This is a genomic window from Arthrobacter sp. Y3221159 (genome assembly GCF_059089885.1).
Window position 1 is genome coordinate 111,269 of the sequence record NZ_JBNHFC010000006.1, and the last position, 55,943, is coordinate 167,211.

Genomic DNA, 55,943 nt, shown 5'->3' on the forward strand with positions numbered 1-55,943 from the left:
ACAACCGTGGCAGCGTCGGTCCTGGCCCTGATCGTCCTGGCGGTGCTGCTGGCCCCGTGGATCTCGCCCTACCCGCCCGCGGAGCAGAACCTGGCACTGCGCCTGGCACCGCCGTCGGCAGCGCACTGGCTCGGCACCGACAACCTGGGCCGGGACACGCTGAGCCGGATCCTGGAGGGTGGCCGGTTCTCCATGTCCGTCGCCGCACTGGCAACAGTGCTGACCTGCATCCTGGGCGCGGGCATCGGCATCCTTAGCGCCCGGCGCCGCGGCTGGGTGGATGAGTTCCTCACCCGCACCAACGATGTCCTGCTCGCGCTGCCGGAGATGGTGGTGGCGCTGTTCATCGTGGCAGCCCTCGGCACCGGATTCGGCCCCCTGCTGCTGGCGCTCACCGTCACCGGCTGGACGCCCTTCGCCCGGCTGGCCCGGACCCTGGCGTACGACGTCTCCGCCCGCGGATTCGTGGACGCCGCCCGGGTGCTGGGCTGCAGTCCGCGCTTCATAATCTTCCGGCATGTCCTGCCGCACCTTGCCGCACCGATCCTGGGCCAGGCCACCCTGCGGTTCGGCCACCTGCTCATCAGCGTGGGCGCCCTCTCCTACCTGGGCCTGGGCGTCCAGCCGCCGCAGTCGGACTGGGGCTCCATGCTGGCCGCGGCGCAGCCGTTCGCCGACCGCGCACCGCTGGGCATCCTGGCCCCGGGCCTGGTCATCTTCACGGTTGCCCTCTGCGTCACGCTGCTGGGCCAGCGCGCCGCCCACATGGCCGCCGGGCCCCTGCTGCTCCCTGCGGCGGCAGACACGTGAGCGCCCGGCTGGTGCTGGACCGCCTGGAGGTCCGGCAAAAAACGGACGACGGCGGATCCGGCCGCCGTTTGCTGTCCGACGTCTCCCTCGCCGTCGAGCCTGGCGAGTTCGTGGCGCTGGTGGGCAGTTCCGGATCGGGAAAGACGCTCACCGCCATGTCCTGCCTGCGGCTGCTGCCCCCGCAACTGGAAATCACCGGCGGGTCCATCCGGCTGGGGGACCAGGACCTGACCCGCGCCGGCGAACCCGAACTCAATGCGGTCCGCGGCGGGCGGCTGGGCATGCTGTTCCAGCAGCCCAAGCGGATGTTCAACCCCAACCGGACCATCGGCAACCACTTAAAGGAGCCGCTGCGCCTGCACGCCGGGCTGCGGGGGCACAAAGCCCGGGCCAAGGCACTGGAGCTGCTGGAGGAAGTGGGTTTCGCCGACCCCGGCAAAGGCCTCCGGGCTTTCCCGCACCAGCTCTCCGGAGGCATGGCCCAGCGCGCCATGACCGCCCTGGCGCTGGCCGGGCAGCCGGACATGCTCCTGGCGGACGAGCCCACGTCCGCCCTGGACAAGATGCTGGAACGCCAGGTGCTGCAGCTGCTGGACCGCGAACGCCGGGAGCGCGGGCTCGGCATCCTGTACATCACGCACAACCTGGCCTCCGTCGCCGCGTACGTGGACCGTGTCCTGGTCATGAACTCCGGCAGCATCGTGGAGGGCGGACCCGCAGGTGAGCTGCTCACCCGCCCCGCAACGGACTATGCCCGGGACCTGCTGGCGGCGGCGCAGCTGGCACCCGCATCCCGGCGTCGTCCGTCCCCCGGGGAAGGCGACGTGCTGGTCCTGGACAAGGTGGGCAAGCGCTTTGGGCGCAGGCGCGGCAGTACCGTGCTGGAAGATGTCTCACTCTCCCTCCGCCGCGGGGAGATCCTGGGCGTGCTCGGCCAGTCCGGGTCCGGCAAGAGCACCCTGGCCAAGGCGATCGTCGGGCTTGACGAGGCCAGTGCCGGGACAATCAGCCGGCGGTTCGACGGCGGCGCAGCCCGGCGGCCCACGGCGGTGCAGCTGGTGTTCCAGGAGCCGCACGGCGCATTCGACCCCCGCATGACCCTGCGGGCCAGCCTGCAGGCGCCGCTGCTGCCCCGGCGGGACCTGTCGCCGGCACAGCGGGACGAGCGGATCGCGGCCGCCTTCAAGGAGGTGGAGCTGGATGCCGGCCTGCTGGACAAGCGCCCCGGCCAATGCTCCGGCGGCCAGCTGCAGCGGGCAACCATCGCCCGCGCCCTCCTGCTGGAACCCCGGGTCCTGATCTGCGACGAAGCCACCTCGGCACTGGACGCGCTCACGCAGCGGACCACCCTGAACCTGCTGCTGCGGCTGCAGCGCGAGCATGACCTGTCCCTGATCGTGATCTCCCACGACATGGACGTGGTGCGGTACATGTGCGACAGGGTTGCGGTCCTGCTCGAGGGCAGGGTTGTGGAGGTGGCCGAAACGCGCGACTTTTTCGCCGCCCCGCGGCACCCGCACAGCCGGGCACTGGTGAACGCGTCCATCCCCTGCCGCGCAGACGGCCTGTGGAGCATGCTGGACGCCAGGAACCCGGCCGTCCGGGGAAACACCTAAGGCCGGCCGGTCTCCAGGACGGAGGCAAGGTCAAAGTTGACCGGCTCCTCGAGCTGGGCGTAGGTGCAGGACTCGGGGTCCCGGTCCGGGCGCCAGCGGTTGAACTGGGCGGTGTGCCGGAACCTGTCCCCCTCCATGTGGTCGTACCGGACCTCCACCACCAGTTCGGGCCGCAGCGGCACGAAGGACAGGTCCTTGCCGGCGCTCCAGCGGCTGCCCTCGGCGTTCCGCGGCGTCCGTTCACCTTCCTCCTGCTTCGCCCACGCCCAGGGGTGGTTGTCGAAATCGGTCACGAGGGGCTGCAATTCCTGGAACAGCTCTTTGCGGCGCTTCATCGGAAAGGCGCCGATCACTCCAACGCTCGCCAAGCCGCCGTCGTCCTTGTACAAGCCAAGCAACAACGAGCCGATGCTGTCCGGCCCGCTCTTGTGCAGCCGGTAGCCGGCCACCACGCAGTCGGCCGTGCGCTCGTGCTTGATCTTGAACATCACGCGCTTGTCCGGCTCGTACCGGCCATCCAGCCTCTTGGCCACCACGCCGTCCAGGCCCGCGCCCTCGAACTGCTCGAACCACTTTCCAGCGGTTCCTTTGTCCGTGGTGGCGGCCGTGAGGTGGACCGGCGCCTTGCTGGCCGCCAGTGCCTTCTCCAGCGCGGCGCGGCGTTCGGAAAAGGGCCTGCCGGTGTAGTCGTCGTCGCCCAGGGCCAGGAGGTCGAAGGCCACGAAGGATGCCGGGGTCTGTTCCGCCAGCAGCTTCACCCGGCTGGCGGCGGGGTGGATGCGCTGCTGCAGGGTATCGAAGTCCAGCCGGTCGCCCGAGGCGCCCACCACGATGATTTCCCCGTCCACCACGCACCGCGGCGGCAGGTTCTCCTTCAGCGCCGCCACCAGCTCGGGAAAGTAGCGGGTCATGGGTTTTTCGTTGCGGCTGCCGATTTCCAGCTCGTCCCCGTCGCGGAAGATGATGGACCGGAAGCCGTCCCACTTGGGTTCGTAGCTGAGGCTCCCTGTTCCCGGAATACCGTCGATGCCGCTGACGGATTTGGCGAGCATGGGCGGGACAGGCGGCATCACGGGAAGTTCCATGTGCCCATTCTTGCCCGGCAGGCGCCCGGCGCGGAACCCCTGCCCGGCCCGCCGGCGCGCCGGATCAGCCCGCGAGCAGCCAGACGATGAGGATCAGTGCCGGCGCCGCGGCGGCCGTGGACAACATGATGGTTTCCCTGGCCACGGCCACACCCCGGCCGTACGTGCTGGCAAAAAGGAAGGCGTTCTGGGCGGACGGGAGGGCAGCCATCAGCACCACGCCCAGGAGCATGTGCTGGTCCAGGTTGAACAGGAAGCGCCCGACGACGAACGCCACCGCCGGCATCACAGCTGACTTGAGCAGAGTGGCCGTGAGGATTTCCGCCGTGTGCCCGCCGCTGCCCAGCATTCGGCTGCCGTGCAGCGACATGCCGAATGCCAGCAGCACCACCGGAACGGCGGCGCCGCCGAGCAATGCCAGCGGGGCCATCACCGGCTCAGGCAGCTCCACGTCGAGGGCGGCCAGGACCACGCCCAGGAGGGTGGCGATGATCATGGGATTCCGGAACGGCTGCGTCAGCATCAGCCGCGGCGAGAACCTGCCGGCGGCGGAGAGGTCCAGCAAGGTGAGCACCAGCGGCGCCAGCAGGAGCAGCTGGACCAGCAGCACCGGCGCCACGGGCGTGGCGTCCCCCAGGGCGTACAGGGTGATGGGGATGCCGATGTTGTTGGCGTTGACGTAGGAACTGGCCATGGCGCCGACTGCCGTCTCGGCCAGCGGCCTCCGGAACCACAGCCGGCTGATCCCCACATACAGCAGCGCGGTGACCAGGGCGGTAATCAGCGCCAGCGGCACGTAGGCGGAGAACACCACGCTGACGTCTGACTCCAGGACCACGGTGAACAGCAGGACCGGGTTGGTAATGAAGAACGCGGTGCGCGTCAATGCCGTGACAGTGGGCTCGCCGCCCAGGCCGCAGCGCGCGGCGATGTACCCCACGGCGATCACGACGCCGATCACCGCCAGCCCGATCAGCACGCCGCCCATTGAGGTACTTCCTTCCCGTTCCGCCGGCCCCCGCATCGTCGGCAGGAACGCAGTACTACAAGTTCCAAACTTATCCGACAAGTAGTCCGGTTCCCGTACCGGGGCCCGGGATGCCCTCGACAGGGCACCGTACCGGACGGTAGAGGTTAACGATGGTTACCGTCGGCTTTCACGCCTCGCACGAACAGATCAGTCCCGGCCAGCTGCTCCAGGATGTCCAGCACGCGGAGCATGCAGGCTTTGATGCCGCCATGTGCTCGGACCACATTGAGCCGTGGTCCGCACGCCAGGGCCATTCGGGGTTCGCCTGGTCCTGGCTCGGGGCCGCCCTGGCCACTACGGAACTCCGGTTCGGGGTGGTGACGGCACCTGGCCAGCGCTACCACCCGGCGATCATCGCCCACGCCTCCGCCACCCTGGCCGGGATGTTCCCGGGGCGGTTCTGGTTTGCCCCCGGCAGCGGCGAAAACATGAACGAGCACATTACCGGCGATGCCTGGCCGGCCAAGGACATCCGGCAGCGCCGGCTGGAAGAGTGCGTTGAGGTGATCCGCCGGCTGCACCGCGGCGAGGAGGTCACCCACCGCGGCCTGGTGACGGTGGAGCAGGCGCGGATCTGGGACGTCCCGGACGCTCCGCCGCCGCTGATAGCGCCCGCCATCAGCGTGGACACAGCCCGCCGTGCCGCAGCGTGGGCGGACGGGCTGGTCACCGTGAACCAGCCCGCGGACAAGCTCCGGGACATGCTGGCCGCCTACCGGGACAACGGCGGCCGCGGCAAGGCCGTGCTGCAGGTCCACCTCTCCTGGGCACCCCGCGAAGAGGATGCCGCGGCCATTGCGCTGGACCAGTGGCGGACCAACACCTTCGCCCCGCCCGTCCCCTGGGACCTGCCCACCGCGGGGCACTTCGACGGCGTGGGCGAGCACGTGGGCGAGGACCAGGTCCGCAAGTCGGTGAACGTTTCGGCCAGCACCGCCCGGCACGTGGACTGGCTGGCCGGGTACGCGGAGCTCGGTTTCGACGAGCTCTACCTGCACTTCGTGGGGCAGGAGCAGGCCCCCTTCATCGACGCGTTCGCGGCGGACGTTCTTCCGCACCTTCGCACGTCCGGCGGGACCCCTGCCGGCATTGCCGCTGAACCGCAGCTTGCTGCGGCAGCTGCCGAACCGTCGTCGAAGGCCCGGGCATGAGGCTCGCCGAGACGTCAGACCTGTGGTGGAAGAACGCGGTCATCTACTGCCTCGACGTGGAAACGTTCTTTGACGACGGCGGCGACGGCACCGGAGATTTCGCCGGGCTGACCCAGCGGGTGGACTACCTGGCCGCCCTGGGCGTGACCTGCATCTGGCTCATGCCCTTCTACCCGTCCCCGGACCGGGACGATGGCTATGACGTGACGGACTTCTTCGCCGTCGATTCCCGGCTGGGAACGCTCGGCGACCTGGTGGAGTTCATCCGCGCCGCCAAGGACAGGGGTATGCGCGTGATCGCGGACTTCGTGGTCAACCACACGTCTGACCAGCACCCCTGGTTCCTTGAGGCCCGGAAATCGACGGACAACGCGTACCGGGACTTCTACGTATGGCGCCAGGACACTCCCCCGGACACGTCCTCCGAGGTGGTCTTCCCCGGGGAGGAGAACTCGCTCTGGACGCAGGATGACGCCACCGGCGAGTGGTACCTGCACATGTTTGCCAAGCACCAGCCGGACCTCAACGTCACCCACCCCGGCGTCCGGGACCAGATCGCCAAGGCCATGGGGCTGTGGCTGGAACTGGGGCTGGACGGTTTCCGGCTGGATGCCGTGCCGTTCTTCCTGGAGACCCGCGGCCAGCCCAAGGACGAGGCCGCCAACCGGGACCCGCACGAGTACCTTGCGGCGCTCCGCAGCTTCGTGAGCCGCCGCAACGGCAGCGCGGTGCTGCTGGGCGAGGTGAACCTGCCCTACAAGGAGCAGCTGGAGTACTTCGGCGGACCCGAGGGCAACGAGCTGAACATGCAGTTCGACTTCATGTCCATGCAGCACATTTACCTGTCGCTCGCCCGGCAGGATGCCCGCCCGCTCGCCGAGACTCTCAAGAGCCGGCCGGCCATCCATCCGGACAACCAGTGGGCCATGTTCGTCCGCAACCATGACGAATTGACCCTGGACAAGCTCAGCGACGGCGAGCGCCAAGAGGTCTTTGCCGCTTTTGGACCCCGGAAAAACATGCAGATCTACGGCCGCGGGCTGCGCCGCAGGCTGCCGCCGATGCTGGGCGGCGACCAGGAACGGATCCGGATGGTGTACTCGCTGATGTTCTCGCTGCCGGGCACCCCCGTGCTGTTCTACGGCGAGGAGATCGGCATGGGCGAGGACCTCCGGCAGAAGAGCCGCGCCGCGGTGCGCACCCCCATGCAGTGGACCAGCGAAAAGAACGGCGGTTTCTCCAGTGCCAAAGCGGCGGACCTGGTGGCGCCCCTGGTGCGCGGTGAGTATGGGGTGGAGAACGTCAACGCTGCGGCCGCCAAGCGCGACCCGGACTCACTGTTCAATTTCATGGCCACCCTGATTGCACGTTACCGCGAGTCCGCGGAGCTGGGGTGGGGTGAATTCAACGTCATCGACCAGCCCGAGCCCGCCGTGTTCGCCCACACGTGCAGTTCCGACGGCGGCACGCTGGTGCTGCTGCACAACTTCGGCGAGGACACGGTAAAGGTCAGCGGCCTGGTGGGCGGCCAGGACGCCCCGCCGCAGGCCTACAAGGACGCCATGCTGCTGGACCTGTTCGACGGCGACAATGTGGAGTTGGAACCCGACGGCGGCTTCACGGCGGAACTGGGGCGTTACGGATACCGCTGGTTCCGGGTGCACCGGAAGGGGGACCGGCTGGCGCCGTAACGGGGGCGGCGCGCGCCGGCTGTGTGTAAAGATCAACCATGCGCGCCATGCAACACTCCAGCAAACTCCAGAATGTCCGCTACGAGCTCCGGGGCCCCATCCTCCAGGCGGCCAAGAACATGGAGGCCGAGGGGCACCGCATCCTCAAGATGAACCTTGGGGACACGGCGCCGTTCGGGCTGGAGGCGCCGGAGTCCGTCGTCGTGGACATGATCCACCATCTTCGCGGCGCGCAAGGGTACAGCGATTCCAAGGGGATCTTCACCGCCCGGACCGCCATCTCGCAGTACTACCAGACCCATGGGCTGATGAACATCGGCGTGGAAGACATCGTGATCGGCAACGGGGTCAGCGAACTGATCTCCATGTGCCTGCAGGCATTCATGGAAAACGGTGACGAGATCCTGGTCCCGGCGCCGGACTATCCCCTGTGGACCGCCGCCGTGACCCTGACCGGCGGCAAACCGGTGCACTATCTCTGTGACGAGGCGGAGAACTGGTGGCCGGACATGGCGGACGTGGAAGCGAAAATCACCAGCCGCACCAAGGGCATCGTGATCATCAACCCGAACAACCCAACGGGCGCCGTGTACCCCCGCCACGTCCTGGAACAGTTCGCTGCCCTGGCACGCAAGCACAACCTGGTCCTGTTTTCGGACGAGATCTACGAGAAGGTGCTGTATGACGGCGCCCGCCACATCCACACTGCCTCCGTGGCGGAAGACGTGTGCTGCCTGACCTTCAGCGGGCTGTCCAAGGCCTACCGGATGCCCGGTTACCGTGCGGGGTGGGTAGCCATCACCGGACCCCTCGCGGCCACCGTGGGCTACCGGGAAGCCCTTGAACTGCTCGCCTCGCTGCGCCTTTGCGCGAACGTTCCCGCCCAGCACGCCATCCAGACCTGCCTGGGCGGCTACCAAAGCATTGAGGCGCTGGTGAGTCCGGGCGGGCGGCTGCGGGAACAGCGCGACCTCGCCCACAAACTGCTGACCGCCATTCCCGGCGTCACCTGCGTGCCGGCGTCGGGAGCCATGTACCTGTTCCCGCGCCTGGATCCGGACCTGTACCCGATCGCCAGCGACGAGCAGTTCGTCCTGGACCTCCTGCAGGAGCAGAAGATCCTGGTCTCCCACGGCACCGCGTTCAACTGGCCTGCACCGGACCACTTCCGGTTCGTGATCCTTCCGTCCGTCCTGGACATCGAGGAGGCGGTGGAAAGGATTTCCGACTTCCTGGCCGGGTACCGCAGCCGCGGCGCCGCCTGAGAGGGGTCCCGTTTCCCGGCCACGCCCGCCGGACTGCCAGTAGGGTGCCGCAGAAACAACACCGGCTCGAAGAACTAACCGGTACCTAACCGCGGGGAAACGGGCGCGCAACATTGCCCCGCCACACTTGGTAGTGCAGGCAAGAGCCGGCACCAGCTCCAGCCAGGAGGCCACGCAATGTTGAAGAAAGCGACCCCGCATGTAACCAGAGTCCGCGCCCTGGACCAGCTCCACCGCGGTGACGAAATCGAGGCCCGCCTTTCCGTGGGCCCCTCCTACGACGACGTGGTGATCCGCCGCGGCAGCGTCCAGGAAACAGCGCCCGGCATCGGCGTCGTCTGGATCCTGGACCGGATCACTGGCCACCGGAAGGCAATCAACACGGACGAATGCAGCGTGTGGCGGGTCGCCTAGGCCTGCCTGTTCCTACACCGCGGCTGCGGGCGTAGTCAGTAAGGACTGCCCGCCGCCTATGTTGGATTCGACAGGGCATGCAGCCACTGGAGCGTTCCGTCCGTCATGGGGTGGGAGACGCCAAGCGTTTCCAGGAACGAGCGGGCCTCACGCATCTCGGCTTCCCGTCTCGCGGCGTGCAGCGCCGTGCCCTCAAGTACACGCTCCACCAGTTCGGGTCCGGCAGGGCCCAGTTCCGAGGCGATCTGGCCGACGAGCCAGTCCTCGGCCCCTGCTGCCCTGGCGGCGGTGACTGACTCGATGACGGTGGCCGCGAGACCTTTCATGAAAACGCTGCGGAGCAACTTCAGTCCGGCGGCCGCGCCTGCTTCGCCTCCTGCACTGGTCACCGGGATTCCCCATCCGGTGAGGACAGGCAGCAGGTTTTCCGCGCCCGCACCGCTCACCACCAGGGGCGTCTCAAGCCGGTCGCGTGGAACCGGCGCCAGGATGCCAACGTCGACGAATTGAATGTTGCGCCGGGATGCGCGTTCCGCCAATCGCCGCTTTACTGCGGGGCCCGCTGTATTCATGTCCGCGAAGATGCACGCCGGTTCCATCCCGGGCAGCGCTTCCTCGAGGACAGACTCTGCAGCATGCCCCCCAACCAGGCTGAGCACCACCCCTGTTCCACGCACGGCTTCGCCGACGCCACCGGCGGGGGTAACGCCGGCTGGAACAGCGGCGACCGCCGGATCGGCCGCCGTAACGCCCACTCCGCGCCGGGAAAGGTCCTCCGCGTAGATGCGCCCGGCTTCCCCAAGCCCCAGGACGGCGACCCGCATGCGGTCCTTCCCCCTTGCTCCTAAGATTGTAGACAAAATGGTGCTCACTCTGGGCCCCTCACTTGTTCGGCGATTCTGGGAGTTGAGTGCAGATGGCATCTCGCGGTCATTCACTGGAGGCGGAAGCGGCGGCCACCGGCGACCCGAGGGTCACCGACGTCATCCGTGACGCGATCATCCGGGGAGAGTACGCACCCAATCAGCGGCTTATCGAAGCCGACCTCAGCGTGGAGCTCTCGGCGAGCCGTGCCACGGTACGCACCGCACTGCTCGAACTCGCAGGTGAAGGCCTGGTGGAGCGGCTGCCGAACCGCGGGTCCCGGGTCCGGGCGATCTCCGTGGACGAGGCCATCGAGATCCTGGAGGTACGGATCGGTGTTGAGGGCCTGTGTGCCGCGAAGACGGCTGCGCGCATATCCGACGAGGATGCAGCTGCCCTGGAGCGGCTCAGGGCCCGGATGATCGAGTCTGTCACCGAGGGTGATCTCGTCGAATACGCGCGCCTGCACCTTTACCTCGATGTACGGATCCGCGAACTCAGCCACCATGCCACTGCCGCCGAGGTGTTGGCCCGCCTGCACGCGCAGAGTGTCCGGCACCAGTTCAAGCTCTCGTCGCGGCCGCAGCGGGCGAAGGTCTCGGTGTTGGAGCACGCCGCCATCATCGACGCCGTAGTCAGCCGGGACCCAGACGCGGCCGAGCACGCTGTGCGAAGCCACCTGCTCAGCGTCATCGATGCCCTCCGCGAAGTGTCATCCGCCCAGTCCGAACCAGCACCGGTCACCTGACGTGCAACCCTGGCTGCCGTGCGCGGCAAGCCGGCAGGCTCACTTGGCAGTGGCGCCGGCGGTGCGCCAGCCGCCGTGGTATTCCGTACGCGCCGTCACGGCGTAGGGCGCGGGGCTCACGACGGCGCGCACGCTGATCTGCTCGTGCCGCTCCACTGTGGTCTTGCGTGACCCCCCGTCAGGTTCGCCCCAAACCACGTGGACCTCGGTCCCGATGTCCACGTTGGCGTCAACCGTTGCCAGCGACAGTCCCCGGCGTTCATTGGCTGTCACGCCGGTGAAGAGCGAGAGGCCAACTGCAGTCCCGTCGGCGTCCACCACGGAATCGTAGTTCGACGAACCGTAGTTGGCGTTCGGGAGGTCGAAGAACTGGTAGCCGGGGTTGTCACGGTCGAGGAAGGACGCCCAGATCCTGGCGAGGTCCTCGTCGTTCCAGGCCAGCGTGACCTTCTTCCGCTGCCTGGCCGGATCAATCTGCTCAAGGGCGTCCCGGCCGATGAAGTCATGGTCGAATTTCACGAAGGAGCCGTAGCCCAGTTCCCACGGCGTGAGGTAGTAGTCCTCGATGTTGTCCGAGACGAAGGAGCCCGCGAGCGCGTTGATGGCTTCGTAGCTGGTGGCCGGCAGCCATCCACGGTAGGCGCGCTCGGCGTCACTGCTGTAGACAGCAGGCAGCGGGGAAGGTATCCAGCCCGACTCGAGCGTGTTCGAGGAGTAGGCGCGCGACCCGCAGGGTTCGATTCCAAACTCGGCACCGGCCTCGAGTACGGCCTCACGGATCCTGGCATGCTGCTCATAGGGTCCCCAGATCTCCAGCCCCGGGGCTCCTGCCATACCGTGGCGCAGGGTGCGCACCCGCCCTCCGGCAATGTCCAGGTGCCCCATGTGGAAGAACCTCACCTGTTCGAGGGTCCCGCCGTTGAGCTTCTCGATGATCTGCCAGGCGTTGGGCCCCTGGATCTGGAAGCGGTAGTACTCCCGCTGTACGGCCTGCCCGTAGGGGCGTGACGGTGAGCGGTCATCGTACCTGCATTCGACGTCGTACCCGCCGGTCTCGGCGTGGAACTGGAGCCAGTTCGCAGCAGGTGCCCGCCCGACGTAGACGAATTCGTGCTCTGCCAGGTGGAACAGGATGCCGTCGCCGATCACGCCGCCGTTGGACGCCGTGGGCACGAACTGCTTGGCCGTGTCCACCGGGAAATTCGCGAAGCTGTTGATGCCCGTGTCCGAGAGCAGCCTGAGGGCGTCGGGGCCTTTCATGAAGAAGTTGACCATGTGGTGCGACTGGTCGTAGAGCACGGCGGTCTCGCGCCAGGCGCGCTGCTCCCGCCGCCAGTTGGTGAACTCCGCGGGGACCACAGGGTAGATGTAGGTGCCAAGTTGAGAGTTGCGCAAGAGTTCGACGGTGTTGCCTGCGGCATCGAGCACGTCCTGCAGGGACTTCCGGGCCATCGGGGTTCTCCTTCGTTTATTCCGGGTGAATGGCTACGCCGCTAGGCGGCGCGGTAACTTTCGCGTGCGTACTGCACGAACGGTGCCGGGGCCACCGTGGCCCGCAGGGCAACCTGCCGGTGCGGCTCCACCTGGACCTTGGCCGAGTTGGGCTGCTCACCCCACAGCACCGTGACCTCGGCACCGGTGACCGCCGCGCCGGAGTCCAGGCTGGCCAGCGAGACGAACGCCTGCTCATTGGCGATGTAGCCGCAGTCGAATGATTGCCCGATGTCGGCGCCGTCCTGGAGCACCCGGTCCACCTGGTACAGGGCATAGCGCGCCTTCGGCAGGTCGATGTACTTGGCCGGGAGGCCGGGCCGCAGGAGCGAGCCGATCGCCTCCTGGACATCGTCGGGGTTCCACACGAGTGTCACCTTGCGGCGGTGGGGCCTTTCGGACATGCCCTCGAGCGCGTCCCGTCCCACGAAGTCATGGTCAAACGCGATGGACCGCCCGTAGTCCAGGTCGTAGGGCGTCAGGTAGTAGTCCTCAATGTCCGCCGTGCCAAAGCTGCCGCCGAGTGAACCGGCTGCTGAGGCCGGCAGCCATTCCCGGTAGGCCCGCAGCCGGGGGTCCGAGAAGATCGCCGGCACCGGAGAGGGCACCCAGCCCGACTCGAGGTTGGCTGTTGAATAGCCTTTTGCCCCTACTTGGGTAAGTCCGAATTCTGCTCCCGCCTCAAGCAGCAGGTCCCGAACACGTGCACCCTCGGCCCACGGGCCGAAAAGTTCGTAGCCGGGCTGTCCGGCCATGCCATGCCGGATCCCGCGGACCTCCAGCCCGGCAATCGGGAAGCGTGCCATATGGAAAAACCCGATCTGCGGGACCGGGCCGCCGATGAGCTTTTCCACGATTGCGACGGCGGTGGGCCCCTGAAGTTCGTAGCGGAACAGGCGGGGGTCGCCGGCACGCACGATGGAGTTGCCGTCCCGTTCCACCTCCACATCCAGGTCTCCTGTTTCGGCGTTGTACTGCACCCAGTCGATCACCATCGGGTGTCCCACCAGGTTGAAGGAGTCCTGGTCCAGGTGGGCGAGTATCCCGTCGCCGATGAGTTGGCCCCGGTGGTTCACCGCGATGAACTGTTTTGCGCGGTCAACTGGAAACTTCGCGAAGGAGTTGACCGCAAGCCCCCGGAGCAGGCTTTCCGCTTCCGGCCCCTGCAGGAAGAGATCCGTCATGTGGTGCGACTGGTCAAGCAGGGCGCAGCTGGTGCGCCAGGAATGCTGCTCGGATCGCCAATTGCTGAACTCGGCAGTCACTGGGAAGACATGGGGGCGGGCCGGCGAGTTCCGCAGCAGCCCTACCGGCGAGCCCTCCCGGTCCACTGCTTCCTGCAAAGTCTCCGTCACTGCGAACTCCTTCGTCCGGCCCGCCGCGCACTCACGACATTTGCACGGGAGCTTGAGATCGAGATTGCTAACAAAATTGTATCGGATGCCTTGACCGGGGTGCCAGAGAGTGGTTGTCTGGCACTGTCCGCGGATACCGGGCTAGGTCAGGTTGCAGGAGCATTCCGGAAGGACTGAACTATGGGCGATCCGGGCAGTCTGCTCGTCGTCAGCGCACATGCGGGCGACTTCGTCTGGCGTGCCGGCGGCGCGATTGCCGCCGCCACCGCCCGCGGCGACCGCGCCGTCGTCGTCTGCCTCTCCTATGGCGAACGTGGCGAATCCGCCAGCCAATGGCTGGCAGGAAAGACGCTGGACGAGATCAAGGCGCTTCGGCGCGGGGAGGCTGAGGAGGCCGCCCGGGCCCTGGGCGCAGAAATCGAATTCCTCGACGCCGGCGACTACCCGCTTCTGCCGAGCCGCGAACTGCTGGATGAGCTCGTGCGGATCTATCGCCGGGTTCAGCCCACCGTTGTACTGACCCATCCCCTTGTGGACCCCTACAACGGCGACCATCCTGCAGCTGCCCGGCTGGCGATCGAAGCCAGAATCCTGGCCCAGGCTATTGGCTACGACGCTCCCGGCGAGGTGTTGGGGGCGCCGCCGGTGTTCTTCTTCGAGCCGCACCAGCCCGAGCAGTGCGACTTCAAGCCCGACGTCCTGCTTGATATCACCTCTGCCTTTCCCGCCAAGCAGCAGGCCATGAAGTGCCTCCCCGCCCAGCAGCACATGTGGGACTACTACACGGACCTCGCCGTTCGCCGCGGGGTACAGGTCAAACGGAATGCAGGACCAAACCTCGGACTGCCCGTAGACACCAGGGGCGAGGCCTACATGCGCTACTACCCCCAGGTCACGGAGGTTCTCGAATGAAGCCCGTGGTGGTCACCGGCGTGCAGCGGGCGGAGGCGTTCTCCATCGAGGGCCTGGCAGGGCACGGTGTCGCCACGGTGCACGAGGCGATGGGCCGCAGCGGACTGGTGGGTGCCTCGCTCAGGCCTCTCCAGGATGGAGTACGGATCGCCGGCTCAGCCGTTACCGTCCTGTGCTGGCCAGGGGATAACCTCATGATCCACGCCGCGGTGGAACAGTGCCGCGAGGGTGATGTGCTGGTAGTGACAACCACCTCGCCCTCCCTGGACGGTTCGTTCGGAGAGCTGTTCGCAACAGCACTGCAGCACCGGGGGGTGCGCGGGCTTGTCACGACGGGGGGCGTCCGCGATGTCCGCGAACTGCGCGCGATGGGCTTTCCCGTCTGGTCCGCCGCGATCAACGCGCAGGGTACGGTCAAGGCGACGGCGGGCTCGGTGAATGTGCCGATCCCCGTCGGCGGTGTGGTTATTCACCCGGGAGACGTGATCGTGGCCGACGACGACGGCGTGCTCTGCGTGCCGCGCCGCGACGCCCGGGCAACCCTCGAGGCCGCCGCCGCGAGGGTTGAGAAGGAGGCTCAGTCCCGTACGGCCTACCGTGCGGGTGAGCTGAGCCTGGACCGCAATAGGCTGCGCGCGGTGCTTGACAGACTAGGCGTACGATACGTGAGCGCGGCGGAGTACGGGTCGGGCCATGGCGCCCGTTGAAGGCATCCCCTGCCTCCTCATGCGCGGCGGCACCTCGAAGGGCGCCTACTTTCTCGCGTCGGACCTGCCTGCAGATCCTGACGAACGTGACGATCTGCTGCTTCGGATCATGGGCACCCCCGATCCGCTCCAAGTGGACGGGATCGGCGGTGCGCATCCCCTGACGAGTAAGGTTGCAGTCATCTCGGCATCTCCCGACGACGGCGCCGACGTTGACTATCTCTTCCTGCAGCTCGGCGTGGATACGGCGTTTGTGACCAGCCGCCAGAACTGCGGCAACATCCTGGCCGGCGTAGGACCGTTCGCCGTGGAGCGCGGCCTGGTGGCGCCCGGTGCCGACCGTAGCGAGGTGCGCATCCGGATGGTCAACACCGGAAGCATCGCCACGGCGTATTTCGCCACCCCCGGCGGCACCGTGGATTATGACGGCACCCTCGCGATCGACGGCGTGCCCGGAACGGCAGGGCCAATCAGGCTCAACTTCGAGGCCACCGCCGGCTCGTCGACAGGGGCGCTCTTTCCAACGGGCAAGGTACTGGACCGGGTCGCCGGCGTGGAAATGACCTGCGTCGACAACGGCATGCCCACCGTGCTGCTGCGCGCGGCTGATCTTGGCGTAGCGGGCAACGAACTGCCTGGCGACCTGGAAGCGGACGACGCGCTGGCGGCCCGCCTCGCGGAAATCAGGCTTGCCGCAGGCGAGGTGATGGGCATGGAAGACGTCAGCGGCGCAACCGTACCGAAGCTCGTACTGCTGTCCCCGCCGCAGGCAGGCGGCGCCATTGCCACGCGCAGCTTCCTGCCCGTGCGCGTACACACGTCAATCGGCGTCCTTGGGGCCCTCACTGTCGCAGCGGGAGTGCTGGCCGAAGGGTCTGTGGGGCATGGGTTTGCCGTGTTTCCCGCACCGGAGCGACCCTTCCGCGTCGAGCATCCCTCCGGCCATTTCGACGTGGACGTCGGCGTGGAGCCGTCCGCGGATGGCTACAGCGTCACCCACTCGGCAGCGCTCCGGACGGCTCGAAAGATCTTCGAGGGGCGCGTTTTCCCGCGCCCCCGCCTGTAACCCCAACCTTGAGGAGAGGACTGTTCCATGACCGGGTACACCTCGTTCGACGTCGCCCACTTGGGAAACGTGGAACTGCTCACTCCCACCTTCGACGAAAGCCTCTGGTTCTTCCGTGACCTGCTGGCCATGCGCGTCGTGGCAGAAGCCGGGGAAGCTGGGAAGAAGTCGGTGTACCTGCGCACGTGGGACGAATACCAGCTCTACACCATCAAGCTCTCCGCCTCGGCCGATGCCGGCGTCGGACGGACCACCTTCCGGACCACAAGCCAGGAGGCGCTTGAGCGCCGGGTGGCGGCCATCGAAGCCACCGGCCTCGGCATCGGCTGGGTGGACGGTGAAGTGGGGACGGGACCTGCCTACGCGTTCCGCGACCCGGACGGGCATGAGCTGGCAATCTACTACGAGACCGAGCGGTACACCGCCACGGACGACAAGCCCGCACTGAAGAACCAGGCCTCGGCCTTTCCCGGCCGGGGCGTGAACGCCAGGCGGCTGGACCATATCAACTTCCTCGCCAAGGACGTAGTGGCAAATGGCGAATTCGTGCTGAACGCACTGGGAGCACGTGAGAGCGAACGCATCAGGCTCGACGACGGGGGGTACGCCGCATGGTGGTTCCACTTCAACAACAAGTCCTACGACATCGTGTACTCGGACGACTGGCTGAAGCATGGCAACCGCCTGCACCACGTCGCTTTCGCCCCCGACACCCGCGAGGACATCCTGAAGGCGGCCGACATTTTCCTTGAGAACGGAATCCACATCGAGTCCGGCCCGCACAAGCATGCCATCAACCAGACCTTCTTCCTCTACGTCTGGGAGCCCGGCGGCAACCGCATCGAACTGGCCAACGCCGGCGCCCGCCTGCTGCTGGATCCTGACTCGCCGGTGGTGGAGTGGACGCAGGAGGAGCGCAAAAAGGGGCAAGCCTGGGGCATGAAAACGATCGAAACCTTCCACACCCACGGAACGCCCATTGTCCGCCAGTGACAAAATTAAAGAACCCGGCAACACAGCACAGAGAGGTGTGAAGTCATGACAAACACAGTAGACACGTCCGCGCCGGTGACCACCGGCCTGTACATCGGAGGCGCCGAACGCCAGGCTGCCTCGACCATGGAGATCGTGGACCCGGGAAAGCCGGGCATCATCGTCGGCCACGCGGCCGCGGCGGGCTCGGGTGACGTCGATGATGCGATTGCGGCAGCTAAGGCAGCTTTCCCCGGGTGGGCCGCCCTGAGCGCGCAGGAGCGCGCAGAGCAGATGGGGGCGGCGCTGGAGGGCATCGCCGATTTCCGCGACGAGGACGCCGCCATCCTGTCCCAGGAAAACGGCAAGATCCGCATGGAGGCCTGGGTGGACTCGCTGGTGTTCGAGATCCGGTGGAACCTCGCACTCGCCCTGGCCGAAGAGGTGGACGCCACCAAGCTTCTTCCACCGGCACCGGGAATCCCGGTGTCCACCACTGTGGAATACCAGCCGATCGGCGTAGTCACGGTCATCGTGCCCTTCAACTGGCCCATCGCGATCCTTGCGGCCTCACTGCCGCACGCGCTTCTCGCCGGCAACACGGCGATTGTGAAGCCCCCGCCCACGGCTCCGCTCGCCACAACCCGGGTGGTCCAGAGGATCGCGGAGAAACTGCCGCCGGGCGTTTTGAACGTCGTGACCGGCAAGGACGCGGAGATGGCCGCCCTCATCACCAGCCCGGACATCGCAAAGGTATGCTTCACCGGGAGCGTCTCCGGCGGCAAGCGGATCATGGAGATGGCCGCCAAGTCGCTGACGCGGGTGACGCTGGAACTCGGTGGAAACGACGCTGCCATCATCCTGCCCGACGCCGTCCTCGATGACGCGCACCTGGACCGTCTCTACGCGTCCATTTTCGACACCACGGGCCAGATCTGCATGGCCGCGAAGCGGATTTATGTGCACCGTTCCCGGCTGGAAGAGCTCGCCGAAGGGTTGTCCAGCCGGCTTGAGAATGCCGTGATCGGTTACGGACTCGATGAGGGGACCACCATGGGGCCGCTGCACTCGCCGGCGCAGAAGGCCTTCGTCAGCGAAATTATCGAGGAGGCGAAGGCTTCGGGTGCCGAGGTCAGGGAGTACGGCGTGATTCCGGCGGATCCGGACCTGCGGGGCGGAAACTTCCTCCGGCCCGCACTGGTGATCGATCCTGAACCCTCGCTGCGCGTGGTCACCCAGGAACAGTTCGGGCCCGTCATCCCGCTCATTCCGTTCGACACTGAGGATGAGGCGGTGCAGGCGGCGAATGACACCTGGGCGGGCCTTTGCGGATCCGTGTGGACTGCCGACCCCGCAACGGCAAGCCGAGTGGGCGGAAAGCTGGTCTGCGGCTATGTCTGGGTCAATGACCACGGTGCCACCCGGCTCGACCTGCGGGCACCATTTGGAGGCATGAAGCAGTCCGGCATGGGCAGGGAACAGGGTATTGAGGGTGTCCGGGCGTTCCAGGACACCCGCGCCGTCGCGCGCCTCGACCCCGAGTCGCGGCGGGACAGCTGACAGGCCCGGACTACGCAAAGGTACCTATGGCTTTTACCTATCAGCGTAGGTAAAATTGCGAGTGCAGGGTGCACCGTTGCAGCTGCCGAAAGGATCCTCCGATGGCCACTCGAATCAGGCCCGGCGTCAACCGCGCAGCTTCCTTGGAACTCATCCGGGACTTCTCACTCGAGATGACCGGCAAGGACGTTCCCGCCCTCATCGAGGCAAGGGGGCAAATTCCGCCCGGCACCCGGATCAACGTGACCTCTTTGGCCAACGAAGACCTTGAGATGCGCGTGGCCGCGGCCAAGGCGGCCAGGGAACTCGGCTTCGTTCCCATCCCCCACATCTCGGCGCGAAGGTTGAGGTCGGAGCAGCACCTTAAGGAGTTCCTCGGCCGCTTGCAGGAGGTTGGCGCCACCGAGCGTATTTTTGCGGTCGGCGGTGATCCAGCCCGCCCGGAGGGGCCCTATCACGATTCGCTTGCGTTGATACGCAGCGGTGTCCTGGAGCAGTTCGGCGTCCGTGAAGTCGGACTCGGCGGGTACCCCGAGGGCCACCCGGATATTCCGAAGGAGATCCTGTGGCGGGCGCTCGAAGACAAGTACGCGGCACTCATGGAAGCGGGCCTCAACGCGGTCATCCTGACGCAGTTTGCCTTTGACACCGATCCAGTGGCTGACTGGATCGAGGCCGTACGCTCCAGGGGGATCTCCGCTCCGATCCGCGTAGGCACTCCCGGACCAGCCGGGATAAAACGCCTTCTGGGTTTTGCGAGGCGGTTCGGTGTGGGCGCCAATGCAATGATCGTGAAGAAGTACGGCTTTTCACTCACCAACCTCGTCGGCGTCGCCGGTCCAGACAACTTCGTCAACGACCTTGCCGCAGTTCTCGCCGATCGATCCGCGGTGAAGGGCGATGGGCTCCTTGGCCAAGTGGGGCTTCACTTCTACACTTTCGGCGGCCTCCTGGAGACAGCCGACTGGGTCCGCCGGTTCATAGGCGGGCAGGAGTGAGGAGGCACGAATGGCACTCCATACCCACGACCACAAGGACCAGGCCTGCCTGATTGTCCACGGCCCCGACCAGCCCGGCATAGTCTCAGCGGTGGCGGCCTTGGTCAGCCGGAACCAAGGGAACATTGTCTCCCTCGACCAGTACTCCAGCGATCCGGCCGGAGGCGACTTCTTCCAGCGGGTCGTCTTCAGCCGGCCAGACCTTGCCGTTGCACTGCCGGAAATCGAGGCGGACCTCGGCACGAGCCTGGCCGGTCTGAGGCTGGAGTGGACCCTTACCGACCGGTCCGTGCCCAAGAGAATGGCCATCCTGGTTTCCACCTCGGACCACTGCCTGCTCGAGCTGTTGTGGCGCCACCGCCGCGGTGAACTGCCCGTGACCATCCCCATGGTGATTTCCAACCACACCAACACCGCCGAGGATGTCCGGTCCTTCGGCGTTCCCTTCTTCCACGTGCCCTCGTCCGGTCCGGACAAGACGCACTCGGAGGAACAGATCCTGAAGCTGCTGGCGGGCAATGTGGATTTCGTCGTCCTCGCGCGCTACATGCAGATCCTGTCGCCGGGCTTCCTTGACGCGGTGGGGGTGCCGCTCATCAACATCCACCACTCATTCCTGCCCGCCTTCATAGGCGCGGCGCCCTACCGCAAGGCGAAGCAACGCGGCGTCAAGCTGATCGGGGCGACCTCACACTATGTGACCAAGGACCTTGACGAAGGCCCCATCATCGAGCAGGACGTAGCCCGGGTGACGCATGTCCACAGTGCCGCCGATCTCCAGGCCCGCGGCGCTTACGTTGAAAGGGCCGTGCTTTCCCGCGCTGTGGAGTGGCACGCCGAAGACCGTGTCATCCGGCACGGCAACCAGACCATCGTCTTTTGACCACACAACAAACCGATACAGAACGAGAGGTTCGTCATGGCACCCAGGAATTTGCAGGAAGTCCTTGATTCGTCCCGCGGCGCGGTGGACCTGCTCCGCAATTCCCAGATCGGCTCGTATATCTATCCGGTGGTCCCGGCCGACTTCCAGAACTGGATCAAGGAACAGACCGCCTGGCGCCAGACGGCTGTGCTGTACGACCAGTCCCACCACATGGACAACCTGTTCATGAAAGGACCGGACGCGATCAAGCTCATCTCCTCAACGGCCATCAACTCTACTGCCGTATTCCCCGTGAACAGGGCAAAGCAGTATGTGCCCACCACCGAATCGGGTCACGTTATCGGCGACGGCATCCTTTTCCGGGAGGCCGAAGACGAATATGTCTACGTAGGCCGTGCGCCGGCGGCCAACTGGCTGCTCTACCACGCTGACAAGGGCGGCTATCCAAACCTGGAAATTACCGTCGACCGCCGTTCACCGTCCCGTCCCTACGGCCAACAGGTCAACCGCCAGTACTACCGCTTCCAGATTCAAGGGCCCAATGCATGGCAGGTGATCGAAAAGCTGAACCGGGGGCCGGTGGAACAGCTAAAGTTCTTCAACATGTCAACAATGGCCATCGAGGGGACACGCGTCCGCACCCTGCGCCATGGCATGGCAGGCGCTCCGGGCCTTGAAATCTGGGGGCCCTATCCCGACCACGGACGCATCCGGGACGCCATCGTTGAGGCGGGCGCCGAGTTCGGCCTGGTGCCTGTCGGTTCGCGCGCCTACCCGTCCAACACCCTCGAGTCCGGCTGGATCCCCTCGCCGTTGCCCGCGATCTACAGCGGCGAAGCCGAGCGCGGCTACCGCGAGTGGCTCCCCGCGGATGGATACGAGGCGACGGGGACGCTCGCCGGATCGTTCGTGTCCGCGAACATAGAAGATTACTACCTCACTCCGTATGAGCTGGGCTACGGTTCATTCGTCAAGTTCGATCACGACTTCATTGGCCGCGATGCCCTTGAGCGGATCGACCCGGCCTCGCAGCGCAAGAAGGTCACCCTGGCTTGGGACGGAGAGGACGTGACCTCGATTTTCGCGTCGCTGTTCAAGGTGGAGGGACCGAGCTACAAGTTCTTTGACCTGCCGCTCGCAAACTACGGCTCGGCGAACTACGACTCCGTCATCGACGCGGACGGCACCGTCGTCGGATACTCCATGTTCACCGGGTACAGCGCGAACGAACGCCGGGCCCTCTCGCTCGCCACCATCAACCCCGACGTACCCGAAGGCACGGAACTGAGGGTTGTGTGGGGCGAGCCCGACGGCGGCACCGCAAAGGCCGCCGTCGAACCGCACGTGCAGACCGAGGTGCGCGCCGTCGTCAGTCCTGTGCCCTACTCCACCGTCGCCCGGGCAACCTACCAAGGCGGGTGGCGCACCAACTACAAATCCGCCTAGGCTGGTAGCCGGGTTTGTCAGGGGGCGCTTGCCCCCTGACCCCGCGTCCGGTCATCGAAGGAGTTACTCCATGAGCCTGCGGTACGCGCTGCTTGCGTTGCTTCGCGTGGGGCCGCTCTCAGGCTACGACCTGCAGAAGCAGTTCTCCTTGTCGGTGGGGCATGTCTGGCATGCTCCGGACTCGCAGATCTACCCAGAGTTGCGCAAGATGGAGGCCGAGCGCCTTATCGAAGGCGAAGAGCAGCCCAGGGGCCAGCGCGCCACCCGCCGGGTGTATCACGTGACGGACGCCGGGGACCGGGCCTTCCTCGACTGGATGCAGACACCGCTGGACTATGCCAGGGTCCGCGATCCCGCCCATCTAAGGGCTGCCTACCTTGAGTCGGTGGCTCCCGGGGTGGGACGGGAGTTCTTCCGGGCCCACATTGCACAGTGGGAAAGCGAGCTCGCCCAGTGGGAGCACGAACTCCTGCAGATCACTGAAGTTGCCAACCCGATGCTGATCCGCCGCCTTGCAGTAACCGAGCCAGCTGAACGCGAGCGCACCATCGCCTTCAAACGGTTTACCTATGAGGGACTTGTTGACCGGGCACGGGTCGAGATCGCCTGGGCGCAGAGGGGGCTCAGGCTTATCGACGAACTGGAAATGCTTTCCGATGCCAGGGCAGCCCACGTTTAGCGCCGCCATTCCCGGCGGAACTCCGGAGATGGCGGCGCTGCCGCAACGGTGAAGGCGGGTTTTTAGCCGAAGCTTTCCGCCGTGTCGTAACCCCTGCCGTTGTACTTCTGCACCAGGACCGAAGACACGGCCGGCTGTCCGTCGACCGTGGTGTCAACCGCCGTGCCCTCCAGCATCAGGGGCGCCTGCAGGCCCTTGATGTCGCGCAGCGCCGTCATGAAGCTGTCACGGGTCGGCTCACTCATATTCTTGAAAGCCCCTTCCAGTGTGGCTCCCACCATGTAACTCCACATGCAGTGCGGGAAGGCCGGCATGTCAGGGTAGTTGCCATACTCCTTGAGGTCGGCGAGAAACTTGACGACGTCTTCGTCCTCTGCAAATGCCGGGCTCTGCGGGGCCTTGGAGAACGACACCGAGTAGATGCCCGGATACGCATCCGCACCGCCGGGCTGGAGGATGGCGGTGGGACTCGACGTATTGGACGGAAGGAACCAGCTTGGCTTCCAGCCGATCTGCTGGGCCTTTTGCAGCGACGAGATCACCAGCGGGGTGATGGACATGGCGTTGAAGAAGACATCCGCTCCGGACGACGCCAGCTGGGTCAGCTGGGCGTCGACCGACGTATCGGTAGCCTCGTACGTCAGTTCTCCGACAACCGTGACGTTGTCCGCACCCTCGATGGCTTCCTTGAAGCCCTCTACGTAGCCTTTGCCGTAGTCATCGTTCTGCGACAGGATGGCGACCTTGTGCTCCCCCTGCGATTCCGCCAGCAACTCACCGAAGGCTGCTCCCTCGTTCTGGTAGATCGGAACGAAGCCGAGTTGCCATGGGCTCTCCTCCCGATCGCTGAACAGGGGGTCACCGGTCATCACGAGCACCTGGGGGACCTCTTGGCTGATGGCGGCATCACGGAAGGCGCGGTTGGTGGGGGTACCGAGGCCGGACGTGACGGCAAAGACGCCGTCGGACATCATCTGCTGGAAGTTCGACAACGACTTCTGCGGATCATATGCATCGTCGTAGGACTTGATCTCGACGGTGCGCGTCTTGCCGTCACCGAACTCCACGCCGCCTGCCGCGTTGACGGCGCCGAAGTAGGCTGCAAGGCCCGCGACGGTGCAGGTTCCAGGTCCTGCTGTAGGACCGCTGAGGGGAGTGGTGACGCCCAACGTAATGGACGTGTCCGTGATCCCGGGGCTGGCCCCGGAGCCGCCGCCCTGGCCACCGCCGTCACGGGCACAACCTGACAGGGAGAGCGCGATGATCGACGCCGTCGCGACGATACCGAGGACCCCGTCTGGCATTTTTCTGATTTTCATGATCGATCTTGCCTCTCTGTTTTTTCGAGTCCCTCCCGCGCGGCCTCAGAAGCCGGTTGATGCACGGGAGAGTTATGTTGCGGGGGATTCCCCGGTGATGTGCTGCGGGCGGTGAGCCGGCGGTTTAGACGGCGGATCACCCGTGGAAGGCTCACCAGTCCATGGGGCAACAGGAAGAGCACCGCGAGGAGAATCGCGCCCTGGCTGATGGTGGTCAGGTTGGGATCGATGGCGTTCGTCAACTGGGGAACGAAAACGTAGTAGGCGCCACCAATAAGCGCACCAATGATGCTGCCCGCGCCGCCGATGACCATCGCGGCGACGAGACCGATGGAGTGGCCGAAACTGAGGGTCTCGGGCGAGGTGTACTGCACGGCCGCGAGGTAAAGGAAGCCACTCGCCCCACCAAATATGGAGGCGACTGTGAACGCGAGCACCTTGGTACGGTACGGCGAGATACCCATGGACGCGGCAACGGCTTCGTTCTCCCGCACCACCGTGAAGGCACGGCCGTACTTGCCGCGCACGAGGTTGCGGCCCAGCAGGAACGCGGCGACGGTGACCACCAGCACGATGTAGTACTGCCACTGGTCGTTATAGAGCCCTGACCAGTCGGGAGCGTCCGTAAAGCGGGCCGAGATGCCCTGCGAGCCCCCCGTGAACTCGTCGAGCCGCTTGGCCAGGGGAACACCCACGATCGGCAAAGCGATGGTGACCATGGCGATTGCGAGGCCACCGAGCCGGGCTGCCGCCAGCGCCACAAGCAGCCCGACAAGGCCCGGCACGACGCAGGCCGCAATGAACACCAGCATGATATTCCAGTCCGCCTTGACGCCGTAGGCGGTCACATAAGCGCCGAGCCCGAGGAAAAAGATCTGCCCGAGGTTCACTTGCCCTGTGTAGCCCATCACGATGTTCAGCCCCAGTACTGCGACGGCATAAACGCCAATGCGCACGAGCGTTTGGTTCGTGAATGCCGGGAGGATGAGCGGGGCAATGATCAGCGCGATGGCCACCACTGCTATAAGGATGATGCGGATGGATCCCTTCGCAAAGATTGAGGACAGCGTACGCATCAGACCCTCACCACGACCTTCCGCCCGAACAGGCCTTGGGGTCGGATGACCAGGATGACGAAGATCAGTACAAACGGCACTGCGATCTTGAGGTCATGGCCCACGAGCGGCACGTAAACGGCCACCAAGTTCTCCAGGACCCCAATGGCCCACGCCGCAATAACACATCCGATCGGGCTGCTCAGGCCTCCCAAAATCACCGCTGCGAGCGCGTAGACCAGCGCTGTGTCAAGCATGCCCGGGGTGAGGGTCAGCTGCGGGGCAACGAGGACGCCGGCGATCGCGCCCAGAACCGCGGCCAGGCCCCAGCCCACCATCAGCAGCCTGCCGACAGGCAGGCCTGAAAAAGCAGCGGAGGCCGGGTTATCTGCGACAGCCCGGAGCGCGAGTCCAAGCTTGGTGCCCAGGAAGAGCACCTGCAGAAGCACCATGATCGCCAGGATCGTGACCGTTGTGGCGATGGACCGGACACTCACCACCGCGCCAAAGATCTCCACACCGGTTAGCGGGAAAAGCGACTCGAACGGCAGGTTGTTGTAGCCCCAAAAAACAGCGGAGATACCGGTGACCAGGGTGAGCAAGCCAATGGTTACCACCACCGCAGTATGGGTATCGCCCCCCTCGAACCTGCGGATGAGAAACCGCTCAATTACTGCCCCGATGAGGAACGAAACCACCACTGCGATGAGGATGGCGACGACGAGGGGCAGGCCGAGCCGCGTAAGGGCGTAGGCGATGTAGGCGGACAGCACGGCCATGCCGCCTTGGGCGAAGTTGATCAGGCCGGTCGCCTGGTTCACCAGCACGATAGCGAGGGCCAAAGCAGCGTAGATGGAGCCGGTCGAGAGCCCGTCCACCACCAGTTGGATGAAGGTGCCCATATGGTTCAGCCCCCCAAGTAAGCACGGCGGATCTCGTCCATGCCTCTAAGTTCGGTGGAAGATCCGGTCAGCACGTTGCGTCCAGTTTCAAGCACGGTGGCAGTGTCCACCAGCGAGAACGCCAGATTTGCGTTCTGCTCCACCACCACCATGGCAATGCCGGACTCGAGCCGCAGCCGCCTGATCGCCTGGTACACCGCTTTTGAGGTGCTCGGGGCAAGTCCGAGGGATGCTTCGTCGAGCAACAGCAACTTGGGCCGGGCCATAAATGCCCTGGCTACGGCGAGCATCTGCTGCTCGCCCCCCGAGAGTGACGCCGCCCGCGAACCGACGCGGTCCTGCAACTGCGGGAACAGGTCAAGGCAATAATCGATATCGCCAGAGATCGCTGCCCGGTCCTTGCGCAGGTAGGCCCCCACCAGAAGGTTCTCCCGAACGCTTAGCTGGCCGAGGGTTCCGCGGCCCTCCGGAACGTGGGCGACCCCCAGCGCCGCCACCTGGTCAGGGCGCAGGCCGCGGATATCGCGTCCCTCGAACCTGATCCGTCCGCTGGTGCGCACCGTGCCGCTGATGGCGCGCAGCGTCGTCGTTTTGCCCGCCCCGTTTGCGCCCAGTATCCCGACTGACCCGCCCTCCGGCACGGTGAGATCCACCCCGTCCAGTACCTGCACGGGCCCGTAGGCCGCTGTCACGCCGGCAAGTTCAAGCAGCGCCATCCACCGCGTCCTTTCCTATATAGGCCTCGATGACACGGGGGTCGGACTGGGCTTCGGCGGCGGTGCCCTCCATGAGCTTGCGCCCGTGGTCCAGCACCACCACCCGGTCGGTGAGCGCGGAGATAAGCCCCATGTGATGCTCGACGATGACGATCGTGACGTCCTGCTCGGCGCGGAGCCGCTTCACGGTCTTGATAAATTGCTCCACCTCAGCATGGGACAGCCCGGCGGCAGGCTCATCGAGCAGCAGCAGCGAGGGGTGGGAGAGCAAGGCACGCCACAACTCGATGCCCTTGTGTAGTCCGTGGGCGAGTTCGTCGGCGGGCAGGTGGGCGGCCCAGCCCAACCCTGCGTGGTCAAGGAGCTCAAGCGCTTCCTCGCGCATCCCGCGCTCAGCACGGGCGGTGTAGGGCAACCGCGATGCCCAGGAAACAGGTCCGCCAGGAAGCCTGGTGTGCCCGCCAAGAAGCACGTTCTGCAGGACTGTGGCATGCAACAGCAGGGCCGGATGCTGGAAGGTACGGGCGAGCCCAAGGCGCGCAAGGCGGAACGGTGCATGTCCCAGGACCTCGGTGCCATCGATGGTGATGGAACCGGAACTGGGCCTGTAGTGGCCGCTGATGCAGTTGAAGAGGGAGGTCTTGCCGGCGCCGTTGGGTCCTACGAGCCCGAAGATGACGCCCGGCTCCACGTCGAAGCTCACTTCCTGCAGGACCTTGACGCCGCCGAAGTGCAAGTTCACGTCGTTGAGGCTCAGGCTTGCGGCCACCCTGTACCTTCCTGTCGCGTCATTGCTCCGGGCGGCGCGATCCGTCACGACCGCTCGAGACCGACGCTACGGATCGAATACTTAATTGTCAACGATTTTGAAGCGAACGTTAGCCAACCTCAATCATGGCGCGCGGTAACCGCTCCTGGCGTAGTCCGAGAAGGGCGCCGGAGCCACGGTGGCACGGATTTCGACCTGTCGGTGGCGCTCCACCTGCCCCTTGCGGGAGTTGGGTTCCTCCCCCCAGACCACCACCACTTCCGTTCCGGTCTGCGCATGTGCCACGTCGAGCGTTGCCAGTGATAGAAAGACCTGCTCGTTGGCGAGGTAGCCGACGTCGAACGAGATGCCGATGGTCTCGCCGTCCTTTAGGATCCTGTCGGTCTGGTAGAGCGCGTAGCGTGATTTGGGCAGCTCAATGTACTTGGCCGGAAGGCCCTCACCCAGGATCGACCCGAGGGCTGCAGCGACGTCCTCGTTGTTCCACACCAGCGTTACTTTGGTGCGGCGCTGGTTTTCCGAGTGACGCTGAAGCGCTTCCTTTCCGAGGAATTCGTGGTCGAAGGACACGGAGCGGCCCAGTCCAATGTCATAGGGCGTGACGTAGTAGTCGGCTACATCGGTCGAGTAGAAGCTGCCTCCCAGCGAGCCCGCCTTCGACAGGTCGAGCCAATCGCGGTATTCCCTGAGCTCGGGCTGGAAGATGGCGGGCGGCGGGGACGGCACCCAGCCGGACCCAAGGTTGGCTGAGGAATAACCCTTCGCGCCGACCTGCGTGATGCCGAATTCCTGGCCGTCGGCCAGCAGTTTGGCATGCACCGCCGCGGCATCGGCCCAGGGACCCCACAGTTCGAAGCCCGGCTGCCCCGCCATGCCGTGGCGCAGTACACCCACCCGGCGCCCCTCGATCTCCACCTCGCCCATGTGGAAGAACTTCAGTTCCGGTGCCGGCTTGCCCGTGACCTTCTCGATGATGGCAAGCGCGTTGGGTCCCTGTAGTTCGTACCGGAAGAGCTTGGGATCGCCCTTGCGGATCAGTGAATGGTCGTCGCGGTCGAGGGTGACATCCCAGTCGCCGGTGGAGATGTTGTATTCAACCCAATCGCTCAGCATGGGAAGCGCCACCAGGTCGAACGAGTTTTCGCCGAGGTGGAAGAGGATGCCGTCGCCAATCAGGTAGCCGTCCTGATTGACTGCGACCAGTTGCTTCGCCCGGCCCACGCGGTAGGCGGCGGCGGAGTTTGTGCCGATCCAGGTGAAGAACTTCGTGGCGTCGGGACCGGTGACAAAGAGGTCTGCCATGTGGTGCGACTGGTCAAGCAGGGCACATGAGTCACGCCAGGAAGCCTGTTCGCTTCGCCAGTTGGTGAATTCAGGCGTCACCGGAAACGTGAACGGCCTGGACTTTGCATTACGCAACACTTCTACGGCGCTGCCGCCCTGCTGGTCGATAGCGGACTGCAGGCTCTGCTTTGTCATGATCATTCCTTCATGGGATGTGTTGGGCCGGCGGCACAACCTAGCCGCCGGCCACCGACTGGATCACCAGGACCTCCTGGCCCGGCGCCACCTCCGTTTCCAGCCCCTGCAGGCGACGTACCTCGTCGCCGTCCACATAGATATTCACGAAGCGGCGCAGGGCACCCGTCTCGTCGCGGAGCCGCCTGGCGAGTACCGCATAGTTTGATGTCACCGCATCGAGCAGCTCTCCCACCGTCACCGGCCCGTCGGAGGGCGCAGTCAGTACGGACTGCCCACCGGCGAGAGGCTGCAGGACGCTTGGCAGGACAACTGCGATGTCAGGCACCCGCCATCACTGCCGCCCGGACACACAGCACATCGGGCAGGTGTGTCGCTACTTCCGTGAAGGTCTCACCCTCGTTCGCGCTGGCATAGACAGCGCCGCCGCGCGTGCCGAAGTACACGCCCGCGGGTTCCGCCGTGTCAACCCAGGCGGCGTCGCGCAGCACGCTGTTGTATTCGCCGGTGGGCAGGCCGGACGCCAGCCGCTTCCAGGTGGAGCCGGCATCGTCAGTGCGGTGCACCGCCAGTTCGCCATCGGGCGGAATGCGTTCGCCGTCCGCCTTCAGCGGCACCACCCAGGCCGTCCCGCCGCGCCGGGGGTGGGTGAGCATCACGAACCCGAAGTCTGCGGGCAGGCCCTCCGCAATGGAGGTCCAGGTGTCGGCATTGTCGTCCGTGCGGTAGACGCCGTGATGGTTCTGGGCATAGAGACGGCCGTCAACGGCAGGATCCGCAGCGATCTTGTGAACGCACTGGCCGAATTCAGGGTTGGGGTCGGGCAGAAAGTAGGCTGAGATTCCCTTGTTGCGGGGCTCCCAGGAGGTGCCGCCGTCCACCGACCGGTAAACACCCCCGGTGCTCATGGCCACGTGGACAGTGTCGCCGGCGGGATGGACCACGATGGAATGGGCCGCCGCACCACCGTAGCCGGCACCCCACTCGCTTCGGTGCGGGTGGTCCCAGAGCCCCCGGTTCAATTCGAAATGTTCGCCGCCGTCGGTGGATTTCCACACGGAGATGGGCTCCGCACCGGCCCAGACCACCCCCGGCCGGGATTCGGCATCCGGATAAATCTGCCACACGCGCTCTACCGCCGCACCGGTGTCCTCCGGAAACTTGATGGCCCCCTGCTCCGGCTCGGACCAGGTGGCGCCGAGATCGTCGGAATGGGCAACCGTGGGTCCCCAGTGTTCATTCCGGACACCAACCATGATCCGGGTGCGCCCCTTGCGGGTATCGATCCCGATGCTGGGGATCTCGCTCATCAGGAAATGGGGGCCGGTGAAGGACCAGTTGCGCCTGTCCCGGCTGGTAGCCAGCCAGAGTCCTTTTTTGGTCCCGATCGCTACGACATAACTCTCTGCGGATGCCATGCCCCCATGCAACCATCGCTGCGGGCGGCCCGCAACGGTTATGTGGTAGCAGGAGTTCCCGGCCGCCCCTGCGCTAGTCGACAAACTCCGACTGGGTCTCTATGAAGTCCCAGTCGGCGTCGCTGAGCACTCCTGCCGGGTTGTCGGGGTGCGGTCCGCCCGCCTCCGCGATGCCCTGGAGCACGGGAAGGGGCAGTTCCTCGGCACGCAGGTTCTCCCGCAGCCACTCCTTGGTGTCGAGGTCCAGGTCCAGCCACCACATGTAGATTTCCATGACGTCCACACACCTTTCGTATGCTTCAACGTTAGGCGCGGGGCAAACCGCGGACAAGGGAGCATCACGGAGTGGGCCGCTTCGCGCCGCAGAACAAGTAGTACTCCCCCGTTTCCGCGTAGGAGCAGGTATCGCCGCACGTCAGCGGCGCGCAAAGTCGAGTACCTCCTACTCGCGACCCGCCCCCGCCGCCGCTCCTAGCCTGAAACCTCAAGCAAGCTGACCGTGCTGCTGGGGCACAAGGCGTCAACGCTGGCACTCCCCGCGCGCATGGACCGCTACATATCACTGGGGAGAAAAAATGAAACGCACTTTAGCCACTTTGGGGGTGGCAGGGCTGGGCCTGATTGGCCTCACTGCCCCTGCCCTGGCCGCATCGGACAGGGTCGTCGTCTGCCACGACGAGGGCGGAGCCTGGACTCCGCTGGAGTTTGATGCCAACGGGATCGGCGGCCACCGCCAGCACGCGGACGACATCATCCCGCCGACGCCGAAAATGCCTGAGGGACTGAATTGGACCAATTCGGGAAAAATCGCCTACATCGCCAATTGCGCCCCGTTGCCGCCGGGCGAAACACCGCCGGTCTACCCGCCGGTCGACGTGGACCCGCCGGTCATCATTGACCCGGTCGTGGTGCCTCCCGTCGTAGTTGACCCGGTCGTCGACCCACCCGTCGTCGTTGACCCGGTCGTAGAGCAGCCGGTGGTGGCGCCGCCGGTCGAACAAACCGTCGTGGTGCCGCCTGCCGAGCAGCCGGTGGTCCACCCGCCGGCGGCCCCCGAGGTGGTTGTTCCTCCGGCCGCGGCGCCTGCTGCTGGTGCGCCGGTGGTTCCCGCGCAACCTGCCGCCGCCACGCCGCAGGTGCCGGCACCGACCGGTGCTGCCGCCACCGCTACCGCTACCACCAACCTCGGCACCAACAAGGGCTACAACGCACAGACGGCCGTTGGCGGGGCTGAATACTCCCCCGCCTGGGTCGCCGGATTGGGCGCACTGCTGGCAGCAGGAGCCGCAGTGGCCGTACGCCGCAGGTCCGACGCCACCGCAGCAGGCTAAGCCCGCGGCCCGAGCCGCTTTCCGCGGCCACTGACAAGGAAGGCGTCCCGCCAGTGCCCGGCGGGGCGCCTTCCTTCCCATCATCCCCCGCCAGGTGAGGAGTACAGATGTCCCAGGAACGCAGCCGGCACGCGGCCCGGACCGGCCGCCGGTGGCGCCGCTGGGACCGCGGCGACCTCGCCATCCTCCTGTCCGGAATCCTGGCATTCCTGGCCATTACGTTCGGCGGCCCTTTGCTCCACCAGCCGCAGCCGGCCGCCGTCGAAAGCGTTGAAACGGCAACCCTTGCACCGGCAACCACCGCACCGCTGGCACCCAGCACTCGGGATATACAAAGCCCGCCGACGGCGCCCACCGCGGCTGCCCCGCCGTCATCCGCCTCCGCCCTGCCGGAGGCGGCGGCTCCGGTGCGCATCCGGTACGGGGCGGCAGGTTTTGACGTGCCGGTACACCCGCTGGACCTCGACGGCGCCGCGCAGGACAGCGGGACCATCGTGCCGCCGGAAACCAAGGACGGCTACTGGCTGGTTCCGTTCGGGACTCCCGGGGAGGGCTCAGCCAACACGACGTACGTGATCGGCCACAGCTGGGATGGAGCGGAGGCCCCGTTTAACCACTTGAGCTCGGCCTCGCGGGTGGGTGACCGCTTTGAGGTGGACACCGCCGCGGGAACCCTGCCCTACCAGGTGGACAGCGTGACGACGTACGTGAAGTCCAGCTTGAAGGACAGCCCCATCTGGGACATCGTGCCCAACCGGCTGGTCCTCATCTCCTGCTACACGGAGGACCCGTGGGGCAAGAACGTGGTGATAACGGCCTCACCTGCGCTTATGTGATCCGGCAGGACCTGTTCAAGGCAGTTGCCCGGGCGCACAATGAGCTATGACATCGGAACGGTTCAGTGGAACTGCCCCCCTGCTGGTGGGAATCATGCCCAAGCAGCATCCGGAAGTCCTGCAGACCGCGGCCACCCTGGCCGCACGGCTGGGTACGCCCCTGGTGTGCGCGTATGTGGACGAGGCCAGCTACCTGGTGGAGTGGGACCCTGCCCGCTCGGCCCACCGCCTGTCGCTTCATCCGGACGCCGACGACGAGGACATCCGGACCCTCACGGCGGAACTGAAGGCAGACATCCAGTCAGCCGTGGACAAGGTGCCGCCCGGCAGCGGCGTGGTGGACTGGACACTCCGCACCCTTGCCGGTGATCCCGCCCGTGCACTGGGCCGGCTGGCGGCCGAAGCCAACGTTCCGATCATTGTTGTGGGCACGTCCGAACGCGGCTTCTCGCACCGGCTTTCAGAGGCACTGAATGGTTCCGTGGGAGCATGGCTGACCCACCACCAGAGCAAGCCCGTCCTGGTGGTGCCTTACCGGATGCCGGCGCACGAGGACAGGCCATGACCCGTCCGCGGGCAGCCGACAGGGGACGGAAACGGCACGCTGAAAATAAAGCGAAAGTAGTTATTCGCGGTGCTGGCGGACGCCAATACCAGCCAGTAAGCTGATTCAAGCAGACCGATCCACGCAGGTGGACACCGGTTTTGCCCAAGAGCTGCTCCGGAGTGCGTATCCCCCAATAACGCACTCCGGAGCTTTTTTGTGCCCTGCTCTGGGATGTCCCTTTATACCCCTAGGGGGTACTTGATTTGATACCCCTCAGGGGTATACGGTGGATTCATGAACTCCTTTGAAGAGGCAACCGCCGGGTCCGCAGTGCAGCACGTGCCGGAACACGGGTACACGGGAAACAAGGACGCCTACCTCCGCCGGCTCAAGCGCATTGAAGGCCAGGTTCGCGGCATTGCGCGGATGGTGGATGAGGACAAATACTGCATCGACATCCTCACCCAGGTTTCCGCCGTGACCAAAGCCCTGCACGCCGTGAGCCTGGGACTGGTGGAGGAGCACATCGGCCACTGCGTGGTGGGGGCCGCCGCGGAACCCGACCCGGAAGCGCGCGCCGAAGCCATCGATGCAAAGGTCAAGGAAGCGGCCGACGCCATCGGCCGGCTGCTTCGCTAAACCCCAACTGCACCCATTGCCGGCCACCGCCGGCCAAACCATCAGGAGACAGCCATGAGCACCACCTCCCCCACCATCACAACCGTCAACGTTTCCGGCATGACCTGCGGCCACTGCGTCTCCGCGGTCAGCGAAGAACTCGAGGCCCTCGCGGGGGTGGAGGCCGTGGACGTCGAACTCAGCCCCGGCGGCATTTCCACCGTGACCATCACGTCCACGCAAAAGCTGTCACCCTCGGAAATCGGCGAAGCAGTGGCGGAGGCCGGGTACCTGGTCGTCGCCAACGAAGCCTGAAGGGCCAACGGGGACAAAACATGAGTCACCAGGATCTGCTCCGCCCGCCGGACACCCGCGTGGTGGAACTCGAGATCGAGGGCATGACCTGCGCCTCCTGCGTCAACCGCGTGGAGAAGAAGCTCGGCAAGCTCGAGGGCGTGGAGGCAACAGTCAACCTCCCGCTCGAATCGGCCCACGTCACGGTGCCCCCAGGGATCAGTGATGAGCAGCTGGTGGACACCGTCAACGCAGCCGGGTACAAGGCAACGCTGCGGCACGCCCCAGCGCCGGACCCCATTGCGCCGGACGGCAGCGAAAGCGGGGAGGCGGCGCAACCCGCTGGCGCCTTCGTCGAACATGACCATCTGGCCCATGGCGGAACTGCCGGGCAGCTGAAACCCCGCCTTCTTGTGGCGGCTGTCCTGACGCTGCCAGTGTTCCTGGTGTCGATGGTTCCGGCATTCCAGTTCGCCAACTGGGGCTGGGTTGCTGCCGCGCTGGCACTGCCGGTGGTGACCTGGGCCGCCTGGCCGTTCCACCGGGCCGCGGCCATCAACGCGCGGCACTTCGCGTCCACCATGGACACCCTGGTATCCCTTGGCGTGGCCGCGGCGTACTTGTTCTCCGCCTGGCAGCTCGCGGCCGACCCCCGCATGACCGAACACCCCGGCATGGAGGGGATGGAAACCGGCGGCCTCTACTTCGAGGTGGCGGCGGTGGTCACCACCTTCCTGCTCCTGGGCAGGTGCCTGGAGGCGAATGCCAAGAAGAAGGCAGGCGATGCCCTGCAGGCGCTCCTCAACCTCGGCGCCAAGGACGCCACCATCCTTCACGAAGGCGCGGAGCAGAGGATCCCCGCGGACCGTCTGCAGGTGGGCCACATCCTGGTGGTCCGCCCGGGCGAGAAGATCGCCACCGACGGTGTAGTTGTGGAGGGCAGCTCAGCGGTGGACGCCTCCCTGGTCACCGGCGAGTCCGTTCCTGTGGAAGTGGGACCCGGTTCGGCCGTCACCGGCGCCACCATCAACACCTCCGGAAGGCTGCTGGTCAAGGCGGCAAGGGTCGGCTCCGAAACCACCCTGGCACACATGGCCCGCCTGGTGTCGCAGGCGCAGACGGGCAAGGCGCCCATCGCCCGGCTGGCGGACCGCATCAGCGCTGTCTTCGTGCCGGTGGTCCTGGCCATTGCGGCGGCCACTTTCGTGCTGTGGCTCCTATTCTCCGGCCCGGACGTGGCGGGCGGCGAGGTGCGCCCCGCCTTCACGGCCGCCGTCGCGGTCCTGGTCATTGCCTGCCCCTGCGCGCTGGGCCTGGCCACGCCGGTTGGCCTGCTGACAGGCACCGGCCGCGGAGCGCAACTGGGCATCCTGATCAAGGGCCCGCAGGTCCTCGAGGACACCCGCACTGTGGACACCATCCTGCTCGACAAGACCGGGACGGTGACCACCGGAGTCCTTGCCGTGGACGCCACCGCGGCCTTCGGCGGCTTCACGGAGGACGATGTGCTCCGGCTGGCCGGAGCGGTGGAGGCGGCGTCCGAGCACCCCGTAGCGCACGCCATCGCCGCAGCGGCAAGGGAGGCCATGCACGACGGCGCCGCCCTGCCTGCCGTCCAGGCCTTCCGTTCCGCGCCCGGCGGCGGAGTCCTGGGCACCGTGGAGGGCAGGCTGGTGGTGGCCGGCCGCACGGGGTGGCTTGAGGACAACGGCATTTCACTTGCAGAAGGGCAGCAGGGGGTGCTGGCGGCGGCCGAGGCGGGCGGCGCCACGGCCATCTGGGTTGCCGTGGACGGTGCCCCGGCCGGCGTGATCAGCCTGCGGGACACCGTCAAGGAAGGGTCCGCCGCGGCTGTTGCCAGGCTGAAGCACCTGGGGCTGCGGCCCATCCTGCTGACCGGTGACAATGCCGCCGTGGCCGCCCAGGTGGCCGCCGCCGTCGGCATTGATGCAGCGGACGTCTATGCGGGCGTTCTGCCGGAAGGAAAGGTGGAGGCGGTCCGCCGGCTGCAGGCCGGCGGGGCAACGGTGGCCATGGCCGGCGACGGCGTCAACGACGCTGCGGCCCTGGCGCAGGCGGACCTGGGGATTGCCATGGGCTCCGGTACCGACGTGGCCATCGAGGCCGCGGACCTGACCGTCATGGGCAACGACCTCGCCCAGGTGGCCCAGGCCATCGAGCTTTCGCGGAAGACCCTGTCGACGATCAAGACGAACCTGTTCTGGGCCTTCTTCTACAACGCCGTTGGGATTCCGGTGGCCGCGCTGGGGCTGCTCAATCCCATGATCGCCGGCGCCGCGATGGCTGCGAGCTCAGTCCTGGTGGTGGCCAACTCGCTGCGGCTGCGCAGCTTCGGCAAGTAACCTGCCGGCCGGCCGCCGGGAAACCAGGGCGGCTCAGGCCGCGCCGTACCGGACGGCGGCACGGGCCTTTGCCTTGGCAGCCTCAGTGTCCCGGTCCTTGGGCGGAGCCTGCGTCACCAGCGAATCGAGGAGGTGTTGGGTGATGTGGGCGATCTCGTGGACCGCCTCATCGAAGGCTGCCTGGTTGGCCTTCGAGGGCTTGGTGCTGCCGCTGATCTTGCGCACGTACTGCAGGGCGGCGGCGTGCACTTCCTCGGAGGTGGCGTGCGGCTCGAAGTTGTGGAGGGTTCGGATATTCCGGCACATAAGGCCATGCTAGGCTCTGGAGCGCCTGGGATCGACCCCTTCCGTACGGGGTGGCGGGCGTCCGTCCATGGGGAGTCCGGCATGGGCAGGGGTGCCCATCGACACTGTTTGAGCGGCCGGGATAGGTTCTAGGCAATGGATCTTCCGGATGAGCCGGGAGGCCGGGGGATGCCGACCCATATTCGGATCCACTAACCAAGAGGAGAAACTGATGGCTATTTGGGGTGCAGACGTTGAGCAGCTTCGCCAGCTCGGCAGCAAGCTTCAGGCAGGTGCGTCCGAGATCGAGACGCAGAAGTCCACTCTCACCAAGGTTCTGAGCAGCACCAACTGGGAGGGCCCGGACGCGGAGAAGTTCCGGAACGAGTGGTCCGGAACCCACACCGCCATGCTGACCAAGGTTGCCGAGGCACTCAAGGATGCCGGCAGCCAGGCCAAGCGGAACGCTGAAGAGCAGAGCCAGGCTTCCCGCTAACCTTCCGGTCGCGAAGGCTTTGCAGCAGGGCCCGGACACCACACGGTGTCCGGGCCCTACCGTTTAAGCCTTGGCTGCCGGCTGCTGCTGCCCGGCCTAGGGGACGGGTTCGACGTCGTTCGCGTGCTCCAGCGGGGACGGCGCCTTCGGTTCGGCTTCCTTGCCAGGCCCTGCTGCCGTTTCCGCGGCCGGGGCGCGCAGTTCATCGAGCCGCACCAGGATGACGCCGCCTACGATCAGCACACCGCCCAGCAGCTGGATGGCACCCGGCAGTTCGCCCAGCAGCAGCCAGGCCCAGACCACCGCGAAAAGAACCTCGGTGAGCGAGACGAAGGACGCCACCTTGGAACCCAGGGCCCGGGCAGCCACGATGCCGGAGACATAGGCGAGGACTGTCGCCAGGACCACCAGGCCCGCGAGGGAAACCCACCACGGGGCAACCCACCCCCCGAGCTTCGTGTCCGCTGTGCTGAAGGTCATGGGCAGCAGGCCGGTTGCACCGGCCAGCCACATGACCGCTGCCCCCACCATCAGGCCGCCCGAGGCCAGCACGATCGGGGGCAGGGTGTCGTTCTCCCTGGCGGTGATGAAGAAGTACATGGCCAGGCAGACCGCTGCGGCAATCCCCCAAAGGACGCCCACGGGATCCACCTTCACCGCGCCGGTGAGGTCCAGGACCAGCACCAGGCCGGCCAGGGAGAGCAGGGTACCGCCGAGCGTCAGCGCCCGCGGCCGCCTCCGGCTGGCGGCCCAGAGCCACAGCACAATCAGGACGGGCGCCAGATACTCCAGGAGCAGGGCGACGCCCACGGACAGGCGGGCCACCGCATTGAAGTAGAACAACTGGCATGCTGCCACCCCGATCAGGCCAAACAAGAGGATGGTCAGCCAGTTGTCCCGCAGCTGGTGCCAGCGTCCGCGCAGGGCAAGGACGGCCGGGATGGCGAGGATCAGGGCGGCGCCGGTCAGCCGGAGCGTCACGGCCGCTCCCGTGGACCAGCCGGTTTCCAGCAGTGCTTTGGCGAACGAGCCGGAGGTTCCGAAGACTGCGGAGGAAAACAGCGCGATGCCAAGTCCGGACGCCAGGAATCCCCGGCCGGCCACCTGGGCCACACGGCTCTGGGGTTGGTTGTTGGCGGCAGGCACCGTTGCCTCCTGTCAGGAGTAAAGTGGGGTATTGGTCATGACAGTACCCGTCTGCGCTGTAAGGAGTCAAGATGGTTTTTGCCCCTGACACTGAGGTGGCGCTGCGCTCCGTGGTGGACCTCATCAATTCAGCGGCGAACGGCCGGGAGGAGCTGGCCAGCCAGGCGGACCTTGACGCCTTTCTGGAAGCCGAGGGATTTACCGGATCAAGGACCAGGGACGCCGCGGAACTGGACAGCGTCCGCGCACTGCGCCGGGAACTCGCCGGGCTCTGGGCCGCGGATGAGGAGACGGCGGTGGGCATTGTGAACCGGTTGCTGCGCTCGGCCAACGCCCTGCCGCAGCTGGTCAAGCACGACGGCTGGGACTGGCACCTGCATGCCGCTGCGCCCGAAGCCCCGCTGGCTGACCGGATGAGCACGGAAGCGGCCATGGCTCTCGCGGACGTGATCCGCGGCAAGGAGATGGACCGGCTGCGCACGTGCGAGGCGGAAGACTGCGACGCCGTTGTCCTTGACCTCACCCGGAACAGGTCCAAGCGCTACTGCGATACCGGGAACTGCGCCAACCGTGCACACGTGGCCGCCTACCGGGCACGGCAGGCGGCAGCGGGCTGACCAGGCGGAAAGCCTGCCCGCAGGCGGGTCAGCGCTCCGCTGGTCCTTCAGGGCCGGCGTCGGAAGCGGGCGGATTGGAGACACCCGGAGCGCCGAAGCCATGGGAGGACTTCTTGGCTGAGCTGAGGTTGATGCCGGATCCCTTACCCAGGTGCTCGGCGTTTTCCTTGTAGCTCATTGAAAGCATGGCTGCGATGACGAGGGTGACGATGAAGGCGATGCCGGCGCCGGTGAAGGCGAGGTCGAAGCGGGGCGTCTTGGCACTGCCTCCTGAGGCGAAGATCAGTACCGCCATGAAGGTGACGACGGCCCAGAACGCGGAGAACATCAGCGGCCCCTTCACCGAGGTCCGCAGCCTGCGCGGTTTTCCTGGATGCTGGTCTGCCACTGTAAGTCCTCCCTGCAGGCGGCATGCCGGCCGTCCTGGTTTAGGTGATGTGCTGGTGCGCCCGGCCCAATTTTCTACGAGAAGTAGAACCGCGCCCTCCTAGTTTACGGCTTGGGGGCGCCGGTCCGGGCATCGTGCCGGAGCGTCAGGCCGGAGAGCACCCACAACACGCCGGAAATGATGGCGCCGCCTCCAGCCACCCCCAGCAGGGCGTGGGCGCCAAGGCTGATGAAGAAGGGCAGGACGGCGGCGGTTCCGAGACCAATAATGCCGGACGCGATCCAGTCCCGGGCCAGGACGTGCCGGCCGCGGTGGCGGAGGCCGCACCACAGCTCAAGCGCCCCGGCGGCGCCCAGGCCAAGGGCCGCTACGACGGCGAACAGCAGGTCGCCGTGCAGCAGCACCAGCGCGAAACCGGCACCGGTCAGCACCGAGCCCGCGGCGGAGAGCAGTTTGCCGGGCACGGCCTCCCGCGGGAATCCCGTGGCCGGCGCACCCCAAAGGGTTACCACGCCGGTGGCCAGCAGGTACAACCCGCCGGCCCAGCCCATGACTTCAATGGAGGGCGAGGGCCAGAAGATGGTCACGGCACCGAACACCAGCGCAGCCGCCGAGCGGAGCAGGACCGGCTTCCAGAGGTCGGACCGGGGAGCGGCTTTGGGAGCGGCGCCTGCGGGGGTAAGTGGTTGCGTCACCGGACCAGTTTAGTGGGGAGCGCTTCGCCGTGTATCGAGGGTGGGCGCAACAGTCAGGCCGAGCCCAGGACCATCCACCGGTCCGCCCCGGCGCGGAGGCCCAAAGTCACTGCCCGGGCGGCCATATAACCCACTGCGAAGGCGGCCCAAAGCCAGCCCAGGCCCGCCACCCCGGCGGCGCCGGACCAGGCGACGGCGGCCAGCAGGGGCAGATAGACGGCGAGGTTCACCAGTCCGGCCAGCGCCAGGTACCTGGCATCCCCGGCGCCAATCAGCACACCATCCAGGACGAAGACATACCCGGCAACGGGCTGGCCGGCGGCAAGGATCCACAGGGCAACAGCCAGGACGGACTGCACCTCCCGGTCGGCCGTAAAGAGTGCCCCCACCCAGGGCGCCGCCGCCGCCAGCAGCAGGCCGGTCAGCACGCCGAAGCCGATGCCCCAGCGGATCATCGTCCGCGTGAGCGCACGCGCCTTGGCGGCATTCGCCGCCCCCAGCTCCTTGCCGATCAGTGCCTGGGCGGCAATTGCCAGCGCATCCAGGGCAAAAGCCAGGAACGAAAAGATTGTCATCGCCAGCTGGTGCGCCGCAAGGTTCACGGCGCCCTGCCCGGTCACCACCAGCACCGTCACCAGGATGGCTGCGCGCAGGCTCAGGGTGCGCAGCATGAGCCACGACCCCACCCTGGTCATGCTCCGGATTCCCCGCCAGCTGGGGAGGAGGCTGACGCCGTGCCGGACGGCGTTGCGCCGGACCATTGCCACATACACGAAGGCCATGGCCCACTGCGCCAGGCTGGTCCCGACCGCGGAGCCGGTGACCGACAAGCCGAGACCGTAGACCAGCCACAGGTTCAGGACAATGTTTATTCCGAAGCCGGCGGTGGCAACCACCAGCGGCGTCCGCGTGTCCTGCAGGCCACGGAGGACACCGGTCCCGGCAAAGACCAGGAGCATGGCCACCAGTCCCGGCATGGACCAGCGCAGGTAATCCACGGCGAAGGTGCGGACTTCCCCCTCCGCGCCCATCAGCCCGATCAGCGGCTCAGCTGCCGCGAAGCCGGCCACCGCAAGGACGACGCCTAGCAGCAGTGCCAGCCAGACGCCGTCGCGCCCCGCCGCCAAGGCTTTACCCAGCTGCCCCTCGCCGATGGCACGTGCCACCGCCGGGGTTGTTGAGTAGGCCAGGAACACCATGAGCCCGACGGCGGTGTGCAGCACGGCCGATGCCAGTCCGACCCCGGCCAGCTGCTCCACCCCCAGGTGCCCCACGATGGCCGAGTCCGCGAGCAGGAACAGGGGTTCGGCCACCAGCGCGCCGAAGGCGGGGACGGCGAGGCGGAGGATTTCCCGGCCGTGGCTCCGGCGGGCTGCCACGCGAAGGGGAGTTGATGGTTGGGGCACCGTGCCAGCTTAACGGGGAGACCCCTGGCCGCGCCTTGGGATAGACATTCATGACAAAGTTCACACTTCAGGCAGGATAGTTGACACTTCAACTATCTCTGCTGAAGACTGGAAGGCATGAACCAGTCCCGCCTTACCACCACCGCCCTCACCGCCCTGCGCATCGTCCTTGGCTTCCTCTTTGCAGCCCACGGCTGGCAGAAGTTCTCCGAGTGGACCATCGCCGGCACCCAGGCCTCCTTCGCCAAGATGGGCGTGCCCGCGGCGGAGATCGCGGCCCCGGCGGTAGCCGTCCTCGAACTCGCCGGCGGCATTGCCCTCATCCTGGGCATCCTCACCCGGGTCGTTGCCGCACTCCTGGCCCTCGACATGCTGGGCGCCCTCTTCCTGGTCCACGCTTCCGCAGGTGTCTTCGCTGCCAACGGCGGCTACGAACTGGTGCTGCTGTTGGCCGCAGCAGCCTTCGCGCTGGCGCTTACCGGTGCCGGCCGCCTCTCGGTGGACCGGGCTCTCTTCGGCCGCAACAACTCCAGGCTGGCCGTCCTGGCCTAAATAGGAACCAGGAAGGCTAACGCCCGACGGCGGCCGCGCACCCAGGTGCCTCGGCCGCCGTCGGGCATTTAACCACCAAGCCGGGCATCATTGGCCAACAAGTTCGAACAGCAAATATCATTTCCGTCCGGGAAAGATCGGGAAAACGCTTGCCTTGCCGCGCGGCAAGCTGATAGACCATGGTGAGTGCAGCGTGCGAGCTGCATCACCCGCACCCAGGTCTCAGCCTCTTTACCCGGCTCCCCCTTCGGGATCCACCCTCAAATGCAACGTGCACCCTCTGGAGCGCACTGCTTTTGAATCGTTCCAACCGACCAGGCTGCGTTGCTACCGCTCATCGAAGGAGATGTCCGTGAACCAACCCCCGCAACCTATCCTCCAAACCCTGGAAGGCCCGCCACGGCGACGACGCCTTGCCGCTTCCGGCGCCAAGGCCGCCACCGCAGCCATCGCCTCGGCTGCCATAGCCTTCACCGGCCTCCCCGCTGTCCATGCGAACACCGCCCTGCCGCCTGTGGGAAGCGGGTTCAAGTTCGACTTCGGTCCCGGGGCAACGGCGGCCGGCTATACGCATGTGGATGCCGGCACGCAGTACTCCGCAGCAGGAAAGTTCGGCTTTGCGGACACTGCCGCCACCTCCGGCGCGGACCGCGGCACTGGCGACGCCCTCCGTTCCGACTTCGTGCTGGCCCAGGGCAGCACCTTCCTCGTGGACCTTCCGAACGGCGATTACACGGTCAAGCTGATAGCCGGCGACGCCGTGGAAGCAACCAACATCGCCATCACAGCGGAGAAAATGGCCAAGGTCCAGCTCACGGACAAGCCTGCCGGCCAGTACCTGGAGATGGAGTTCCCCATTTCACTGGTGGACGGCCAGCTGAACCTCGACTTCAGCGGCAGCGCGGCCAAAATCAACTCGCTGGTCATCGCCGCGCGGGCCCCCCGCACCGCCACCAGCGATCCCGGCGTCTACCTTGCTGGCGACTCGACGGTCCAGACCTACGATCCCGGCTACGTCCCGCAGGCGGGCTGGGGCCAGATGATCGACCGCTACTTCGACGGCGCCGTGACCTTCCGAAACCACGCCATCGGCGGCAGGAGCTCGAAGAACTTCATCAGCCAGGGACGCCTGGACGAAATCCTCCGCGTCATCAACCCCGGCGACTACCTGATGGTCCAGTTCGGCCACAATGACGCCACCATCGGCGTGGATGACCGGTATGCGTCTCCCGCCGACTACAAGGAATACCTCCGCACCTACGTCCATGGCGCCCGCCAGCGCGGTGCAACCCCCATCCTGGTGACGCCGGTGGGCCGCCGCGACTACGACGAGGCCACGGGCAAATTCCGCGTCAGCTTCCCCGAATACGTTGCCAAGATGCAGGAGCTTGCAGCCGAGGAAAACGTGGCCCTGGTGGACCTCTCCGCCTCAAGCCGTGCGTACTACGACCAGATCGGCCCCGAGGACACCAAGTCCGTCTTCCTCCATGTTGATGCCGGCGTATACCCCAACCGGCCCACTGGCACTGTGGACAACACCCACTTCCAGGAATATGGCGCCATCCAGATCGCCCGCCTGGTCGCCGGCGGCGTGAAGAGCCTGAACCTGCCCCTGGCCACGCGCGTCCGGGAGGTGGCGCCGCCGTCGTCCGTTCCCGCAAAGCCGCTGGGACTGGTGGCGGGCAGCATCTCCAATGCCGGGGCACTGCTCAAATGGCAGCCGGTGGAAGGTGCCGACATCTACAAGGTGTACCGCAAGCTGGCCGACGAACCCGACAGCTCGTACCAGCTCACCACCACCGCCACCGTTCCCACCGCCAACCTGGCCGGACTTGCCGAAGGCACGGCCTACAGCGTCCGGGTGGCCGCGATGAACGGCAAGGGCCTGTCTGAGCCCAGCGACGCACTGGCCCTGACCACCAAAAAGGCGAAGTACAAGTTCGACTTCGGCCCGGTGGGGGCACCGGTGGAAGCAGGCTACACCGAGGTGAACCGGACCATTGCCTACACCCCGGAGCGGACGTTCGGCTTCAAGGACACCTCCGTCCTCAGCGACCGCGACCGAGGTGCCGTGACCAGCAACCTCCTCCGGGACTTCGTCCTGAGCGGCAGTAGCTTTGAGTTCCGGCTGGACGTCCCCAACGGCACCTACGCCCTGAAGACGTACCACAGCGACTGGATCGGCTCCACCCGGACGGACGTTGCTGCCGAAGGCATCCCGTTCGGGCAGGTATCCTCCGGTAGGGAATCCTCCGCCACCAAGATCATCAACCAGGTCCTGGTCTCTGACGGGCAGCTGAACCTGGCCATCAGCGGCTCGGGCCAGCGGCTCAACGGCCTCGAGGTCACCCCGCTGCTGGTCGGGCCCACCAACCTGCGCACCACTGCAGTGAACGCCGCCGCAGACCCCGCCACCGTGGACCTTGCCTGGGATCCGGTGGCCGACGCCGCGAGCTACAAGGTGTTCCGGCAGGCCTCCTTCGAGACCGAGCCCCAGCTGGTGGCTGAAAACGTGGCGGCTCCGGCCTTCCAGGACACCACCGCCTTCCCGGGGCTCTCCTACAAGTACTTCGTGACCGCCCTGGACAGCACCGGCCTTGAGTCGGTCCGCTCCAACACCGCGGAGACCGCGCTGGTTGATCCGGCCACCCCGGTCCCGGCTGCCACCGCCAAGGTGGACATCAAGGCAGTGGAGAAGACCAGCGTCACCCTCAAATGGCAGAAGGTGGCCGACGCCGCCGCCTACCAGATCTACCGCTCCACCTCGCCGGACGGGCCCTTCGAGTACGTCGGCCGCGCGTCCGAGGTGAACTTCACGGACTACACCGTGCTGACCACCATCAGGTACTACTACCGGGTGACCACCGTCAACAAGGGCGGCGAGTCGCTCCCCTCCCCCGTGATCGGCACGGAAAAGGTCACGGTGGTCAACCGGCAGATGGAGCAGATTGACCGTGCTCCCGTGGCACTCCTGACCGAGGGCGGTGTACGGGTGGGCTGGCGCATGCTGGGCCTGGACCCGGAGCAGATTGGGTTCCACGTGATCCGCGATGGCGTGCAGCTCACCGAGGAGCCCATCCGCAACAGCACCACCTTCCTTGACCCGGCCGGGACGGCCGCTTCCCGCTACGCCATCAAGGCCGTTGGCGCCGGTGGGGACCAGCTGACCGCGGAGTTCACGCCGCTGGCGCAGGACTACCTTGCCGTGAAGCTTGACAAACCGGCTGACGACTACACCAAAGACGGGCAGCCCTACACCTACTCCGCCGGTGACGCGAGCGTCGCGGACCTGGACGGGGACGGCACGTACGAAATCATCCAGATGTGGTCCCCGTCCAATTCCAAGGACAACTCGCAGGCGGGCTACACCGGCACGGTCTACGTGGACGCCTACCGGATGGACGGCACCAGGCTCTGGCGGATCAACATGGGACCGAACATCCGTGCCGGGGCGCACTACACCCAGCTCCTGGCGTACGACTTCGACGGCGACGGCAAGGCCGAAGTGGCCATGAAGACCGCGGACGGAACGCGTGACGGCGCCGGAACGGTCATCGGCAACGGCGGCGCCGACTACCGGAACAGCAGCGGCTATGTGCTCACCGGCCCGGAGTTCCTCACCGTCTTCCATGGCGCCACCGGCACCGTGATGGACACCGTGGCCTACGACCCGCCGCGCGGGGATGTGGGGGCATGGGGCGATACCTACGGCAACCGCGTGGACCGGTTCCTGGGTGCCGTGGCCTACCTGGACGGCGAACGCCCGTCCATGATGTTCAGCCGCGGCTACTACACCCGCGCAGTCTTGGCCGCCTACGACCTTGTGGGCGGCAAGATCACCAAACGCTGGATCTTCGACTCTGACGCCAGCGGGGCGCAGTACCGCGGACAGGGCAACCACAATATGTCCGTTGCCGACGTGGACGCGGACGGCAAGGACGAGTTCGTCTTCGGTTCCATGACCATCGACGACAACGGCAAGCCGCTCTACACCACCGGCCTGGGCCACGGCGACGCCATCCACACCAGCGATTTCGACCCGTCCCGCCCGGGGCTGGAGACCTTTGCAGCCCACGAGGACATGGGATCCAGCGGCAACCGGGGCGCCACCTTCCGCGACTCGAAGACCGGCACTGTCCTGTGGAGCATTCCTGCGGTCAAGGACACCGGTCGGGCTGCAATGGGCGACATCGATCCCCGCCACCCCGGCGCCGAGGGCTGGGCTATTGGCGGGGACGCCGCGTGGAATTCCCCCGTCGGCCAGCTCCGCTCCGCCAGGGGTGAGCTGATTGCCGAAAAGATTCCTGCGGCCAACTTCCTGGCCTGGTGGGACGGCGACCTGCTCCGTGAGATCGTCGACCACGACTGGGACGCCACCACAAGCACCGGAACGCCCAGCGTCGCCAAGTGGAACTGGCAGGCCGCAACAAGCGAACGGCTGCTGACCGCAACGGGTGCAAAGTCGAACAACAGCACCAAGGGCACGCCTGCCATCCAGGCCGACCTGCTGGGTGACTGGCGCGAGGAAATCGCCTGGCCTTCAGCTGACAGCACCGAATTGCGGATCTACACCACCACGGCGGGCACGGACATCCGGCTCCGGACCCTGATGCACGATCCGGTGTACCGCCTGTCCGTGGCGCGGGAGAACATCTCCTACAACCAGCCGCCGCACCCGGGCTTCTTCATCGGTGAAGGAATGGGTCTTCCTGCCCAGCCGGACATCGTGTACACCCACGCCGGCTAGGGGGTTCCGCGACGCTGCCCCGTCCGCCTTTCCGGCGGGCGGGGCAGCGTCGTGTTTCGCCCCCAACCCGCCGGTAACCGGGGGCGTCAGTATGATCGCACCATGACTGCGACCGGCACTTCGAACTCCGTGACCCTGCGCTTCCTGGCCGCTCCGATGGATGTGGGCCACAGCGGCTCGGTGGATGCGGGGACAGTCCTGGAGTGGGTGGACAAGGCCGCCTATGCTGCGGCGGTGGGTTGGGCCAAGTCCTACTGCGTCACCGCCTACGTCGGAAACATCCATTTCGCGGACCCCGTGAACAGCGGCGATATGGTGGAGGTGGAAGCCACCATCGTGTACACCGGCCGGTCCTCCATGCATATCCGCACCGTGGTTTCCTCCGGGGATCCCAAGGGCGGGCCCGCCACCATGCGCAGCCAGTGCATGGTGATCTTCGTGGCGGTGGGCGAGGACGGCAAACCCATTCCCGTGCGGCAGTTCGAGCCCGCCACACCCGCCGAGATCGAGCAGCGCGACCACGCCCTGGCCCGCATCAAGGTCCGTGAACAGATTGTGGAAGCTATGAACCGGCAGGAATATACCGATGCCGGTACGGCCGAACGGGTGACCCTGCGGTTCATGGCGGCCCCCACCGACGTGAACTGGGGCGGCAAGGTCCACGGCGGCATCGTGATGAAGTGGATCGACGAGGCCGCTTATGTCTGCGCGTCCCGCTACTGCGGCAGGGACACCGTGGCGGTGTTCTCCGGCGGCGTGCGCTTCTACCGGCCGCTGCTGATCGGACACGTGGTGGAGGTGGAGGCCCGGCTGGTCTACACCGGGACCAAGGGCATGCACGTTGCCGTCCACGTCAGGTCCGGCGACCCCAAGGGCGGCGAGCTGAACCTTACCACCTACTGCCTCACCGTCATGGTGGCGCGCGACGCCGAGGGCAACTCCGTGCCTGTCCCCACGTGGGTGCCGGTCAGCGAGGAGGACAAGAGACTGCACGCGCATGCGCGCGAGCTGCTGGAGATCCGGGGCACCGCCCCTGGAAACCGGCTGCCGAACCACCTGCTTGAGCAGGCCGAGGCGCGCCGCCTGGCCGGACAGGATGCCGGGCAGGCCGCTCCGGCCTGACGCCTTTGCTAGAAGCCGCCGCCGCCGGCGTCGGCCGCCATGTTCGCGAACCGCGAGTAGTGGCCCTGGAAGGCGACCACAATGTCCTTCGTCGGGCCGTTACGGTGCTTGGCCACCAGGATGTCCGCTTCGCCGGCGCGCGGTGATTCCTTGTCGTAGACGTCCTCGCGGTGGAGCAGGATCACCATGTCGGCATCCTGCTCAATGGAACCTGACTCTCGAAGATCCGAAACCATGGGGCGCTTGTCCTGCCGCTGTTCAGACCCACGGTTGAGCTGGGACAGGGCAATGACGGGGACCTCGAGTTCCTTGGCGAGCAGCTTGAGGGCACGCGAGAATTCGGACACTTCCTGCTGGCGGGATTCCACTTTCTTGCCGGAGCTCATGAGCTGCAGGTAGTCCAGGATGACGAGCTTGAGGTTGTGCTGCTGCTTGAGGCGGCGGCACTTGGCGCGGATTTCCATCAGGGACATGTTAGGGCTGTCATCGATGAAGAGCGGTGCGTCGTTCATCCGGCCCATCGTGGTGGCGATCTTGGACCACTGCTCGTCCTTGATGGTCCCCTTGCGGAGGTCCTGCAGGCCGATGGTGGCTTCCGCCGAGAGGAGTCGCATGGCGATCTCGTTCCGGCCCATTTCGAGCGAGAACATGACCGTTGCCAGGTTGTTCTTGATGGCCGCGGAACGGGCGAAATCCAGCGCGAAGGTGGACTTACCGACGGCGGGCCGGGCAGCGATCACGATCATCTGCCCGGGGTGGAGGCCGTGGGTGAGTTCGTCAAGCTCATAGAATCCGGTGGGGACGCCGGTCATGCCCTCCCCGCGGTGCCCGGACGCCTCAATCTCGTCCACGGTGGACTCCATGACGTCCTTGAGCACCACATAGTCCTCGGCCGTCCGGCGCTCAGCCACCGCGTAGACCTCAGCCTGCGCCTGGTTGACCAGCTCCTCCACCTCGCCATCGGAGCCGTAGCCCAGCTGGACGATCTTGGTGCCGGCATTCACGAGGCGCCGCAGGACGGCGCGTTCTGCCACGATCTCGGCGTAATACCCGGCATTGGCCGCCGTGGGAACGGTCTGGATCAGTTCATGGAGGTAGGCCGGGCCGCCAATCCTGTTGATCTCGCCACGCTTAGTCAGCTCGTCCGAGACAGTCACTGCGTCCGCGGGCTCACCCCGGCCGTAGAGGTCGATGATGGCTTCGTAAATGGTTTCGTGGGCCGGACGGTAGAAGTCCTGGCCCCGGAGGATCTCCACCACGTCAGCAATGGCATCTTTGGACAGCATCATGCCGCCAAGAACCGACTGCTCGGCGGCGATGTCCTGGGGAGGCTTTCGGCTGGAGTCTGATCCGCGGGTAGTCTCTACCGGGTCCAGTTGCGCGATTGACAAAGCTGCCGTCCTCCATCTGTACCGGGACATGGATTGCCCGGTGGTTACTGTCCTGTTTGAGGCTCACCCGGAAAAGTCCGTGCCCAGCCACCTGTCCAGTTCTACCGGCGGGGTCCGACAATGCTGCCGCCAACCGAAAAGCAGGTGTTTGGGAGTTATCCCCACTGTCCACAGGTTTTCCACAGAGGCCTCTCCTGAGGACAGTTACTGGCCGCAGTTTGGACTTTCGTCCCTAATGCCGGAACCATTTCATACCCTCACAACAGGTACTCCGCTACGCTAGCCCCCCGGGCCCGGGCCGCAAAGCCGGCAGGCCGGACAGACTGTGGATAACCTGTGCACTGAGGGGCATAGCTTGTGCACAGCCTGTGTGAAAGCCTGTGGAAAGAAAAAAACTTTTGTCCCCTAAGTGCCTCTGACCTGCGAAAACAATACGTTCAGTCTGTGGAGTAAATATTTCTTCTGTGGAATTTCATCCACAGGCCCCGCCGCTTCGCCTGGGCCTGGGGGTGAACAAACGATTCCAGTGACACTCGCCACGTGCAGCAAGTGGCGCTTCTCATATTCCCCTCTCGGCCCTTCCGCTACTCCCCGCCGCACTGTATGCCCCCGCGTGAATATTGCTGTGGATAACGTGGATCTGGCATAAGCTCTAGGTATGGGCGAACTGCTGCTGGTGCTTCTGCCGGCAATTGTCCTGGTGGCGCTCCTTTGGGGTCTTTTCACCGCCCTGAGCCCCCGGGACTCCGGCATCTCCGACGCGGAAAAATATCAGCGCGACCTTGCCGAACGTTCGGCCCGGCACTATGCAGCACAGGTCGAAGCGGCCACCGCTGCCCGTGCCCGGCTGGAGGGGAAGACGCGCCATGGCCAGAACGCTGCACAGCAGGATGCAGGCAAACAAATCTGGCACCGGCCAGGAAACACATAGAAGGCTTTAGAACAATGGAATCGCTTGTGGTCCCTGTCCTTATCCTCCTGGCAGTAGTGGCTGGAGTCATTCTTGCCATGCGCGCTCTTGGGAAACGCAAGGCAGCACATCCGGCCGCCACTCCGCAGCCCGCGGCGTCCTCCGCCGAGCTTGCCCGTGCAGCTGCAGCCAAGCTCTCGGAGGACGAGCACCGGCGGCTCTACGCCCTCATCGCCCAGGGGCAGGCCATGGCCGCCATCAAGCTGTACTACGAGGCCACTGGCGACGGATTGCGCGCCTCCCGCGATGCGGTGGGTGCACTGGCCGCACACCCGCAGCCCTACCGGAGCCCGGAAGCCGCCGCCCAGGAGCCTGACGAAGACGACGACGACGAGCCGCAGCGGTTCCCCTACCGCTACCGCGCCATTGTGAGCAAAGGCGACGTCACCCGCGAGGTCAGCAGCAACATGCTTAACGACGAGATCTACGGCAGGATCCGCACCCTGGCACGGAACGGTGATACGGAGGCGGCTGCCATGGCATTGACCCGCCACTCGGATATTTCCATTAAGCAGGCCCGGGAGTTCATCGAACTGCTCGACGATTAAGGCTCCGGGCTAGAAATCGAACAGATCCCCCAGCCAGCCTTCCTTCTTCTTATGCCGGCGGTCGTAGTCCCGGTCATACCCTTGCTTGCCGTATTTCCGGTCGTCATATCGGGGCTGCTCACGCCCCGGCTGGAAGTTGGGATAGAGCGGCGGCGGTGTGGGGCCTGAGGCGGAGGGTGCCGGCCGGGCAGGCGCCGTGCCGGGCATCAGGTCCGCGGCCCGGTCCAGGATCTTGTCCAGCTCGCCACGGTCCAGCCAGACCCCACGGCACTGCGGACAGTAGTCAATTTCCACCCCGCTGCGCTCGGTCATCAGCAGGTCTACGGAATCCACAGGGCATTTCATATCCGGCACAACGACCGGCTGTCCCTGAAAGTTCGCTGTGTCCGGTTTCAGCGGTTGCCCGAAATGCCTGCCAGCAGTTGCTCGAAGGGGAGGGAATGCAGCGGGGAGGGCTTGCGGCCGGGCTGGGTGCCGGTCAGCAGTCCGGCGAACTCGCCGGCAGCACGGTCAATCCTCTCCGCGAGGGAGGAGCCGCCGTCGTCCACCGTTCCCCAGTCCTGCGGACCTGCGAAGACGCCCGTGGCGGCCATCCGCATCCGCAGGTAGCTGAACAGCGGACGCATGGCGTAGTCCAGGACCATCTGGTGGCGGTCACTGCCGCCGGTGGCGCCCAGCAGGACCGCCTTGCCGTCCAGGGATTTGGGGTCAAGAACGTCAATGAATGACTTGAACAGGCCACTGTAGGACGCACTGAATACGGGGCTTACTGCGATCAGTCCATCAGATGCTTCCACGCCCGCAATGACTTCCGCCAGGCGCGGAGCGGGGTAACCGGTCACGAAGTTGTTGGCGATGTCCACCGCCAGGTCGCGGAGTTCCACGACGTCCACCGTCACGTCGTACCCGGCCGCCGAGAGCTGCCGCTCCGCCGAAGCTGCCAGCTGGTCAGCAAGCAGGCGGCTCGACGACGGGACGCCGAGTCCCGCGGAAAGAACTGTGATGCGGCGGGTTTCCATGGCATTTCTCCTGTTGCTCGTTCATTCACCATACATGCATTTGCATCTAAATGGTGAACCGTGGGATTCCCGCGCGTATTCCCGCGGCCCCTTCTGGCCGCGGGGCTACAGGAGTACCGAGCCGCGGATGCAGGTGCTGGAGTTGCCCCCGATCCAGGTTTCTCCGCCTCCGGCCGTGACATGGATGCGTCCGGCACGGCCCAGGACGGTCCCCTGTGCGGCCACGTATTCCTCCGGGGCCCGGCCACTGGCGATCAACCATTGCGCCGCACCCGCATTGAAGCTGCCGGTAACGGGATCCTCCACCATCGCGTCCCCGGGAATGAAGGTACGGACTTCAAAGTCGACGTCCGCGCCCGGCCGGTGCGGCGCCACCACGCCCACCTTCAAATCACCCATCAGCACCAGATCGGGCTCCAGCGCAAGCACCTGGGCTGCAGAAGCCAGCAGCACGCCGATCCATTCCGGCCCGTTCACCAGCCAGGAAGCGTCGAGGATGTCTTCGTGCGCCAGGCGCAGTGCCGCCGCCAACTGCTGCCTGGTGGGTCCATCCACCGGACCAAAGCGGGTCAGTGGCGGAGCGGCAAAAGCCAGCCGGCCGCCGTCGTTCTTTATCCGGACCAAACCCGCCCCGCACTCCTGCACCAAACTGCCGGCCGACTTCGGCACTCCACCGGCCTCCAGCCAGGCGTGGGCCGAGCCCAGCGTCGGGTGCCCGGCAAAGGGAAACTCCTCGCTGCCGGTGAAGATCCGTACCCGGTAGTCAGCCCGGGGATCCGTTGGGGGCAGCAGGAAGGTGGTCTCGGACAGGTTGGTCCAGTTGGCAAAGTGCTGCATCTGGCTTCCGGTGAGGCCCTCCGCGTCAAGGACAACGGCCAGCGGATTGCCCCGGTACGCCCGGTCAGAGAAGACATCAACCTGGTGGAAGGGGCGCGGCCGCATGGTTTCGATAGTCACCGCTGCATGCTAGCAGCAGTGCTGGCAGGGCACTGGCGACCGCCACGTCATGGCCGAACTGCACAGCCCCTGAAACAAAGCAAAAGACCCCCGCCGCCGGAATCCGGCGACGGGGGTCCTTTAAGTGCAGTCCGTGACTACTTCCCCGCAACTACGTCGAGTTCGATCACTGCGGCAACGTCGTCGTGCAGACGGACGTTGGCCTGGTAGGAACCGACCGACTTGATGTGGACGGGCAGTTCAACCTTGCGCTTGTCGATGCTGCCCAGGCCTGCGGCCTCAACAGCGTTGGCGACGTCGGCCTGCTTGACCGTGCCGAACAGGCGTCCGGTTTCGCCGGCCTTGACGACGAGCTGAACCGGCTTGGACTGCAGTGCAGCGGCCTGCTTCTGAGCGTCTTCCAGGGAAGCGTGCTCGCGGGCGGCGCGGGCGGCCTTGATGGACTCAACCTGCTTCTCGCCACCCTTCGACCAGGTCAGGGCGAAGTTACGGGGCAGCAGGTAGTTACGTGCGTAACCGTCCTTGACCTCGACAACGTCGCCAGCAGCACCGAGACCGGTTACTTCGTGGGTCAGAATGAGCTTTGCCATGTTAGTTAATCCCTTCCTTAGCCGCGGCCAGCGCCGGAGTAAGGCAGCAGAGCAACTTCGCGGGCGTTCTTGATTGCCTGTGCGATCTTGCGCTGTTCCTGGACCGTGACGCCGGTGACGCGACGGGCGCGGATCTTTCCGCGGTCGGAGATGAACTTGCGCAGCAATGCTACGTCCTTGTAGTCGATGACAGTGATGTCAGCGGCCTTCAAGGGGTTGGACTTTGGTTTGGGCTTACGGAGTTCAGCCTTAGCCATCGTGGAGCTCCTATTCTAGGGAGCCCGTGGATGTTGATCCACGGGATGGTGGTGGTCCGGCAGCGGCATCCGCGCAAGTGCCGAAGGCACTTTTTGCGGTCCCGGCATCGGACCTTTATTGGTTGTTAGAAGGGAGGTTCGGAATCGGGGCCGTTGCCCCAGCCGCCCGCGTTGGAGACGCCGGGCGTAGCCCAGGGGTCATCCTGCGCAGCCTGCTGGTTGCCGCCGCCCCAGCCTCCACCGGAGTTGCCGCCCTGGCTTCCACCAGAGTTGCCGCCTCCGAAGCCACCGCCGCTGTTGCCGCCACCAAAGCCGCCGCCCTGACCGCCGGAGCGCTGGGTGCGGTTGACCTTGGCATTGGCATAGCGCAGGCTGGGGCCGATTTCGTCGACCTCAAGCTCAATAACGGTGCGCTTTTCGCCTTCTTTGGTTTCGTAGGAACGGCTCTTCAAACGGCCGGTAACGATGACGCGCATGCCCTTGGTAAGGGACTCGGCAACGTTTTCGGCTGCTTCACGCCAGACGGCGGCGCGGAGGAACAGGGTTTCCCCGTCCTTCCACTCGTTGGACTGGCGATCAAAGGTGCGCGGGGTGGAAGCGATGGTGAAGTTCGCTACTGCCGAACCGGACGGTGTGAACCGCAATTCCGGGTCATTGGTGAGGTTACCGATGACCGTAATGGTGGTTTCGCCTGCCATCTACTGCCTCCTTGTTCGATCCTGGGTGAAGAGTTCGTTTCCTGCGGGGTAAAGAATGAAAATCGGTGCTGAAATTACTCAGCAACAACCTTCTGCTCTTCGGGGCGGGTGATCTTGGTGCGCATGATGGTCTCGTTAAGAGACAGCTGGCGGTCAAGTTCCTTGGCGGTTTCCGGCTTGGCGGTGAAGTTCACCACGGCGTAGATACCTTCGGACTTCTTCTTGATGTCGTAAGCCAGACGGCGACGGCCCCAGATGTCAACCTTTTCGATGGTTCCACCATCGTTGGTGATGACATTCAGGAACTTCTGAAGCGACGGCTCAACGGTACGCTCTTCGACCTCGGGGTCGATGATTACCATCAATTCGTAAGGACGCATATGTGAACCCACCTCCTTTGGGCTAAGCGGTTACGGCATTTCCGTAACAGGAGGTTCATTTGCGATGCCGTGCCGTGGCCAGCCACCGGAACGGGGCGGGACGCAGCACAGACTTCAATATCTTAGTGCATTTGGAACGGATAGGCGATTCGCCCTTGACTTCCAGCCTAGTGCCGGTGTCCTGCAGGCCGCAGCACGGATGCTCCTATGTGGAAAACCGCCCGCCCGGGAGCCAAGGCGGCTTCCGGGCGGGCGGTTGGTTGAACAGGAGGGGCAGGAATTACGACGCCGGGCCCACCGTAACGGGGACATCACGGGGTTCACCTGCGTCCGAGGACTCGGCGGAAGCCGGGCCGGACTTGCGGTAGCGCCACACGCCCACGGCCACCACCACGGCGGCCAGCGCCACGGACAACAGCAGGGACTCGCGGGTGGATTCCAGGATGACCATGCCCACCACGAGAGCCACGATGCTGGCGATGGCCAGCCAGGTCAGGTACGGGAAGAGCCACATCTTCAGCGCCAGGTCCTTGCCTGCAGCACCCATCCGCTTGCGGAGGATCAGCTGCGAGGACGCGATGACCAGCCACACGAACAAGGCAATGGCGCCGGAGGTGTTGACCAGGAACAGGAAGACAGTGTCCGGGGCGATGTAGTTCAGGCCCACCGTCACGAACCCGACCACGGTGGAGGCCAGCACGGCAGAGGCGGGCACCCCTCGGCGTGAGATCTTCGTCCAGGATGCAGGTGCGTCGCCGCGCTTCGACAGCGAGAAGAGCATGCGGCTGGCTGTATAAAGGCCCGAGTTCAGGCAGGACAGCACTGAGGTAAGGACCACGACGTCCATGATGGTGCCGGCGCCGGGAATGCCGAAAAGCTCGATCACGGCAACGTAGGGGCTCTTCGCCACACTCGCATCGTTCCAGGGCAGCAGGGTGACCACGATGGCGATGGAGCCGATGTAGAAGACCAGGATGCGCCACACGGTGGACTTCACAGCTTTTTTGACCGCATCCACCGGGTTCTCGGATTCGCCGGCGGCGATGGTGGCAATCTCGGCACCGAAGAAGGAGAAGACCACAACCAGGATGCCGGCCAGGACAGCACCTGCGCCGTTGGGCATGAACCCGCCGTTATCCACGAGGTTGCTCAGGCCGGGGGCGGGGACGCCCGGGACCAGCCCAAGGATGGCAGCGGCGCCGAAGAGCAGGAACAGCACGATCGCGGCGACCTTGATGGAGGCGAACCAGAACTCGAACTCGCCATAGGACTTCACCGAGCCAAGG

The 55,943-nt window shown here is 65.8% G+C and carries 57 protein-coding genes (2 of these 57 running past the window's edge); 29 read left to right on the forward strand and 28 right to left on the reverse strand.

Going from position 1 to position 55,943, the window contains the following annotated elements:
- Together AC5RT3_RS08175 and AC5RT3_RS08180 are read left to right on the forward strand one after the other, a co-directional pair.
- Positions 1–810, forward strand: partial view of an ABC transporter permease gene (locus AC5RT3_RS08175; protein ID WP_494011487.1) — the 3' portion only. It extends 21 nt beyond the left edge of the window; the window shows 810 of its 831 coding nt (coding positions 22–831); its start codon lies off the left edge, out of view; its stop codon occupies positions 808–810.
- Entirely contained in the window at positions 807–2,426 is a 1,620-nt protein-coding gene (locus AC5RT3_RS08180) for an ATP-binding cassette domain-containing protein (RefSeq protein ID WP_494051929.1), read from the forward strand. The genes AC5RT3_RS08175 and AC5RT3_RS08180 overlap by 4 nt, the downstream gene beginning before the upstream one ends.
- Here the strand turns inward: AC5RT3_RS08180 and AC5RT3_RS08185 are convergent.
- Positions 2,423–3,511, reverse strand: a complete 1,089-nt coding sequence (locus tag AC5RT3_RS08185) for an ATP-dependent DNA ligase (RefSeq protein ID WP_494051930.1) — start codon at positions 3,509–3,511, stop codon at positions 2,423–2,425. The two genes, AC5RT3_RS08180 and AC5RT3_RS08185, sit on opposite strands and share 4 nt — an antisense overlap.
- 64 nt (positions 3,512–3,575) lie before the next feature.
- Entirely contained in the window at positions 3,576–4,499 is a 924-nt protein-coding gene (locus tag AC5RT3_RS08190; RefSeq protein ID WP_494123949.1) for an AEC family transporter, read from the reverse strand.
- A gap of 152 nt (positions 4,500–4,651) precedes the next feature.
- Here AC5RT3_RS08190 and AC5RT3_RS08195 point away from each other — a divergent pair, with 152 nt between their 5' ends.
- The 4 genes from AC5RT3_RS08195 to AC5RT3_RS08210 all read left to right on the forward strand — a co-directional run bounded on the left by AC5RT3_RS08195 (position 4,652) and on the right by AC5RT3_RS08210 (position 9,062).
- The gene (locus AC5RT3_RS08195) at positions 4,652–5,692 is read left to right on the forward strand and encodes a TIGR03885 family FMN-dependent LLM class oxidoreductase (RefSeq protein WP_494011483.1); all 1,041 of its coding nucleotides are present in this window, start codon (positions 4,652–4,654) and stop codon (positions 5,690–5,692) included.
- On the forward strand, positions 5,689–7,383 hold the full coding sequence (locus AC5RT3_RS08200) for an alpha-amylase family protein (RefSeq protein ID WP_494123950.1): 1,695 nt from the start codon (positions 5,689–5,691) through the stop codon (positions 7,381–7,383). Before AC5RT3_RS08195 ends, AC5RT3_RS08200 begins: the two co-directional genes overlap by 4 nt.
- A gap of 38 nt (positions 7,384–7,421) precedes the next feature.
- Positions 7,422–8,648 carry a pyridoxal phosphate-dependent aminotransferase gene (locus AC5RT3_RS08205; protein ID WP_494103733.1) on the forward strand — a complete coding sequence of 409 codons (1,227 nt, stop codon included), beginning with the start codon at positions 7,422–7,424 and terminating at the stop codon, positions 8,646–8,648.
- A gap of 177 nt (positions 8,649–8,825) precedes the next feature.
- Positions 8,826–9,062 (forward strand): hypothetical protein, encoded by a 237-nt coding sequence (locus tag AC5RT3_RS08210; RefSeq protein WP_494123951.1) that lies wholly within the window; start codon positions 8,826–8,828, stop codon positions 9,060–9,062.
- A 56-nt stretch (positions 9,063–9,118) separates the two neighbouring features.
- Here AC5RT3_RS08210 and AC5RT3_RS08215 read toward each other — a convergent pair whose 3' ends face one another.
- A complete protein-coding gene (locus AC5RT3_RS08215) occupies positions 9,119–9,886 on the reverse strand; it encodes an NAD(P)-dependent oxidoreductase (RefSeq protein ID WP_494123952.1) in 768 nt (255 codons plus the stop codon).
- 92 nt (positions 9,887–9,978) lie between these two features.
- On the opposite strand from AC5RT3_RS08215, the gene AC5RT3_RS08220 reads away from it, so the two are divergent.
- Entirely contained in the window at positions 9,979–10,674 is a 696-nt protein-coding gene (locus AC5RT3_RS08220) for a GntR family transcriptional regulator (RefSeq protein ID WP_494051937.1), read from the forward strand.
- Between the two features lie 39 nt (positions 10,675–10,713).
- Here AC5RT3_RS08220 and ligM (AC5RT3_RS08225) read toward each other — a convergent pair whose 3' ends face one another.
- A complete protein-coding gene (gene ligM / locus AC5RT3_RS08225; protein ID WP_494123953.1) occupies positions 10,714–12,126 on the reverse strand; it encodes a vanillate/3-O-methylgallate O-demethylase in 1,413 nt (470 codons plus the stop codon).
- A gap of 41 nt (positions 12,127–12,167) precedes the next feature.
- Positions 12,168–13,520, reverse strand: a complete 1,353-nt coding sequence (locus AC5RT3_RS08230) for an aminomethyl transferase family protein (RefSeq protein ID WP_494123954.1) — start codon at positions 13,518–13,520, stop codon at positions 12,168–12,170.
- Positions 13,521–13,700: 180 nt separating this feature from the next.
- On the opposite strand from AC5RT3_RS08230, the gene AC5RT3_RS08235 reads away from it, so the two are divergent.
- The 9 genes from AC5RT3_RS08235 (at position 13,701) to AC5RT3_RS08275 (ending at position 22,746) form a co-directional block, all read left to right on the forward strand.
- Complete coding sequence (locus tag AC5RT3_RS08235) at positions 13,701–14,432, forward strand: PIG-L deacetylase family protein (RefSeq protein WP_494011475.1); 732 nt, start codon at positions 13,701–13,703, stop codon at positions 14,430–14,432.
- On the forward strand, positions 14,429–15,139 hold the full coding sequence (locus AC5RT3_RS08240; RefSeq protein WP_494123955.1) for a 4-carboxy-4-hydroxy-2-oxoadipate aldolase/oxaloacetate decarboxylase: 711 nt from the start codon (positions 14,429–14,431) through the stop codon (positions 15,137–15,139). The genes AC5RT3_RS08235 and AC5RT3_RS08240 overlap by 4 nt, the downstream gene beginning before the upstream one ends.
- Entirely contained in the window at positions 15,126–16,205 is a 1,080-nt protein-coding gene (locus AC5RT3_RS08245; protein ID WP_494011473.1) for a 4-oxalomesaconate tautomerase, read from the forward strand. Before AC5RT3_RS08240 ends, AC5RT3_RS08245 begins: the two co-directional genes overlap by 14 nt.
- Before the next feature lie 27 nt (positions 16,206–16,232).
- The gene (locus tag AC5RT3_RS08250; RefSeq protein WP_494011472.1) at positions 16,233–17,198 is read left to right on the forward strand and encodes a VOC family protein; all 966 of its coding nucleotides are present in this window, start codon (positions 16,233–16,235) and stop codon (positions 17,196–17,198) included.
- 45 nt (positions 17,199–17,243) lie between these two features.
- The gene (locus AC5RT3_RS08255) at positions 17,244–18,737 is read left to right on the forward strand and encodes an aldehyde dehydrogenase family protein (RefSeq protein ID WP_494123956.1); all 1,494 of its coding nucleotides are present in this window, start codon (positions 17,244–17,246) and stop codon (positions 18,735–18,737) included.
- A 101-nt stretch (positions 18,738–18,838) separates the two neighbouring features.
- A complete protein-coding gene (locus AC5RT3_RS08260) occupies positions 18,839–19,735 on the forward strand; it encodes a methylenetetrahydrofolate reductase (protein WP_494123957.1) in 897 nt (298 codons plus the stop codon).
- 10 nt (positions 19,736–19,745) lie between these two features.
- Positions 19,746–20,618 carry a formyltetrahydrofolate deformylase gene (gene purU / locus AC5RT3_RS08265; RefSeq protein ID WP_494103729.1) on the forward strand — a complete coding sequence of 291 codons (873 nt, stop codon included), beginning with the start codon at positions 19,746–19,748 and terminating at the stop codon, positions 20,616–20,618.
- A gap of 36 nt (positions 20,619–20,654) precedes the next feature.
- Positions 20,655–22,067 carry a vanillate/3-O-methylgallate O-demethylase gene (gene ligM / locus AC5RT3_RS08270; RefSeq protein WP_494011468.1) on the forward strand — a complete coding sequence of 471 codons (1,413 nt, stop codon included), beginning with the start codon at positions 20,655–20,657 and terminating at the stop codon, positions 22,065–22,067.
- Between the two features lie 70 nt (positions 22,068–22,137).
- Entirely contained in the window at positions 22,138–22,746 is a 609-nt protein-coding gene (locus AC5RT3_RS08275; protein ID WP_494011467.1) for a PadR family transcriptional regulator, read from the forward strand.
- Positions 22,747–22,808: 62 nt separating this feature from the next.
- Here the strand turns inward: AC5RT3_RS08275 and AC5RT3_RS08280 are convergent, their stop codons facing one another.
- The 9 genes from AC5RT3_RS08280 to AC5RT3_RS08320 all read right to left on the reverse strand — a co-directional run bounded on the left by AC5RT3_RS08280 (position 22,809) and on the right by AC5RT3_RS08320 (position 30,678).
- Positions 22,809–24,050: an ABC transporter substrate-binding protein gene (locus AC5RT3_RS08280; protein ID WP_494011466.1), complete on the reverse strand. Its 1,242-nt coding sequence runs from the start codon at positions 24,048–24,050 to the stop codon at positions 22,809–22,811.
- 11 nt (positions 24,051–24,061) lie between these two features.
- On the reverse strand, positions 24,062–25,141 hold the full coding sequence (locus tag AC5RT3_RS08285) for a branched-chain amino acid ABC transporter permease (RefSeq protein ID WP_494011465.1): 1,080 nt from the start codon (positions 25,139–25,141) through the stop codon (positions 24,062–24,064).
- On the reverse strand, positions 25,141–26,022 hold the full coding sequence (locus tag AC5RT3_RS08290; RefSeq protein ID WP_494011464.1) for a branched-chain amino acid ABC transporter permease: 882 nt from the start codon (positions 26,020–26,022) through the stop codon (positions 25,141–25,143). Before AC5RT3_RS08290 ends, AC5RT3_RS08285 begins: the two co-directional genes overlap by 1 nt.
- A 5-nt stretch (positions 26,023–26,027) precedes the next feature.
- Positions 26,028–26,738, reverse strand: a complete 711-nt coding sequence (locus AC5RT3_RS08295) for an ABC transporter ATP-binding protein (RefSeq protein WP_494011463.1) — start codon at positions 26,736–26,738, stop codon at positions 26,028–26,030.
- Positions 26,725–27,507: an ABC transporter ATP-binding protein gene (locus AC5RT3_RS08300; protein ID WP_494123958.1), complete on the reverse strand. Its 783-nt coding sequence runs from the start codon at positions 27,505–27,507 to the stop codon at positions 26,725–26,727. Before AC5RT3_RS08300 ends, AC5RT3_RS08295 begins: the two co-directional genes overlap by 14 nt.
- A 123-nt stretch (positions 27,508–27,630) precedes the next feature.
- Positions 27,631–28,986 carry an aminomethyl transferase family protein gene (locus tag AC5RT3_RS08305; protein WP_494051951.1) on the reverse strand — a complete coding sequence of 452 codons (1,356 nt, stop codon included), beginning with the start codon at positions 28,984–28,986 and terminating at the stop codon, positions 27,631–27,633.
- A 40-nt stretch (positions 28,987–29,026) separates the two neighbouring features.
- The gene (locus AC5RT3_RS08310; protein ID WP_494011460.1) at positions 29,027–29,314 is read right to left on the reverse strand and encodes a MoaD/ThiS family protein; all 288 of its coding nucleotides are present in this window, start codon (positions 29,312–29,314) and stop codon (positions 29,027–29,029) included.
- Entirely contained in the window at positions 29,307–30,404 is a 1,098-nt protein-coding gene (locus AC5RT3_RS08315; protein WP_494123959.1) for a WD40/YVTN/BNR-like repeat-containing protein, read from the reverse strand. The genes AC5RT3_RS08310 and AC5RT3_RS08315 overlap by 8 nt, the downstream gene beginning before the upstream one ends.
- Positions 30,405–30,477: 73 nt before the next feature.
- Entirely contained in the window at positions 30,478–30,678 is a 201-nt protein-coding gene (locus tag AC5RT3_RS08320) for a hypothetical protein (protein ID WP_494011586.1), read from the reverse strand.
- A gap of 301 nt (positions 30,679–30,979) precedes the next feature.
- Between AC5RT3_RS08320 and AC5RT3_RS08325 the strand changes: the two genes are divergently transcribed.
- From AC5RT3_RS08325 to AC5RT3_RS08350, 6 genes are all read left to right on the forward strand, one after another.
- Positions 30,980–31,735, forward strand: a complete 756-nt coding sequence (locus AC5RT3_RS08325) for a hypothetical protein (protein ID WP_494123960.1) — start codon at positions 30,980–30,982, stop codon at positions 31,733–31,735.
- Between the two features lie 107 nt (positions 31,736–31,842).
- Positions 31,843–32,571, forward strand: coding sequence for a class F sortase (locus AC5RT3_RS08330; protein ID WP_494123961.1), 729 nt, complete (start codon positions 31,843–31,845; stop codon positions 32,569–32,571).
- A 46-nt stretch (positions 32,572–32,617) separates the two neighbouring features.
- A complete protein-coding gene (locus AC5RT3_RS08335; RefSeq protein ID WP_494051955.1) occupies positions 32,618–33,136 on the forward strand; it encodes a universal stress protein in 519 nt (172 codons plus the stop codon).
- Positions 33,137–33,412: 276 nt separating this feature from the next.
- Positions 33,413–33,757: a metal-sensitive transcriptional regulator gene (locus AC5RT3_RS08340; protein ID WP_494051956.1), complete on the forward strand. Its 345-nt coding sequence runs from the start codon at positions 33,413–33,415 to the stop codon at positions 33,755–33,757.
- A 54-nt stretch (positions 33,758–33,811) separates the two neighbouring features.
- Complete coding sequence (locus AC5RT3_RS08345) at positions 33,812–34,051, forward strand: heavy-metal-associated domain-containing protein (protein WP_494051957.1); 240 nt, start codon at positions 33,812–33,814, stop codon at positions 34,049–34,051.
- 20 nt (positions 34,052–34,071) lie between these two features.
- A complete protein-coding gene (locus tag AC5RT3_RS08350; protein ID WP_494123962.1) occupies positions 34,072–36,393 on the forward strand; it encodes a heavy metal translocating P-type ATPase in 2,322 nt (773 codons plus the stop codon).
- A 33-nt stretch (positions 36,394–36,426) separates the two neighbouring features.
- On the opposite strand, the gene AC5RT3_RS08355 is transcribed toward AC5RT3_RS08350, so the two are convergent.
- Positions 36,427–36,699 (reverse strand): DUF2277 domain-containing protein, encoded by a 273-nt coding sequence (locus AC5RT3_RS08355; protein WP_494051959.1) that lies wholly within the window; start codon positions 36,697–36,699, stop codon positions 36,427–36,429.
- 211 nt (positions 36,700–36,910) lie between these two features.
- Here AC5RT3_RS08355 and AC5RT3_RS08360 point away from each other — a divergent pair, with 211 nt between their 5' ends.
- Positions 36,911–37,174 carry a WXG100 family type VII secretion target gene (locus AC5RT3_RS08360; RefSeq protein WP_494011451.1) on the forward strand — a complete coding sequence of 88 codons (264 nt, stop codon included), beginning with the start codon at positions 36,911–36,913 and terminating at the stop codon, positions 37,172–37,174.
- 96 nt (positions 37,175–37,270) lie between these two features.
- Here the strand turns inward: AC5RT3_RS08360 and AC5RT3_RS08365 are convergent, their stop codons facing one another.
- A complete protein-coding gene (locus AC5RT3_RS08365) occupies positions 37,271–38,320 on the reverse strand; it encodes an EamA family transporter (RefSeq protein WP_494123963.1) in 1,050 nt (349 codons plus the stop codon).
- Positions 38,321–38,391: 71 nt separating this feature from the next.
- On the opposite strand from AC5RT3_RS08365, the gene AC5RT3_RS08370 reads away from it, so the two are divergent.
- A complete protein-coding gene (locus tag AC5RT3_RS08370) occupies positions 38,392–38,937 on the forward strand; it encodes a CGNR zinc finger domain-containing protein (RefSeq protein ID WP_494123964.1) in 546 nt (181 codons plus the stop codon).
- A gap of 28 nt (positions 38,938–38,965) precedes the next feature.
- On the opposite strand, the gene AC5RT3_RS08375 is transcribed toward AC5RT3_RS08370, so the two are convergent.
- The 3 genes from AC5RT3_RS08375 to AC5RT3_RS08385 all read right to left on the reverse strand — a co-directional run bounded on the left by AC5RT3_RS08375 (position 38,966) and on the right by AC5RT3_RS08385 (position 41,426).
- Positions 38,966–39,325 carry a hypothetical protein gene (locus tag AC5RT3_RS08375; RefSeq protein WP_494123965.1) on the reverse strand — a complete coding sequence of 120 codons (360 nt, stop codon included), beginning with the start codon at positions 39,323–39,325 and terminating at the stop codon, positions 38,966–38,968.
- Between the two features lie 104 nt (positions 39,326–39,429).
- Positions 39,430–40,020 carry a hypothetical protein gene (locus AC5RT3_RS08380; protein WP_494123966.1) on the reverse strand — a complete coding sequence of 197 codons (591 nt, stop codon included), beginning with the start codon at positions 40,018–40,020 and terminating at the stop codon, positions 39,430–39,432.
- Between the two features lie 53 nt (positions 40,021–40,073).
- Positions 40,074–41,426 carry an MATE family efflux transporter gene (locus AC5RT3_RS08385; protein ID WP_494051963.1) on the reverse strand — a complete coding sequence of 451 codons (1,353 nt, stop codon included), beginning with the start codon at positions 41,424–41,426 and terminating at the stop codon, positions 40,074–40,076.
- 117 nt (positions 41,427–41,543) lie between these two features.
- On the opposite strand from AC5RT3_RS08385, the gene AC5RT3_RS08390 reads away from it, so the two are divergent.
- From AC5RT3_RS08390 to AC5RT3_RS08400, 3 genes are all read left to right on the forward strand, one after another.
- Complete coding sequence (locus tag AC5RT3_RS08390; RefSeq protein WP_494051964.1) at positions 41,544–41,978, forward strand: DoxX family protein; 435 nt, start codon at positions 41,544–41,546, stop codon at positions 41,976–41,978.
- A 346-nt stretch (positions 41,979–42,324) separates the two neighbouring features.
- A complete protein-coding gene (locus AC5RT3_RS08395) occupies positions 42,325–46,725 on the forward strand; it encodes a rhamnogalacturonan lyase family protein (RefSeq protein ID WP_494123967.1) in 4,401 nt (1,466 codons plus the stop codon).
- Between the two features lie 102 nt (positions 46,726–46,827).
- Positions 46,828–47,847, forward strand: coding sequence for an acyl-CoA thioesterase (locus AC5RT3_RS08400; protein WP_494011443.1), 1,020 nt, complete (start codon positions 46,828–46,830; stop codon positions 47,845–47,847).
- 8 nt (positions 47,848–47,855) lie between these two features.
- Here the strand turns inward: AC5RT3_RS08400 and dnaB are convergent, their stop codons facing one another.
- A complete protein-coding gene (gene dnaB, locus AC5RT3_RS08405; protein WP_009357077.1) occupies positions 47,856–49,238 on the reverse strand; it encodes a replicative DNA helicase in 1,383 nt (460 codons plus the stop codon).
- 658 nt (positions 49,239–49,896) lie between these two features.
- Here dnaB and AC5RT3_RS08410 point away from each other — a divergent pair.
- Positions 49,897–50,169 (forward strand): hypothetical protein, encoded by a 273-nt coding sequence (locus tag AC5RT3_RS08410; RefSeq protein ID WP_494011442.1) that lies wholly within the window; start codon positions 49,897–49,899, stop codon positions 50,167–50,169.
- Between the two features lie 14 nt (positions 50,170–50,183).
- Complete coding sequence (locus AC5RT3_RS08415) at positions 50,184–50,756, forward strand: hypothetical protein (protein ID WP_494011441.1); 573 nt, start codon at positions 50,184–50,186, stop codon at positions 50,754–50,756.
- 9 nt (positions 50,757–50,765) lie between these two features.
- On the opposite strand, the gene AC5RT3_RS08420 is transcribed toward AC5RT3_RS08415, so the two are convergent.
- The 8 genes from AC5RT3_RS08420 to AC5RT3_RS08455 all read right to left on the reverse strand — a co-directional run.
- Positions 50,766–51,089 carry a TFIIB-type zinc ribbon-containing protein gene (locus AC5RT3_RS08420; RefSeq protein WP_494011440.1) on the reverse strand — a complete coding sequence of 108 codons (324 nt, stop codon included), beginning with the start codon at positions 51,087–51,089 and terminating at the stop codon, positions 50,766–50,768.
- A 59-nt stretch (positions 51,090–51,148) separates the two neighbouring features.
- Complete coding sequence (locus AC5RT3_RS08425; RefSeq protein WP_494011439.1) at positions 51,149–51,775, reverse strand: FMN reductase; 627 nt, start codon at positions 51,773–51,775, stop codon at positions 51,149–51,151.
- Between the two features lie 105 nt (positions 51,776–51,880).
- Entirely contained in the window at positions 51,881–52,732 is an 852-nt protein-coding gene (locus AC5RT3_RS08430) for a PhzF family phenazine biosynthesis protein (protein ID WP_494011438.1), read from the reverse strand.
- Between the two features lie 137 nt (positions 52,733–52,869).
- Positions 52,870–53,322, reverse strand: coding sequence for a 50S ribosomal protein L9 (gene rplI / locus AC5RT3_RS08435; protein ID WP_009357083.1), 453 nt, complete (start codon positions 53,320–53,322; stop codon positions 52,870–52,872).
- Positions 53,323–53,339: 17 nt separating this feature from the next.
- The gene (gene rpsR, locus AC5RT3_RS08440) at positions 53,340–53,579 is read right to left on the reverse strand and encodes a 30S ribosomal protein S18 (RefSeq protein ID WP_003800144.1); all 240 of its coding nucleotides are present in this window, start codon (positions 53,577–53,579) and stop codon (positions 53,340–53,342) included.
- A gap of 125 nt (positions 53,580–53,704) precedes the next feature.
- Positions 53,705–54,277 carry a single-stranded DNA-binding protein gene (locus AC5RT3_RS08445; RefSeq protein ID WP_009357084.1) on the reverse strand — a complete coding sequence of 191 codons (573 nt, stop codon included), beginning with the start codon at positions 54,275–54,277 and terminating at the stop codon, positions 53,705–53,707.
- Positions 54,278–54,351: 74 nt separating this feature from the next.
- Positions 54,352–54,657 carry a 30S ribosomal protein S6 gene (gene rpsF, locus AC5RT3_RS08450; RefSeq protein ID WP_015939036.1) on the reverse strand — a complete coding sequence of 102 codons (306 nt, stop codon included), beginning with the start codon at positions 54,655–54,657 and terminating at the stop codon, positions 54,352–54,354.
- Positions 54,658–54,937: 280 nt separating this feature from the next.
- On the reverse strand, positions 54,938–55,943 hold the 3' portion of the coding sequence (locus tag AC5RT3_RS08455; protein ID WP_494051968.1) for an amino acid permease. 413 nt of this gene lie beyond the right edge of the window; only the last 1,006 of its 1,419 coding nucleotides appear in the window; the start codon falls outside the window, past its right edge; its stop codon occupies positions 54,938–54,940.

Bases quoted from the DNA above. Each gene is read 5' to 3' on its own strand.
- AC5RT3_RS08250 (WP_494011472.1), top strand. From the start codon at position 16,233: ATGACCGGGTACACCTCGTTCGACGTCGCCCACTTGGGAAACGTGGAA.
- ligM (WP_494011468.1), top strand. From the start codon at position 20,655: ATGGCACCCAGGAATTTGCAGGAAGTCCTTGATTCGTCCCGCGGCGCG.
- AC5RT3_RS08325 (WP_494123960.1), top strand. From the start codon at position 30,980: ATGAAACGCACTTTAGCCACTTTGGGGGTGGCAGGGCTGGGCCTGATT.
- AC5RT3_RS08275 (WP_494011467.1), top strand. From the start codon at position 22,138: ATGAGCCTGCGGTACGCGCTGCTTGCGTTGCTTCGCGTGGGGCCGCTC.
- AC5RT3_RS08190 (WP_494123949.1), bottom strand. From the start codon at position 4,499: ATGGGCGGCGTGCTGATCGGGCTGGCGGTGATCGGCGTCGTGATCGCC.
- AC5RT3_RS08445 (WP_009357084.1), bottom strand. From the start codon at position 54,277: ATGGCAGGCGAAACCACCATTACGGTCATCGGTAACCTCACCAATGAC.
- AC5RT3_RS08220 (WP_494051937.1), top strand. From the start codon at position 9,979: ATGGCATCTCGCGGTCATTCACTGGAGGCGGAAGCGGCGGCCACCGGC.
- AC5RT3_RS08355 (WP_494051959.1), bottom strand. From the start codon at position 36,699: ATGTGCCGGAATATCCGAACCCTCCACAACTTCGAGCCGCACGCCACC.
- AC5RT3_RS08360 (WP_494011451.1), top strand. From the start codon at position 36,911: ATGGCTATTTGGGGTGCAGACGTTGAGCAGCTTCGCCAGCTCGGCAGC.
- AC5RT3_RS08335 (WP_494051955.1), top strand. From the start codon at position 32,618: ATGACATCGGAACGGTTCAGTGGAACTGCCCCCCTGCTGGTGGGAATC.
- AC5RT3_RS08415 (WP_494011441.1), top strand. From the start codon at position 50,184: ATGGAATCGCTTGTGGTCCCTGTCCTTATCCTCCTGGCAGTAGTGGCT.
- AC5RT3_RS08245 (WP_494011473.1), top strand. From the start codon at position 15,126: ATGGCGCCCGTTGAAGGCATCCCCTGCCTCCTCATGCGCGGCGGCACC.
- AC5RT3_RS08390 (WP_494051964.1), top strand. From the start codon at position 41,544: ATGAACCAGTCCCGCCTTACCACCACCGCCCTCACCGCCCTGCGCATC.
- ligM (WP_494123953.1), bottom strand. From the start codon at position 12,126: ATGGCCCGGAAGTCCCTGCAGGACGTGCTCGATGCCGCAGGCAACACC.
- AC5RT3_RS08255 (WP_494123956.1), top strand. From the start codon at position 17,244: ATGACAAACACAGTAGACACGTCCGCGCCGGTGACCACCGGCCTGTAC.
- AC5RT3_RS08260 (WP_494123957.1), top strand. From the start codon at position 18,839: ATGGCCACTCGAATCAGGCCCGGCGTCAACCGCGCAGCTTCCTTGGAA.
- AC5RT3_RS08305 (WP_494051951.1), bottom strand. From the start codon at position 28,986: ATGACAAAGCAGAGCCTGCAGTCCGCTATCGACCAGCAGGGCGGCAGC.
- AC5RT3_RS08340 (WP_494051956.1), top strand. From the start codon at position 33,413: ATGAACTCCTTTGAAGAGGCAACCGCCGGGTCCGCAGTGCAGCACGTG.
- rpsF (WP_015939036.1), bottom strand. From the start codon at position 54,657: ATGCGTCCTTACGAATTGATGGTAATCATCGACCCCGAGGTCGAAGAG.
- AC5RT3_RS08400 (WP_494011443.1), top strand. From the start codon at position 46,828: ATGACTGCGACCGGCACTTCGAACTCCGTGACCCTGCGCTTCCTGGCC.
- AC5RT3_RS08345 (WP_494051957.1), top strand. From the start codon at position 33,812: ATGAGCACCACCTCCCCCACCATCACAACCGTCAACGTTTCCGGCATG.
- AC5RT3_RS08285 (WP_494011465.1), bottom strand. From the start codon at position 25,141: ATGCGTACGCTGTCCTCAATCTTTGCGAAGGGATCCATCCGCATCATC.
- AC5RT3_RS08200 (WP_494123950.1), top strand. From the start codon at position 5,689: ATGAGGCTCGCCGAGACGTCAGACCTGTGGTGGAAGAACGCGGTCATC.
- AC5RT3_RS08410 (WP_494011442.1), top strand. From the start codon at position 49,897: ATGGGCGAACTGCTGCTGGTGCTTCTGCCGGCAATTGTCCTGGTGGCG.
- AC5RT3_RS08330 (WP_494123961.1), top strand. From the start codon at position 31,843: ATGTCCCAGGAACGCAGCCGGCACGCGGCCCGGACCGGCCGCCGGTGG.
- rpsR (WP_003800144.1), bottom strand. From the start codon at position 53,579: ATGGCTAAGGCTGAACTCCGTAAGCCCAAACCAAAGTCCAACCCCTTG.
- AC5RT3_RS08370 (WP_494123964.1), top strand. From the start codon at position 38,392: ATGGTTTTTGCCCCTGACACTGAGGTGGCGCTGCGCTCCGTGGTGGAC.
- AC5RT3_RS08185 (WP_494051930.1), bottom strand. From the start codon at position 3,511: ATGGAACTTCCCGTGATGCCGCCTGTCCCGCCCATGCTCGCCAAATCC.
- AC5RT3_RS08295 (WP_494011463.1), bottom strand. From the start codon at position 26,738: ATGGCGCTGCTTGAACTTGCCGGCGTGACAGCGGCCTACGGGCCCGTG.
- AC5RT3_RS08205 (WP_494103733.1), top strand. From the start codon at position 7,422: ATGCGCGCCATGCAACACTCCAGCAAACTCCAGAATGTCCGCTACGAG.
- AC5RT3_RS08235 (WP_494011475.1), top strand. From the start codon at position 13,701: ATGGGCGATCCGGGCAGTCTGCTCGTCGTCAGCGCACATGCGGGCGAC.
- purU (WP_494103729.1), top strand. From the start codon at position 19,746: ATGGCACTCCATACCCACGACCACAAGGACCAGGCCTGCCTGATTGTC.
- AC5RT3_RS08290 (WP_494011464.1), bottom strand. From the start codon at position 26,022: ATGGGCACCTTCATCCAACTGGTGGTGGACGGGCTCTCGACCGGCTCC.
- AC5RT3_RS08395 (WP_494123967.1), top strand. From the start codon at position 42,325: ATGTCCGTGAACCAACCCCCGCAACCTATCCTCCAAACCCTGGAAGGC.
- AC5RT3_RS08280 (WP_494011466.1), bottom strand. From the start codon at position 24,050: ATGCCAGACGGGGTCCTCGGTATCGTCGCGACGGCGTCGATCATCGCG.
- AC5RT3_RS08320 (WP_494011586.1), bottom strand. From the start codon at position 30,678: ATGGAAATCTACATGTGGTGGCTGGACCTGGACCTCGACACCAAGGAG.
- AC5RT3_RS08240 (WP_494123955.1), top strand. From the start codon at position 14,429: ATGAAGCCCGTGGTGGTCACCGGCGTGCAGCGGGCGGAGGCGTTCTCC.
- AC5RT3_RS08315 (WP_494123959.1), bottom strand. From the start codon at position 30,404: ATGGCATCCGCAGAGAGTTATGTCGTAGCGATCGGGACCAAAAAAGGA.
- AC5RT3_RS08215 (WP_494123952.1), bottom strand. From the start codon at position 9,886: ATGCGGGTCGCCGTCCTGGGGCTTGGGGAAGCCGGGCGCATCTACGCG.
- rplI (WP_009357083.1), bottom strand. From the start codon at position 53,322: ATGGCAAAGCTCATTCTGACCCACGAAGTAACCGGTCTCGGTGCTGCT.
- AC5RT3_RS08350 (WP_494123962.1), top strand. From the start codon at position 34,072: ATGAGTCACCAGGATCTGCTCCGCCCGCCGGACACCCGCGTGGTGGAA.
- AC5RT3_RS08425 (WP_494011439.1), bottom strand. From the start codon at position 51,775: ATGGAAACCCGCCGCATCACAGTTCTTTCCGCGGGACTCGGCGTCCCG.
- AC5RT3_RS08210 (WP_494123951.1), top strand. From the start codon at position 8,826: ATGTTGAAGAAAGCGACCCCGCATGTAACCAGAGTCCGCGCCCTGGAC.
- AC5RT3_RS08195 (WP_494011483.1), top strand. From the start codon at position 4,652: ATGGTTACCGTCGGCTTTCACGCCTCGCACGAACAGATCAGTCCCGGC.